This is a genomic window from Desulfovibrio piger (genome assembly GCF_951793255.1).
GTDB lineage: Bacteria > Desulfobacterota > Desulfovibrionia > Desulfovibrionales > Desulfovibrionaceae > Desulfovibrio.
On the sequence record NZ_OX636706.1, the window covers coordinates 2,767,501 to 2,825,171 of the forward strand.

The following is a 57,671-nucleotide window of genomic DNA, read 5'->3' on the forward strand; positions in this document are numbered from 1 at the left end:
ATGGCGTGGACGATGTCCTTGCCTTCGTTATACTTTTTGGCGATATCGGCGCCAATGAGGGCATGGGGCCCTTCGACCTCATGGTCGACGGCCTTGCCGATATCATGCAGCAGACCGGCACGCTTGGCCTTTTTGACATCCATGCCCAGCTCCGCGGCCATCATGCCGCACAGGGCGGAGACCTCCAGGGAATGCTGCAGCACGTTCTGGGTGAAGGACGTACGGTAGCGCAGCTGCCCCAGCAGACGGATGATCTCGGGATGGATGCCGTGGACCCCGGCATCGAACGTGGCCTGTTCGCCCACTTCGCGCACCTGGGCATCCAGTTCCTGTTCGCATTTCTGGACGATGTCCTCGATGCGGGCGGGATGGATGCGGCCATCCTGGATCAGACGTTCCAGAGCCATCTTGGCCACCTGACGACGCAGGGGGCTGTAGGCGGACAGGATGACGGTCTCCGGCGTGTCGTCGATGATGAGGTCCACACCGGTCGCGGCTTCCAGCGCACGGATGTTGCGCCCTTCACGACCGATGATGCGTCCTTTCATGTCCTCGCTGGGCAGGGAAACCGCCGTGACGGTCTGCTCGTTGACGTAGTCGCCGGCATAACGCTGGATGACGTTGCACAGGATCTCCTTGGCCTTGCGGTCGGCGGTCTCCTTGGCTTCCGTCTCGATCTGGCGGATCATCTTGGCCGATTCATGGCGGGTCTTGGCCTCCACCTCGGCAAACAGACGGGCCTTGGCTTCTTCCGCCGTCAGGCCGGCGATCTCGGAAAGACGCTGCTCTTCTTCATCGATGCGCGTCTGCAGGAACTCTTCCGACTCGGCCAGCTGGCGTTCCTTGCGGGCCAGATCCTTTTCAGCGGCGAGGAGCTCATGCTCCTTGGCGGTGGCTTTTTCCAGTTTTTCTTCCAGCCGGCCGCCCATCTCTTCAAGCTTGCGTTCACGCAGTTTGACTTCGCGCTCGCGCTCCTTGAATTCGTTTTCCAGCTCTCGCTTCTGGTTAAAAAGGTCATCCTGCCCCTGGATGAGGATTTCCTTTTTTTGCGCCTGGGCCTCCTTGCGCGCTTCTTCCACAATGCGTTTGGCCAGCTCGTCAGCATCGCCGATGCGCTTGGTGGTCACACTTTTGTGCACCAGCGCACCGACCAGCAGGCCGACCACAGCGGCCAGGGCCAGCCATACAATATCCATAAAATCCATAACCATCCTCTATAATCAACGGGAATCACCCGGGTATCATAAATGGCGGAAGCCAGCCTCCGCACGAGGTCTACTGGCGGAGGGCTGGCTTCTGACCGCAAAAACGGCATAAGGATGGCTGCAGGCAAAGACCACGCCGAAGCGTGCAAGGAGTACGGTGCAGGACAGAAAAAAATCCCCAGAGCGCCGTGTCATGACTTCGATGCAGAACCTGGTTTCCCAGGGGGGGGCCGTGTACTTTTCTACAGGCTTCCCGTAAACGGGCGTGCTCACAAAAAGCAGGGACAGCTCCCGATTTTATGCTTGTAAGGTCAGCACCGAGTCATAAATCACGCACACTCCAGGGAAATATGCTGTCATTGATGACTTAAACGGACTCTTCTTTTATCTTTGAAAGCATGGTCTCGATGCGATTCTGCACATCGTCCAGCTTTTTTTGCGATTGCAACAAATCATCCGCCAGACCAAGAGCCAGAACAGTCAGCAGAATATCTTTGTTACTCTGCATACCGTGTGACCTCAGTTTCTGGTCTGCAAACCGTTCTTCCACAAGAGCGATGGCCTCACGCACACGCTCCATATCGGCACTGTGGCGGAATGTGACCGCAGTACCAAGAACGGTAAGGTTAAAGTGTTCTTGACTCACTCGAAAACCTACTCGGCGCTTTCATGCTCCTGGATAAGTCTCAGCAGAGCATCCATGCGGTTGATGGCATCGCCCCGCACCTGCTCTTCTTTGTTCAGGTTCTCGCGCAGTTCGCGGTTTTCTTCTTCCAAAGACATCTTCGCGGCGATAGTGGCCTCAAGTTCGGAGTGGAGACGACGAGTCTCCGCCAGAAGCTGGGCTTTCTGCTCCAAAAGGGCCAGTACCTGCGTTTCAAGTTGCTCTAGTGCTTCCATGATTCTGGGTATAGCACTGCCCCATGCCGATGGCAAGGCGGCCCATGCGGCAAATCACGATTTCATGCAAAGATAATCAACTGTTTTTCCTTGCTATTCAACGAAATTCCCTTTTCTGGAAAAAGAAAAAACTTTTCCTGCACATCAGAAAAAAAGAGGGAGGCACCGGGCCTCCCCCAAAGGATTTTTTGCCTGGAACTCTCCCGCCGGGCAGGAAGAATCAGGCGGATAGAGCCTGACTGACGCCACGGCATGGCCGGGCAGTCTTGCCTGCAGCGGAAAAGTTTCTGGTGGCGCTTTCCAGGCTCCCAAAGGAGCTAGACGGATTTGCGCGGCAGGTTCTTCTGCCGGCCGCGGGCGATGCCCATCTCGCCATCGGGCACATCCTTGGTGATGACCGAGCCCGCCCCGATCAGCGCGCCGTCGCCCACACGCACCGGAGCCACCAGGGCCGTATTGCTGCCGATGAAGGCCCCTTCGCCGATGGTGGTCTTGAACTTGTGCTTGCCGTCATAGTTGCAGGTGATGGTGCCCGCACCGATATTGGTGCCCGCGCCGATCTCGGAATCCCCCAGATAGGTCAGGTGATTGGCTTTGGCGCCCTTGCCCAGGCGGGATTTTTTGAGCTCCACGAAGTTGCCCACATGCGAGGCTTCTTCCAGCACGGCGCCGGGCCGCAGACGGGCATAGGGCCCCACCAGGGCGGCCTCGCCCACATGGGCATCCTCGAAATGGCAGAAGGAGCGGATCTCCGCCCCGGCCTCGATGACGGTATCGCGCATCACGCAATGGGAGTCGATACGGGCACCCCGACGCACCACGCTGCGGCCGTAGATCTCGCACGGGCCCGTGATCTCCGCACCCGGCTCCACCGTGGCCAGCGGGCTGATCCGTACCAGCGCGGGCGCATGCAGCATCACGCCGGAACGCAGCAGGCCGTCCACCACACGTTCACGCAAAAATTCTTCGCTGCGGGAAAGTTCCAGAGGCGAATTGACGCCCATCAGGCTCTCGTCCCGGCCGCACTGCACGCCCTGCACCTTGCAGCCTTCGGCCACAGCCAGGGAGATGAGATCGGTGATGTAGTATTCCCCGCTCTTGTTGGCATTGCCGATGCGCGGCAGCAGACGGGCAGCCAGATCCAGACGCACGCAGTACATGCCCGCATTGACCTCATGCGGTTCGGGCCCGTACAGCGCGGGATCATAGTCCTTGGCCTCCACGATGGCACGCACGCTGCCGTCGGCGGCACGCACCACCCGGCCATAGGCGGCGGGATCGTCCAGCTCGATGGTGGCAAAGGCCAGATCAGCCCCTTCCGAGGCCTCCACGAAATGACGCACCACGTCCTCGGAGAGCAGCGGCGTATCGCCGTTGACCACCAGCACGCGCTCGCACTGCCCTTCCAGCGCGGGCATGGCCTGCATCAGCGCATGGCCCGTGCCCAGCTGCTGTTCCTGATGCACGAAGGAAGCGTCCGGGAAGGCAGCCTCCACCATGCCCGCCTGATGGCCCACCACCACCAGCACACGCCCGTCGAACACGGGGCGGACGGCTTCCAGCACGTAGCGCAGCATGGGTTCGCCCAGAACGGTCTGCAATACTTTGGGTTTGTCGGAATGCATGCGGGTGCCCTTGCCCGCGGCCAGAATAAGGGCGGCTGTCTGCAACATGGTGGCTCCTTGCAAAAAAGATGGAAAGAAAATAGCCCCTCAGCCCGCAAAGGGCAAGCTTATGGATACGAGGGGGAAGGGGAGGACCTTTTGAAAAAGGCCCTCCCCTTCCCCCTCGAGCTCCCCCTTCCCTACCCGAAAACTTTTATTCTGAAGGATGGCAGGCAGGATAGGGGCCGGGAGCAGACACGCGGCCGCAGGTCCCCGGCAGGAAGACGGCTGTCCCGGACAAAGGGGAATGCTTTTGGCAAAAGCTGCCTTTTGGGATCATGGCGATACGAAAAAGGCGGCCCCGAAGGGCCGCCTTTGCTGTGCGGGATCATCCCGGCAGGCTGGCAGGCAGCCATGCCGGAGCAGTTTTTTCAGGCTCAGGCGTTCTGGAAGACCAGTTCGCCATCGCGCACATCGATCTGGACAGCCTGACCATCCAGGATGCGGCCGCTGACCAGTTCACGGGCCAGAGGCGTTTCCACGTACTGCTGCACGTAGCGCTTGAGCGGACGGGCGCCGTACACGGGATCGTAGGCTTCGCCGGCGATGAACTCGCGGGCGGCATCCGTGATGCCCAGCGTGATCTTGCGTTCTTCCAGACGCTTGCGCAGGCGATCCATCTGCAGGTCCACGATGCGCGTCACCTGGTCACGCCGCAGGGGCAGGAAGAGCACGGTCTCGTCCACACGGTTCAGGAATTCCGGCCGGAAGTGGCGGCGCAGCTCTTCCATCACCGCATCACGGGCGCCTTCCTTCAGGCTGCCGTCCTCGCCGATGCCGTCCAGCAGATGCGGCGAACCGATGTTGGACGTCATGATGACGATGCAGTTGCGGAAGTCCACGGTACGGCCCTGACTGTCGGTCAGACGGCCATCGTCCAGCAGCTGCAACAGGGTGTTGAAGACGTCAGGATGGGCTTTTTCGATCTCGTCGAACAGCACCACGGAGTACGGCTTGCGGCGCACGGCCTCGGTGAGCTGACCACCTTCGTCATAGCCCACATATCCTGGAGGCGCACCGATGAGGCGGGACACGGAGTGCTTTTCCATGTACTCGCTCATGTCCAGACGCACCATGTTGTCCTCGGTATCGAACAGGGCCTCGGCCAGGGTCTTGCACAGTTCGGTCTTGCCCACGCCCGTGGGGCCCAGGAAGATGAACGAACCCGTGGGACGCGAGGGGTCGGACAGACCGGCACGGGCACGCAGCACGGCATCGGCCACGGCCTGCACGGCTTCGTCCTGGCCCACCACACGCTTGTGCAGCTGATCGGCCAGATGCAGCAGCTTTTCGCGTTCGGATTCCATGAGCCGGGTCACCGGGATGCCGGTCCACTTGGCCACGATCTCGGCTACGTCGTCGGGACGCACTTCTTCCTTGAGCAGGCGCGGTCCGTCGGCACCGGCGGCAGCGGAGGCATCGGCCAGCTGCTTTTCCAGGGCCAGCAAGGTGGAGTACTTGAGCTCGGCGGCCTTGTTGAGGTCATAGGCCCGTTCGGCCTGCTCGATGGCCAGCTTGGTCTGCTCGATCTTTTCCTTGATGCCGCGCACGCTGTCGATGGCGTTCTTTTCCTTTTCCCACTGCTGGCGCAATTCGCCCTGCTGCACCCGCAGCTCGCCCAGTTCGCTTTCCAGCTTTTCCAGACGGTCACGGGAGGCGGCGTCGGTCTCGCGGCGCAGGGCCTCGCGCTCGATCTCCAGCTGCATGACCTTGCGGTTCACCTCGTCCAGGTCGGACGGCAGGGAGTCGATCTCGGTACGGATCAGGGCCGCGGCCTCGTCGATGAGGTCGATGGCCTTGTCCGGCAGCTGACGGTCCGTGATGTAGCGGTGCGACAGGGTCACGGCCTCCACGATGGCGGAGTCGCTGATACGCACGCCGTGGTGGACCTCAAAGCGTTCCTTCAGGCCACGCAGGATGGAGATGGCGTCCTCCACCGTGGGCTCGTCCACCAGCACGGGCTGGAAACGACGTTCCAGGGCCGGGTCCTTCTCGATGTACTTGCGGTACTCGTCCAGGGTGGTGGCGCCGATGCAGTGCAGTTCGCCACGGGCCAGCATGGGCTTGAGCAGGTTGCCCGCGTCCATGGAGCCTTCTGTCTTGCCAGCGCCCACGATGGTGTGCAGCTCGTCGATGAAGAGGATGATCTTGCCTTCGCTCTTCTCCACTTCATTGAGCACGGCCTTGAGGCGTTCCTCGAACTCGCCGCGGTACTTGGCACCGGCGATCAGCGCGCCCATGTCCAGGGCGTAGAGCTTGTGACCGCGCAGGCCCTCGGGCACGTCGCCCTTGACGATACGGAAGGCCAGGCCTTCCACGATGGCCGTCTTGCCCACCCCGGCCTCACCGATGAGCACGGGGTTGTTCTTGGTACGACGGGACAGGATGCGCACCACACGGCGGATCTCGGCATCACGGCCGATGACCGGGTCCATCTTGCCCTGACGGGCGGCTTCCACCAGGTCACGGGCGTACTTGCTCAGGGCCTCCACCGTGTCTTCGGGGTTGGGGCTGGTCACCCGCGCACCGCCGCGCAGGCTCTCCATGGCCTGGCCGAAGCTGGCACGGCTGATGTTGTATTCCTTGAAGACCTCGCCCAGCGGCGTGCCGGGCGCGTTCTCGGCCAGCGCGGCGAACAGATGGTCCACGCTGACGTATTCGTCCTTCATGCGCCGGGATTCGTTCTCGGCGTCGCCCAGCACCTTGGCCAGACGCTGGGTGATGGAGATGCGGTTGGGGTCCATGCCGCTGCCGGAGACGGAGGGACGCTTGCGCAGTTTTTCCTCCACGGCTACGGCCAGAGCGGCGGTCTGCACGCCCATCTGATCCAGGATGCGGGGCACGATGCCCTGTTCCTGACGGATCAGGGCCAGCGCCAGATGCTCGCTGTCGATATCCTGATGGCCCATGCCCACGGCGATGCTTTGCGCCTGGGTCACGGCCTCGCGGGCTTTTTCCGTGAATTTGTTGATGTCCATATATCCTCCACGATGCCGCTATGGACGGGGCCCGTGCGCACACGGGCCGCCCCACGGCGGAAGGTAAGCAAAATCGATTTTTTTTGTGCGCGGGCTGCGCAGGCGGACTCCAGAGGGCCCGGAGTGTCCGGGCGGCGGCGCAAGGCCGGGTGGGGTCTGCGGGCCGCCGCGACGGATCCGTATCCGCGGGCTTCTCGGCACAGGGGATCAGTCTTCCAATCCCTGCAGTTCGCGCACCTTGTGCTCCAGAGCGTCGATGCGCTCCAGAAGGTCCACGATGATGGTGCCGCCCACCACGGGCAGCTCAAAGTCGCAGCAGATGCGTTCCAGTTTGCGCACACGGTAGATGTCCGCATCCCGGAAGAACTGGTCGGAGCCTTCCGTGCGGCTTTCCAGCCAGCCCAGGGCCAGCAGCTCACGCAGCCGCTCGGGCGCGATACCGGTGCTTGCCATGAATTCTTCGCACGCCATGACCACGGTGGTCATGTCGTCTCTGTCAGACGTGCTCATATCACAACCTCCATCCTAGCCGCGGGCCCGGAAGGACGACTTGTCCGCCAGCTGCTGCCACAGGGCCTTCTCTTCATCCGAAAGCTGCTCAGGCACCCGGATCATCACGCGGGCCAGCAGGTCGCCGCGATGCTGTGCCGAACCAAGCCCCTTGCCGCGCAGGCGGAACTTGCGCCCCGAGGACGAACCGGCGGGGATGTTCATCTCCACCTGCCCTTCCAGGGTGGGCACGGGCACCCGGGCGCCCAGGGCCGCTTCCCAGGGGGCCAGGACCACGTCGCACTGCAGGTTGTCGCCGTCCACCTTGAACACGGAATGCGGCAGATAACGCACCCGCAGGAACAAATCGCCGGGCGCACCGCCGGGAGCGGGCTCGCCCTGTCCGCCCAGACGCAGCTTGGCGCCTTCGCGGATGCCGGAAGGCACGTTCACTTCCAGCGTCTTGGGGCCGAAGGCCGTCTGCAGGTTCACGCTGCGGCGGCCGCCACGGGCCACTTCTTCCAGCGTCAGGGGCAGTTCGGCCTCCACGTCACGGCCGCGACGCGGCTGCTGCTGGCGGAAACCGCCGAACGGATCACCACCGAAACGGCTGCCGCGCCCGCCGAACAGGGTCTCGAAAAAGTCCGAGAAGCCTGCACCGTCGAAGTTCTGGCCGTTGAAGTTGAAGTGCATATTTTCAAAGCCCGGAGCGCCCTGGAACTGCTGGCCATGCTGCCAGTTGGGGCCGAGCTGATCGTACATACGCCGCTTTTCAGGGTCTTTGAGCACTTCGTAGGCTTCGTTGATATCCTTGAATTTGTCTTCGGCCTGCTTGTTGCCCGGATTCAGATCCGGGTGGTACTTGCGGGCCAGCTTCTTGTAGGCTCTGGCGATCTCGTCCGCACCGGCGGAACGCTCCACGCCCAGAAGTTTGTAATAATCCTTGTATTCTACTGCCATGATGCTCTCCCCCAATCGGGTCTTCTTGCCAATAGGTAAGACGTTCTTGCCCGGCGTCAAGAAACCGTCACACAAAAAATATTCCCCGGCGCTCAACCGGGCCAGCCGGGGACAATGACCTGCCGGGGGCCCTCCCGTCGGCCAGGGGCCGCTTCCAGACGACCGGCCCTGTCCGGCAGAGCCTTCTTGTGCAGACCGGCCGCGCTCTTGCGGGCGCAGGCTTCGGCAGGCGGGAGCGCACAAAAAAAGCCGGGAAGGACCAACGTCCCTCCCGGCCGTGAATCACCATCCGGTGTGGCTGGAGCAACTAGACGATGCCGTGCTCACCGGGCTTTTCGTACACGGGGCGTTCCTGCTGGTGCACGTAGAAGTCCGTGTCGCCCAGGGCCAGCAGAACGGCCGAGGACACATAGATGGACGACGCCGTACCCACGAACACGCCGATGAGCATGGTCAGGGCAAAGTCGTGGATCACGCCGCCACCCAGCAGGTACAGGGCCAAGGTCGCCACAAAGGTGGTACCACTGGTCAGGATGGTACGGGACAGGGTCTGGTTGACGCTGCGGTTGATGAGGGCGTCCAGGGGCTGCTTGGGCGCGGCACGCAGGTTTTCGCGCAGACGGTCATAGACGATGATGGTGTCGTTGAGCGAGTAACCCACCAGGGTCAGCAGGGCCGCCATGACGTTGAGGTCGATCTCCACGCCCATGAGCGACAGCAGGCCCACCGTGATGAAAACGTCATGGATGAGGCCCACCAGGGCGCCCAGAGCGAAGTTGAGCTTGAGGACGAAGCAGACCACCAGGGTGATGCCCAGGGCCACCAGCACCAGCCAGCCCATGCTCAGACCCGTGAGGCCGGCCAGGTACATGCCGCCCCAAAGGACGGCAGCCATGGCCACACCGGCCATCCAGCGCTGTTCGAAGCGGCCGGAGATGTACACGGCGATGAGCAGGGTCGCGTAATACAGGGCGCCCAGGGCCTTGTTGGTCAGGTCGTTACCGACCTTGGGGCCCACCATCTCAAGGCGCTGGATCTCCACGTCATTGCCGGGGAAGGCCTTGGCCAGGGCGGTCAGCACGTTGGTGCGCAGCGCCGCGGCATCGGTGTTCTCGGCAGAGGAGAAGCGCAGCAGGTAGTCGCGCGTGCCCTCACCGAAGCGCTGGGTGCTGATGCCCGGCAGTTCGGGCACATCCAGGCTCTTCTTCAGTACTTCGTCTTCCACAGGCTGGGCGAACTGCACCTGCACGATGACGCCGCCGGCGAAGTCGATGCCCATGCGCAGGCCATTGCCCCACAGCGCCGAGCCCAGACCCACCAGAAGCAGCAGGATCGAGATGGCGTAGGCGATGTGGCGCTTGCCGATAAAATCTATCTTGGTGTCATGCTTGATGAATGCGAAAGCCATGATTCTCTCCCGGCCAGCCTAGATGCTGATGCCCTTGGGGCCGCACTTGCGCGCCCAGTATTCAAAGATGGCCCGCGACACAAAAATGGCCGTGAACATGGAGGCCACGATACCCAGCGACAGAGTGACCGCAAAACCGCGGATGGGGCCCGTACCGAACTGGTACAGGATCACCGTGGCGATGATGGTGGTCAGGTTCGAGTCGGTGATGGAAATGGTGGCGCGCTCGAAACCGGCCTTGACGGCCGCCAGGGGCGAGAGCCCCAGATGCAGTTCCTCGCGTATGCGCTCGTAGATCAGCACGTTGGCGTCCACGGCCATACCGATGGTCAGCACGATACCGGCGATGCCGGGCAGGGTCAGGGTGGCGCCGAAGCCGGCCATGCCCGCCATGACGATGAGCATGGTGAAGCAGAGCATGATGTCGGCGATGACACCGCTCATGCCGTAGTAGATGGCCATGAACACGACCACAGCGGCGGCACCCACCAGAGCGGCGTTGATGCCGCTGTCGATGGATTCCTGGCCCAGGGAAGGACCGACGGTGCGTTCTTCCAGCACCGACACGGGCGCGGGCAGCGAACCGGCACGCAGCACGATGGCCAGGTCCGTGGCTTCCTGCGTGGTGAACTGGCCGGTGATGACGGCGCGGCCACCGGCGATGCGCTGCTGGATCACGGGGGCGGAATAGACCTTGTCGTCCAGCACGATGGCCATGCGGCGGCCCACGTTTTCGCCGGTGACGTTCTCGAACAGGGTGGCGCCGCGGCTGTTGAAGTTCAGGCTGACGCTGGCACGGTTCTTTTCGAAGGTGGGCTGGGCATCGGCCACATCCTCACCGGAGAGCATGGCGTCCTTTTCCACCGCGATCAGGCGCGTGGCGGTCTCGCTGCCGTCGTGGCCTTTTTCCAGCAGGGGCAGGGCCATGACGCCGCTGGGCAGCACGGCCTTGTTGGGATCCACGTCGTCACGGACAAGGTGGAATTCCAGATGGGCGGTCTGGCCCAGGATCTGCACGGCACGGCGCGGGTCGGAAAGACCGGGCAGCTGCACCTGGATGCGGTTGCCTTCCTGCTTGCGGATGTCGGGCTCGGCCACACCGAACTGGTCGATACGGTTGCGGATGGTCCGCAGGGCCTGATCCAGCGCCATGTCCTCGATGCGGCTGATCTCTTCGGGACGGAATTCGGCCACATAGCGCAGACCGGCTTCCGTACGACGGGGCTCGCCCACATTCAGCTGGGGGAAATTCTTTTGCAGGATCTCCTGCAGCTTGGCTTCATCGTCCACACGGGGCAGGGCAAATTCCAGTTTGTCATTGCCCACCACGCGGGGATGCAGCACGACGATCTTCTCGTCCTTGGCAAGGCGGCGGATATCCTGCCCGGCCAGCGCCAGCGAGTTGCTGACAGCCTTGGCCACGTCGACGCCCAGGGTCAGGTGGATGCCGCCCTTCAGGTCCAGGCCAAGGTTGATTTTTTTGGATGGTAGGACGTTTTCCAGCGCCGTCCCGATATAGGGCACGCTGGGCAACGCGTAGACAAGGCACAGGCCGAACACGAGCAGGGCCACGGCCAAGCGCGAGCGCAAACCAATCATTGGGATACCTTCCGCACTTGATGGAGATGTCCGTAAAAACGGAAAGAGGCGGCCGGCCGGAGCCAGAACCGCCCGACACGGCCCGGCGCCTCCCTGCAAACAGGGCGGCGCCGGAGCCGCAACCATTACCGATTCCGAAACAAGAACGGAATGTTACTTCTTTTCTTCGGCCTTGGCTTCAGCCTTTTCGGCGCTCTTGCCGATCAGGCCGCCGATGGCGCCGCGGCTCATGCGCAGCTTGGCATCGCCACATTCGATGACCACTTCTTCTTCGCTGATTTCCATGATGCGACCGATCAGGCCGCTGCTGGTCATCACGTGGTCGCCGCGCTTCAGTTCGGCCAGCATCTGCTTGTGGGCCTTGGCGCGCTTCTGCTGGGGACGGATCAGCAGGAACCAGAAGATGGCGAACATCAGGATCAGGGGAACAAACTGCATCAGCATGTCGCCGCCGCTGGGGGCGGCGCCGCCGGCCTGGGGGGTACCCATGGCGAAAGCAACGGATTCAAACAACAAGACGAACCTCCAAAGGGATGCTGTAGGCAGGCCGCTTTCTATGCGGGATGCCCGGGGTAACAAATTTTCAGCGCGCAAGCATATCCTGCCGCAAAAAAACTTGCAAGCCCTTCTCCTGAGCGGGAAAAACGTCCTCCGCGCGGCAGGGATGACGGTAAAAAACATGCCGGCAGGAGCGCTTCGTTCAGAAAAAATCGCCGCCGCAGGGCCGATTTGAACGACCGGGGACTGAGGCAGCCTCTCTATTGAAGGAAAGCCCGGTGCCTGCGCCGCCATCCCGCCCGGGAAGCCCCCGTAAAGAGACGACAGGCGGAAAAGCGAAGTTCCTGCGCAAGCGGCCTTCGGAAAGGATCGCCCCTCCTCTCTCCACCCGCCTGGAGGAAAGAAAGACGCATCCCCTTCCTATCACCGGGGATGCTGTCCCGCTATCCCGAAAAGGCTCTCTGTACGGAGCGGACCTCAGCTTCCCAGCACGGCCCGGACGAAATTGCAGGCGATGCGCACCACCTCGTCCCGGCTTTCCCTGTGCGACAGGGGCAGATGCCCGCCGTGACGGCTGACCGTGCGCAGCACATGGGTCTCGGCCCTGCGGGATGCCGTGCAGATCCACTCCACGGCATTGCGGCGCGGGCAGCTGCTGTCATGCCAGAGCTGGACATAACAGACCGGGACATCGCAGGCGGGCAGCAGGGCCCGCAGCCGGGGCTGCTCATGGGCTATCTCGGCCATATGGCGCCAGCAGACCACCCGCTCGTGTCCCTGCCAGGGCGCGGTCTCCCGCGCGGCCTCGCTGCGCGGGGAACAGATCTCCACAGGCTGTCGCCAGGCTTTCCAGGCCAGCCGCCAGCGCAGGGCCCGTTCGCCCAGACGGCCGGGGCGGGACGACCAGTAGAGCGGCGCGGCGAAGACCAGCAGGCAGCGGGGCGCGGGCAGCCCGGCCTCCCGGGCCCAGAAAAGCGTATCCAGAGCCAGCAGGCCGCCCAGGGAATAGCCCGCCAGCAGGGGCGGCTCCGGGTTTTGGCCCGCAAGGGCGGCATAGGCCTCATGGGCCGCCGCGCTCCACTGGTTCCAGTGGCTGCGTACGAAAGCCTCCCAGCCGGCGCCATGCCCCGGCAGACAGGGCGCATGGCACGCCACGCCCATCGTCGCCAGCTCTTGCGCCAGCGAATCCATATCAGCGGGCCCTCCACCCAGACCGTGCAGCAGCAGCGCGTCCATTCTTGCCCTCCCCGAAGCATGAGGATACAACTACGCCTGTTTTCCCGTCCGCAGACCTTAACCCGTCAGGAGCATCCATGCAAACCTGCGACACGCTTCTCCACGCCGGTGTCCTGCTGCCCCAGGACGATGACCGGCGCGTCCTCGAAAACGCAGCCCTGGCCATTGATGGCGGGCGCATCGTCGCCCTGGGCTACAGCCAGGATGTGACAGCCGCATGGCAGGCACGTGAAATTCTCGACCTTTCCGGCATGCTCGTCATGCCCGGCCTTGTCAACGCCCACACCCACGCGGCCATGACCTTCCTGCGGGGCCTGGCCGACGACATGCCGCTCATGGACTGGCTGCAGCAGAAGATCTTTCCCGTGGAACAGGGCCTGACGCCCGATCTGGTGCGCCTGGGCAGCCTGCTGGGCTTTGCCGAGATGCTGCGCACCGGGACCACGTCCTGCGTGGACATGTACATCTTCGAAGCCGCCGTGCTGGAAGCGGCGGACAAGGCCGGTCTGCGCTGCCTGGCCGGTGAGGGCGTGTTCAATTTCCCCTCGGCCTGCTGCCCGGATGCCGATGCGGCCCTGGCCTGCACCCGGGAGATGGCGCAGCGCTGGGCCGGTCATGACCGTCTGCATGTGGCCGTCATGCCCCACAGCGTCTACACCACCACGGCGGCGCAGCTCACGGCCTGCCGCGAACTGGCCGACGAACTGGGCCTGCCGCTGCACATCCATCTGGCCGAGACCCGTCAGGAAACGGCCCTGAGCCTGGAACAGCACGGCCTGCGCCCCGTGGCCCATGCCGACCGTCTGGGGCTGCTGCGTCCCGGGACCATCCTGGCCCATGGGGTGGACGTGGACGCCGACGAGATCGCCCTGCTGGCCCGCCGCGGCGTGAGCGTTGTCCACAATCCCTCGTCCAACATGAAGCTGGCCTCCGGGGTGGCCCCGGTGCCCGCCATGCTGGATGCCGGCGTGCGGCTGGCCCTGGGCAGCGACGGCGCCGCCAGCAACAACCGCCTCAACATGTTCACGGAGATGGGCCGCGCCGCCCTGCTGCACAAGGCGGCGGGCGATCCCGAGACCATGCCCGCCCGGACGGTGCTCGACATGGCCACCCGCGGCGGTGCGGCGGCCATGGGCGGTGACGGCGGCACCCTTGCCGTGGGGCGTCCCGCGGACTGTATCGCGCTGGACCTTTCCGCGCCCAACATGCAGCCCCTGTTCAACGCGGCCTCCCACGCCGTCTATGCGGCCACGGGCATGGAAGTGGCCCTGACTATGGTGGCGGGCGAGGTCCTGTACCGTGACGGCCGCTTCAGCCGCTTTGATTACCCGGCCCTGTGCGCGGAAGTGCGCGAGATGCGGCGCTTCGTCCTGCGCCGTCTGGGCCTGTCCGAACAGGTGGCCTGAGCCGGAGCCCTTCCCGTCGCGGCCTTGCCTGCCGGGGCCGGAGCGGGGCCCTTGCGGCAGCGGAAAAGCCGCCCGGGCGGGGTTCCCTTGCACGGGGGGACTTGACACCATTGTTTTTTGGTCTATAGTGCCCCATTCAGACTGAAACGAAAGCGCTTCGGCGCATGGAGGTATCGTTATGGCTGCTCTGCTTAATGCCGTGAAAACCGCCGAAGGCGTGGTTGTGAACGGTTTTGTGGTTTCCCCCATCATTGACAAGTGCGAAGGCTGTGATCGCATTCGCGAGTTTGAAGGCGAAAACTTCTGCTCCAGCTACGCCAGCCCCGCCAGCAAGTGGTCCGGTGGCCGCTGCAACTTCGCTACCCATGTGAAGGTGCAGGTCGCCGCCGCTGCCAAGGTCAACCCCCTGAAGGCGTCCAAGCGCGCCGCCAAGGGTCGCTAGACCATACGCGGCATGCGGGACGCGCCCGGCGCGAACATCCCGCACCGATTGCAATTTTCTGGCACATTGCACAGGGGAGGCTGTCGCGACAGCCTCCCTTTTGTCATTTGTCCGCAGGGGCCTCCAGGCCCGGGCGGCTTCAAGGAAAAACAGCATGAACACAAGTTCGCAGGACAGCGCCCTGTCCCCCCTCCTGCGCTGGCTGGATCAGCGTCAGGACCGTGTGGCGGCCCTTCAGGGCGACCTGACCGCCTTCCGTGCCCTGGGCCCGGAAAACGGCGGCGAGGGCGAGCTGGCCAAGGCCCTGTATATCGAAGACTGCCTGCGCGCCTGCGGGGTGAGCGACATCCGCCGTCTGGATGCCGCCGATCCGCGCGTGCCCTCCGGGCTGCGCCCCAACGTGGTGGCCCGCATCCCCGGCCGTTCCTCCCGGACGCTCTGGCTTTTTGCCCACATGGACGTGGTGCCGCCCGGTGACCCGGCCCTGTGGCATTCCGATCCCTGGCAGGTGGTCCGGCAGGGCGACATGCTCGTCGGACGCGGTGTGGAGGACAACCAGCAGGGCCTGGTGAGCATGCTGCTGCTGGCCGAAGCCCTGCATGCCTGCGACATCACCCCCGAACTCAGCCTGGGCCTGGTGTTCATGGCCGACGAGGAATGCGGCAACGACTACGGCCTGGCCCATGTGCTGGAGCGCCACGCGGCTCTCCCCGAAGGGGAGCGTTTCCTGCGTGCTGACGATTTCTACATCGTGCCGGACTCCGGTTCCCCCACGGGCGCGGACATCGAAGTGGCCGAAAAGTGCCTGTGCTGGCTCAAGGTCGACGTCAGCGGCGTGCAGTGCCATGCCTCCACGCCCCACAAGGGCCGCAACGCCTTCGTGGCCGGGGCCGCCGCCGTGCTGGCCTGCATGGAGCTGCACAAGGATTTCCCCCGCCGCGACGCCCTGTTCGACCCGGCCTGCTCCACCTTCGTGCCCAGCCGCCACGATGCCAACGTGCCCAGCGTCAACATCCTGCCCGGACATGACACTTTTTACGTGGACTGCCGTCTGCTGCCCGGCGTGGAACCCGAGCATGTGCTGGACGCCGCCCGCCGTCGCCTGACGGCCGTGGCCGAACATCACGGCGTGCGCATCGACGTGGCCATCGAGCACTGCCAGCGCGCCTCGGAAACGGCTGCGGACAGCCCCGTGGTCGCGGCCCTGCGCCGTGCCGTCACGGACATCTATCAGGTGGAGGCCCGTCCCGTGGGCATCGGCGGCGCCACCGTGGCCGCCCTGCTGCGCCAGCAGGGCCTGCCCGCCGCCGTGTGGAGCTGCATCGACAGCACCTGCCACCAGCCCGACGAACATTCTTCCATCACCGCCACCCTCAAGGACGCCCAGGTGTTTGCCCATGTGCTCATGCAGCGCTGAGAACCGTTTTGACTGTATCGTGACAGGCGGCGGCCATGCCGGTTCCGAGGCCGCCGTGGCCCTGGCCCGTCTGGGCCTGAGCGTGCTGCTGATCTCCGGCAATGTGGACCGTCTGGGCTATCTGTCCTGCAACCCTGCCATCGGCGGCCTGGCCAAGGGCCACATGGTGCGCGAGATCGACGCCCTGGGCGGCATGATGGGCCTGTGGGCCGATGCCGGGGGCATCCAGTTCCGCACCCTCAACATGAGCAAGGGCCCGGCCGTGCGCGCCACGCGCGCCCAGATCGACCGCGAGGCCTATCAGAAGGTCCTCAAGAAGACCCTGTTCTCCACGCCCGGCCTGCGCATCTGGCAGGACTCCGTGACCGAGGTGCTGGAAGAGAACGGCCATGCCGCCGGCGTGCGCACGGCCCAGGGCCTGACCTTCCATGCCCGGCATGTGCTGCTCACCACCGGCACGTTCCTGGCCGGCCTCATCCACATCGGCCTCACGCATCTGCCCGGCGGCCGTCTGGGTGATGCCCCGGCTACGGGCCTTTCCGACAGCCTGCGCCGTCTGGGCCTCACGCTGGGCCGTCTCAAGACCGGCACCACGCCGCGCCTGCTGCGGGCGTCCATCGATTTTTCCAAACTGGAGGAACAGCCCGGCGATACTCCGCCGCCGCGCTTCAGCTTCCGTGGTCCCGGCCCGGTGCTGCCGCAGGTGCCCTGCCACATCACCTGGACCAACGAGGCCGCCCATGCGGCCATCCGTTCCGGCTTCGACCGCTCGCCCCTGTTCACCGGGGTCATCCAGGGCACGGGCGCCCGCTACTGCCCCTCCATCGAGGACAAGGTGGCGCGCTTCCCCGAGCGCGAACGGCACCAGATCTTCCTGGAGCCCGAAGGCCTGGACAGCCCGGAGGTCTATGCCAACGGCATCTCCACCAGCCTGCCGCTGGACGTGCAGCAGGCCATGATCCACGCCATCCCCGGTCTGGAGCATGCCGTCATGGTGCGTCCCGGCTATGCCATCGAATACGACTACGCCAACCCGGTGCAGCTACACGGCACGCTGGAGACCAAGGCTCTGCCCGGTCTGTGGCTGGCGGGCCAGATCAACGGCACCTCCGGTTACGAAGAGGCTGCGGCCCAGGGGCTGTGGGCGGCCCTGAACATCGCCTGCCGGGAGAAGGAGCTCGATCCCTTCGTGCCCGGACGCGACTCCTCGTACATGGCCGTGCTGGTGGACGACCTGGTCACCTCCGGCACCGAGGAGCCCTACCGCATGTTCACCTCGCGGGCGGAGCACCGCCTGCTGCTGCGCGAGGACAATGCCGACGTGCGCCTGACCCCGCTGGGCCGCAAGATCGGTCTGGTGGGCGAAGAACAGTGGCGCCTCTTCAACGACAAGATGGAACACGGCCATGCGGTGCGCCGCCTGCTGCAGCAGGTGCGCGTCCAGCTGACCGACGGTGACGAAGCGGCGCAGACCGCTCCGGCAACTCCCGAAGAGACGGAGCTGCGTACCGCGCTGCGCGGCCGGACGCTGGAAGAGGCCCTGCGCCGTCCCGACATGGATCTGGAGCGTCTGGCCCGCATCTCGGCTCCGCTGGCCGAGGCCCTGGCCGATCGCGACCTGCGCGATCTGGAGACCGTCCAGGTGGACGTCAAATACGCGGGCTATCTGGAGCGCCAGCGCGAGCTCATCGCCCGTGCCGCGCGTCTGGAATCCGTGGAGCTGCCCGCCGATCTGGATTACCGGCAGGTGGCGGGCCTTTCCCGCGAGGTGGAGGAAAAGCTGGACCGCGTGCGGCCCCGCAACCTCGGCCAGGCCGGGCGCATCTCCGGCGTGACCCCGGCGGCCGTGGGCTGTCTGGAGATCCACCTGCACAAGCTGGGCCTGCTACGCGGCAAGCGGCAGTCCCTCTGATGTCTTTTCCGGGACCTGCGGCCCAGCCGCGGGTCCCCTTTTTGTGCCGCGCATCTTCGCCTGATAAAAGAAGGATGCGCTGTTGACGTTGGGGAATGTTCCCCGTTATCCTGAGAGGACGGGTGCCTTTTGTAGGCGTGTGCTCAGGGCCACGCCGTACACACGGCGGCAGACCGCGTTTTCCTGCCCCGGACGCGGCATCCGCTCCTGCGTCCGCCCGGACGCCTCCACGACAAGGCTGCGCATCCCGCCGCCTTCGTGGGCTGCGTTCCCGGCGGCGTCCCCCTCACCCCAGCCCGTGCCCCGGCACGGCGACATGCCTTTGCCCGGCGCCGGTGCGGCGCGCAGGCAAAGCCCTTCTAGGAGGCTGTTTTGGACGGTGGTTCCGACTGTCATAGTAGCAATGGCACCATCTGGTCGCGTCTGACCCGCTTTTTCGGACGCGAAGACGATGAATCCCTGGAAAAAGCCATCATCGAAGCCCGCGCCGACGGCGAAGTGGAGCCCGACGAGGAGTCCATGCTCCTGGGCATCCTGCGCTTCAACGACCTGCAGGTGCAGGACACCATGACGCCCCGCACCGACATCGACTGTGTCCCCGAAGACATGCTCCTGCCCGAAGTGGCCAGGGTCATCGTGGAGTCGGGCCATTCCCGCATCCCTGTCTTCCGCGACACCCGGGACAACATGGTCGGCATGCTCCACGCCAAGGATATCCTGAGCTGCCTGCTGGACCCCAAGATGGCTGACCAGCCCGCCAGTGCCATCATGCGCGAACCGTTCTTCGTGCCCGAGACCAAGCCCATCCGCAACCTCCTGCAGGAATTCCGCGCCAGCAAGCAGCACATCGCCATCGCGCTGGATGAATACGGCGGCACCTCGGGCCTGATCACCATCGAAGACCTGCTGGAAGAGATCGTGGGCGACATCGAGGACGAACACGACGCTCCCCGCGAGGAAGACATCCGTCCCCTGGGGGCCCATGTCTATGAACTCACGGGCCGTGCCCTGCTGGAAGATCTTGAAGAACTGGGCGTGGACCTCAGCTCCGACGAAGTGGACACCATCGGCGGCTACCTGAGCATGGAAGCCGGCCATGTGCCCGCCCCCGGCGAGGTCTTCATCCTGCGCGGCTGGCGCTTCGAAGTGCTGGATGCGGACAAGAAGCTCATCCGCCACCTGCGCATGGAACCGGCCCGGGAAAACATGCCCGACGCCTCTGAAACGGAAGACTGAGATGCGTGACGCCTGGTTGCGTTCCTCCCCCCCGGGCCTCGGCCTGGCGGGGGCCGCGGCGTTGTGGCTTGCGTTTCCCAACGGCTGGATCTCCCTGCCTCCGCTGGCCCTGCTGCTGCCCCTGTGCCTGGCCCTGCTGGGCAGCTCGGCGCCCTCGGCGGGCGCGGCCCTGCGTCGCGGCTGGCTGAGCTCCATCGTGGGCATGGCGGCCGTGCTCTACTGGCTGACCATTCCCATGGCCACCGTGGGCAACCTGCCCATGGCCCTGGCGGCGGTCTGCGCCGTGCTGGTGGCCACCTGCCTGGCCAGCGCCGGCGGCCTGTTCAGCCTGCTGGCCCATGCCCTGCGCGGGCGCGGCCCGCTGGCACAGGCCTGGTTGCTGGGTCTTGCCTGGTATTTTCTGGAATATGTCTACGCGCTGGTGGCGGGCTTTCCCTGGCTGCCCCTGGGCGGCGCCCTGGCGGCCTGGCCCCTGTGGATACAGGCCGCCGACGTGACGGGCGCCTATCTGCTGGCCGGCCTGTGGGTCACGGTGATCCTTAGCCTGCGGCACTGGCGCCGGCCTGCCTGCGTGTGCACCGGGCTACTGCTGGCCGCCCTGCTGCTGGGCTATGGTGCCTGGCGCCTGCACACCGCGCCGCTGGAGGACGATCCCCGCGGCGAGGACAGCGTGGCCGTCCTCTTTGCCGAAGGCAACATCGACCAGAACCAGAAGTGGGTGCCGGCCTACCAGCGCCGCACGGTGGAGACCTATCTGCGCCTGACACAGGCGGAGCTGGCGCGCCATCCCGGCGAAAAGCCCCTCATCGTCTGGCCTGAAACGGCCCTGCCCTTCAATTTCGACAACAACGGCATCCTGTCCGCACTGGTGCGCAATCTGGCCCGCCAGGCCCAGAGCCCCCTGCTGACCGGCGTGCCCGGCTTCCAGTATGATGCGGCAGGCAACATGCAGGTCTTCAACCGTGCCCTGCTCCTCGATCCCTCGGGCAACACGGCGGGCCATTATGACAAGGAACATCTCGTGCCCTTCGGCGAATATGTGCCGGAGTGGCTCAACTGGAATTTCCTTGCCGACCTGCTCCAGGAAGTGGGCGTCTACACCCCCGGCCGCTCCGCCGCGCCCCTGGTGCACGAAGACCTCCGCCTGGGCATGCTCATCTGCTACGAGGCCGTCTTCCCCTGGCTGGCGCAGGCCCGCGTGGAGCACGGCGCCAACGTGCTGGTGGACATCAGCAACGACGGCTGGTTCGGCCGCTCGCCGGCGGCGCTCCAGCATCTGTACCTCGCCTCCCTGCGCGCCGTGGAGCAGGGGCGCTGGCTGCTGCGGGGCACCAATACCGGCATCTCCGCCATCATCGACGCCCGCGGCCGCGTGACCGTCCGCGGGGGCCAGTTCGAAGAAAATACCCTCTGGGGGCGTCTGCGCCTGCAACAGGGGGCCACCATCTATCACAAGCTCGGGCTCTGGCTGCCGCTGGCCGCCGGACTGCTCTGGCTCGGCATTTTCTGGGGCACGCGTCGCCCCTCACCTTCAACCCCTCGATAGTTCTCATGTTGCAACTCAGTGATCTTCGTGCCCGTTGCCAGCCCCTCGACCAGCGTTTCGACAACCTTTGGGGGCGTCTTTGACGTCGCGGCCAGCGAACAGCGTCTTGCCGCCATCGAAACGGAACTTTCCCGCCCCAATGCCTGGGACAATCCCGAAGCCCTGACCCCCCTGCTGCGCGAAAAGCGCCAGCTGGAGGATGAGGTCTCCCGCCTCAATGCCCTCAAGACCTGCCATGACGACATGCACGAATGGCTGGAACTGGCTGTGGAAAGCGGCGAGGACGAGGCCCTGGAATCCCTGGCGAAACAGCAGGACAGCCTGGACGCCCTGCTGGACGAGACGGAACTGGTGATGCTGCTCTCCGGCGAGGAGGACAACCAGGATGCCATCCTGGAGATCCACCCCGGTGCGGGCGGCACCGAATCCCAGGACTGGGCGGAGATGCTGCTGCGCATGTACACCCGCTGGGCTGCCCGGCGCCATTTCACCGTGGAGGAGCTGGACTATCTTCCCGGTGATGAAGCCGGCATCAAGAGCGTGACCCTGCGCATCTCGGGCCCGCACGCCTTCGGTTTCCTGAAGAGCGAACGCGGCATCCACCGCCTGATCCGCATCTCGCCCTTCGATGCTTCCGGCCGCCGCCACACCTCCTTCGCCTCCGTGGACGTCATGCCCGACGTGGGCGACGACATCCAGCTGGACATCAAGGAAACGGACCTGCGTTTCGATACCTTCCGCTCCAGCGGCCCCGGCGGCCAGAGCGTGAACACCACCAGCTCCGCCGTGCGCGTGACCCACATCCCCACGGGCATCTCGGCCCAGTGCCAGAACGAGAAGTCCCAGCACCACAACAAGGAAGCGGCCCTGTGCATCCTCAAGGCCCGTCTGTACAACCTTGAGCTGCAAAAACGCGAAGCCGAGCGCGCCGCCCAGTATGCGGGCAAGGACGCCATCGCCTTCGGCAGCCAGATCCGCACCTACACCCTCCAGCCGTACCGTCTGGTCAAGGACCACCGGACCAACAGCGAATGCGGCGACGTGGAAGCCGTCCTGGATGGCCAGATCGACCAGTTCCAGCACGACTATCTGCTCTACAGGCACGAACAGCAGCGCTGATAGCGTCTTCATGGCCCGGAAAGGTGCGTCTGCCCCGCAAAACAGGCATGTCCCGCACTTTTCCGGGCATATTTCCCTGCCATTTTCTGCCCTGCAACTTTACCTCGTCCGGCAAAAAGGATAGGATTCCTTATCATAACGACTGGCATCCTTTTTACCAACGCTCTCCTTTCACCGACGAGGAGGAACGATGAACAAGAGCGAACTCATCAAGGCCCTGGCAGAAGAAAGCAATCTTCCGTTCGATGATGCGTCCTTGGTGGTGAACACTTTCATTGATGCGATGAAGGATTCGCTCATCGCTGGCGACCGTATCGAGATCAGGGGATTCGGGAGCTTCAAGATCAAGGAATACAGCGGCTATGCCGGACGTAATCCCAAAACCGGCGAAAGCGTCTCCGTCGTGCCCAAACGCCTGCCCTTCTTCCGTGCCGGGAAGGAGCTCAAGGAATATATCAACCAGTAACCGCAGTCCCATTTAGCTCAGTTCCAAGGAGTGGACCATGCAATTTTTCGGTGCCCTGACCGCCCTCGTCACGCCGTTCAAAAACGGCGCCGTTGATGAAGCCGCCTATCGCGAATTCATTGAATTCCAGATCAGTGAGGGAATCCACGGCCTTGTGCCTTGCGGCACCACCGGCGAATCGGCCACGCTCTCCCACGAAGAGCATGAACGTGTCATCGAGATCTGTATCGACCAGGTCAAGGGGCGTGTGCCCGTCCTGGCCGGTGCCGGTTCCAACAATACCATCGAAGCCATCCGCCTGACCCGCTTTGCCCAGAAAGCCGGGGCCGACGGTGCGCTGCTGATCACCCCCTATTACAACAAGCCCACCCAGGAAGGTCTGTACCGTCACTTCAAGGCCATCGCCGAAGCCGTCGACATGCCTCTGGTCCCCTACAACGTTCCCGGCCGTACCGGCACCAACCTGCTGCCTGCCACGCTCAGCCGTCTGGCTCATGAGTTCCCCAATATCGTGGGCGTGAAAGAAGCCACCGGCGACATGAGCCAGTGCAGCCTGATCATGGAACAGTGCCCCAAGGGCTTCAGCCTGCTTTCCGGTGACGACTTCACCGCTCTGCCCCTCATGTCCATCGGCGGCAGCGGCGTCATCTCCGTGACCTCCAATATCGTCCCCGGCAAGGTGGCTGCCATGTACAATGCCTTTGCCAAGGGCGATATCTCCACCGCCATGGGCATCCATCATGACCTCTTCGTCCTGCATCAGGCCATGTTCATGGAAAGCAACCCCATCCCGGTCAAGACCGCCCTGGCTCTCATGGGCCGCATGACCGACGAGATGCGCCTGCCGCTCTGCCCGCTGACCGACGAACATCTGGAACGCCTCAAGGGCGTCCTGGCTTCCAAGGGACTGCTTGCCTAATACGGCACATCGTCTTCAAGCCCCGCTCCGGCGGGGCTTTTTTCTTGTCCTGCGTCCGGCCTCCGTACCGGGCCTATCCCTTTTCCGGTATGCCGATGCCTGCAGCCGGGGACCACGGTCTGCACGAAAGCCTGCCCGTGTCCCTCCCCGTTCGCTCAGGCCGGCGCCCCTTCCGTGCCGTCGTTTCTGCCCGCCGGGCCTTGCCGCTGCTTGCCTTCCCCCTGCCCTGCTGCTAGCATGATGGCGTTTTCCATACTGTGCCGAGGAGACCATCCATGACCGATTCCCGTTCCGATCCGACAATCGTGCAACGCCTCATGCAGGCGCTGGAAGCGGACACCGCTGTTGAACTGGCCCGGGCCCTGGGCCTGCCCGTGACGGATGTGGAACAGGCGCTGGCCAAAGGCGAGGTCCCGGACGAGTGGGTCCGCATCTGCGCCGCGGAAACAGGCTGCAATGCCGACTGGATCTTCTTCGGCCGTGGCCCCATGCGCCTCCCGCTGGTGGAGTCCGGTGCCATGCCCGCCTGCCTCATGCTGGAAGATGTGGATGACGATGTGGACATGATCACCGTGCCCCTGGTGGTGGCCCGCCTGTCCGCCGGTTCCGGCAGTCTGGAAGTCAGCAGCGAACAGGAAGGCGGCTATGCCTTCCGCAGCGACTTTTTGCACCGCAAGGGCAATCCCCGCCGCATGGTGCTGATGCGCGTCTCGGGCGACAGCATGGTGCCCGAGATACAGGACAACGACCTCGTCCTGCTGGATCAGGGACAGACCGAGATCGTCTCCGGACGCCTCTACGCCATCGGCTTCGAGGATGCCATCTACATCAAGCGCATCGACCTGCTGCCCGGCCAGATCGTCCTGCACAGCACCAACCCCGCCTATCCTCCCGTGACCCTCGACCTGAGCGGCGACTGCGCCGAACAGTTCCGCGTCATCGGCCGCGTACTCTGGTCCGGTCGCGAATACCGCTAGCCGCAGAAGTTTCGATCCATATTTTCAGGGGGAGAGGGGGACTTTTTCCAGCGGAAAAAAGTCCCCCTCTCCCCCTTTCCCCCTCACCCTTCAAAAACCGCTGCATGATCCCTGTGACGCTGATGTCGCGCACAGGACAGCCCCGCCTTCCCGTCCCCCGGTGCGGATGAGGGGCACTATGCGGGGACCCCGCCCAGATCCCGGCCCGGCAACAGATGCCCCTGGGGGCAGGGCAAACAGCATAAGGACGGCATGGTCTACCCGGCAAAATGTTTTTCGGGAAAGTGAGGGTGCGCGGGATGGGACAGCGCTGCGACCCTGCGGGCCTGCGTCCGCAGGAGCCGGCACTCCTCCCGCAGGATGACGGAACAGTCGTTGCCGCATAAAAATAAAAGAGCGTGCATCCATGACGGGATACACGCTCTTTTTGTGCATAAGGTCGTTGTTCGGCCCCTAGCCGGGCCGCCAGCCCTGCGCCCCCGGAAAAGAGGGGCTTTCACATGACGGCGGGAAGGCTTCGGGCCGCTGCGGTGCGGCCTACAGGCGGCCCTGCTTCACGAAATCGTCCGGCACGTCGGCCAGCGTGGCCACCATGACGGCCTTGATGGTGTGCATACGGTTGGCGGCCTCGGCAAACACGAGGCTGTTGGGCGATTCGAAGACTTCGTCACTCACTTCCATGCATTCCAGACCGAAACGCTGGTACATCTTTTCACCGATGATGGTGTCACGGTTGTGGAAGCTGGGCAGGCAGTGCAGGAAAGCGCAGTGCTCATTGCCGGTCTTGCGCATCATCTCGCTGTCGATGCGGTAGGGGGTCAGCAGGTTGATGCGTTCCTGCCAGACATCTTCCGGCTCGCCCATGGAGACCCAGACGTCGGAATACAGGAAGTCGCAGCCCTTGACGCCGCTGTCCACATCTTCCGTGCGGGTGATGCGGGCACCGGTCCGTTCGGCGATGGCGCAGGCCTGTTCGTAGATCTCGTCGGAGGTCCACAGGGCCCGGGGCGCCACGCTGCGGAAGTCCAGGCCCAGCATGGCCGAGGCGATCATCAGGGAATTGCCCATATTGTAACGGGCATCACCGATATACGCCATGGTCTGGTCCTTGTAGGGCTTGTCGCAATGCTCGCGCATGGTCAAAAAGTCCGCCAGGATCTGGGTGGGATGCCATTCGTTGGTCAGGCCGTTCCACACCGGCACGCTGGCAAAACGGGCCAGCTCTTCCACGATGCTCTGGCCAAAGCCGCGGTATTCGATGCCGTCATAGAAACCGGACAGCACACGGGCCGTATCGGCCATGGATTCCTTTTTGCCGATCTGGGAACCGGAGGGGCCCAGATAGGTGGTGTGGGCACCCTGGTCATGGGCCGCCACTTCAAAAGAGCAACGGGTCCGGGTGGAATCCTTTTCAAACAATAGCACGATATTCTTGTCCAGCAGGAACTTGGGCTCGCGCTTTTCCTGCTTGGCTTTTTTCAGTGCGGCGGCCAGATCCAGCAAGTAGATCAGGTCTTCGGAAGTAAAGTCCGTTTCCTTCAAAAAATCTCGATTGGTCAGTCTGCTCATGCCATGCTCCACCCTTTCGGGTCGTTGCTGAAACTCTCTCCGCCTGCGCCGCCCGGCGGCTGTCGGCCTGTCCTCAGGCCGTGTTCCTCTACAGGTGGAAAGCAGGAATCTAGCAGCGCCGGGCCGCTTTGTCCATGCCCGAACGCCTGTAACATGAACGTCACATCCGCGCTCAGAGGGGTTGCGGGCATATCTGCGCAAGACATTGCCCCCGGCATCGTTTACGCTTATGCTTCCACCAAGAAAGGAGATCCTCATGCGAACCTGGACATGCCTCGCCGGATTGCTCGCCCTGCTCCTGGGCCTGATACCCTGTCCGGTGTCTGCTGCCCCATCCGCGTATCACCTCAGCAAGGTCGTCATGCTGACACGTCATGGTGTCGCGGCACCGGCCGACGATAACCAGCTGCCCCGGATCACCGGCAAAGCCTGGCCGCAATGGCCTGTGGGGCCCGGCCAGCTCTCGCCGCGCGGCGCCGGGCTGCTGACGGCCCAATGGGCCTCCCTGCGTGCCCTGTATCTTGAGGCGGGCCTGCTGCCGGCGCAAAAGACCGAATCCCGGGTCTTCGTGCGTGCGGACAACACCCCGCGCAGCCGCGGCAGTGCCGAGGCCCTGTTGCGGGGCCTGACGCCGGGCACGCTGCCTTCCTATGCCGTGGTGAACCTGGATCCCGACCCTCTCTTTGAGCCTGTCCAGGCCGGTCTTGCCATCTTCGACCCGGCCGAGACGGCCCTGGCCGTCCTGGACCACATCAACGGGGACTTTTCCCAGTTCTGGGAAAGCCTGGGCGAGCCCATGTCCCTGCTGGACCAGCTCACGGGCCCCCTGTCCTCCGAAGCCTGCAACAGCATCAACCTGCCCGGCGGCTGCCGCCTGTCCGACATGGTCCCCTCCATCTCCATCATGGACATGGGCCGCCGTGTGGAGATACGGGGCGGCCTTGGTCTGGGATCGCCCCTGGTGGACCTGCTGGTGCAGGAATACGCCCAGTGGCCGCAGCAGGATGCCGCCTGGGGCCAGGCCAATGCCGCGGCCCTGCGCAAGCTCCTGCCCATCCGCAGCGAGATCTTCAATGCCCTGCACCGCACGCCGCTGGTCGCCGGCATCTACGGCGGCCCCCTGCTGCGGGACATGGCCCTTGCCCTTTACAGCCAGCATGCCGACCCGCGTCTCAACGAGGCCCGGTGCGCCGTTTTTGTAGGCAACGACAACAACCTGGCGGCCATCGGCTCGCTGCTGGGCATCGACTGGCAGGCGTCGGGTTTTCCGCCCAATGCCCTGCCGCCCGGCACCATCCTGGCCATGGAATTGTGGGAAGGCCCCGACAACGCCAGTGAAGTACGCTTCCGGGTCTTCATGCAGAGCCTCGATTTCATGCACGCGCCGCTGAGCGTCACCACGGCCAGCGGCTACCAGACGGCCCCGGACAGTTACGGCCCGGCCCTGCTGGAAGCCCATGTCACGCTCGACGGCCAGGAGGACGGCCCGGTCATGGGCAGGGAGCTGTTTGAACAGCGCGTCCGCGGTGCGCTGGAAGGACGGGGCCTGCCGCGCATCACCTTCCTGCCGGAAATGGTCTCCCCGCAGGCCCCGGCACCGACCCTTCCCGTACAGCCATGACGAACGACGAAAAAAAGACTTTGCTGCAACAGCGCTACGCGGAACTGGATGACGAAAGCCTGTGCGCGCTGGAACGCCCCAAGCTGACCGAACAGGCCCGCGAGCTCTTCGATGCGGAGCTGGCCCGCCGCGGCCTCGATCTGGCCGCCTATGAAGCGCGCCACGGCGACAGCCTGTACCGGAGCTGGACGGCCCTGCGCCAGAGACAATGGCGCGGTGTGGGTCTCAAGGCCATCCTTGCCGGTGTCATCTTTGCCGGGGCCGCCCTGGTCCGGCAGCAGTATGGCGACAGTCTGGACGCCATGGAGGCCCTGCCCGTGGCTGCCGGAGGCCTGGCCCTGGTCATCCTCGTGCTGGCCTTTGTCCTGCGCCGCCGCTGAGGCACCTGCCCCTGCCGGACAAATTTCGCCGAGGCTCCGGAGCTGTCAGGCGATCTCCCGCCCTGCCGGGAGCACTGTCTGTATCTTCGTGCCATCGCCTGCTGTCCGTCAGGCGCAAACATCGGCCCATTACGGCAGCTTTCCTTCCTGTACAAAAAAACGGGGAAATGCCATGAGGCATTTCCCCGTTGCCGTTTCATGTCGTCCTCAAAAAGATGTGGACGGCTAGTCGTCGCTGACCTGGGATGTCGTCCCCGGAGCCACCATCTTCAGGGCGTGGCGGCAGATCTCAAGATTCTTGCGGTAGCCTTCGATGTCCGGTCCGGTGGTATGCCCGGCACGGGCATAGCAGTCCAGGGCTTCCTGCAGGGTATCCACGGCTTCCTGCCACTGGCCGGCCGTTGCCAGGGCCACGCCGAGGTTGCCCAGGGAGAAGGCCGTTTCCGTATGGTCGCCCAGCAGCTCCTTGCGGATGGCCACGGCCTGGCGGTGCAGGGCGATGCCCTGTTCCAGATCGCCGCGCTCTTCATGGATGCGTCCCAGATTGTTCAGGCAGGTGGAGACATCCATGCGGGACTCGTCGCCGCTCTGCTTCTCGAACACGTCCCGGGCCTTGAGCAGCAGCGCCTCGGCGCCATCCAGATCCCGCTGCATGTACAGGCAGGCCGAAAGGCGCATCATGGCCCCGGCCACCAGCGGATGGTCTTCCCCAAAACCGGCACGCAGGCCGTCCACGGCTTCGCGGCTCACGGCGATGCTCTTTTCCACCTGTCCGGCAGCAAGGTACAGACGCCCCAGATTCTGCAGGGCGCCACAGGTGGCGGGATCCTGCACGCCCTGCCGCTCACGCAGCAGGCTCACGGCCGCCTCGATGGCTTCGATGGCTTCGGCCTGACGGCCCTGCTCGAAGACGGCACGCCCCAGCCCGTCCAGAGCCAGAGCCTTGTGCAGAGGATTGTCCGTCCCCTTGTCCAGCAATTGGCGATACCGGTTTTCGGCACCGACAAGGTCCCCGGCAGCCATCAGCTTGCCGGCGGCACGGATCTCCTGGATCCAGCTTTTCGCATCCATGTTCGTACTCCTGAAAAGATCTCTTCTGCCGGGCCGTATGCGCAGACGTCCGGCCATGCTGGCCCCATGTTGCCAAAACGGGCAGCCGGTCGCAACCGTCTGCCCGCTGTTCCGGCTGTGTCCTGCCCGTTAATCCCGCAGCAGGTCCATGCGCAGGATCTCCACCGTGCGCACCTGCCGCATCACTATCGGCCCGTGCAGCCACAGCCAGCTGTCCTGCTCATCGCTCAGTCCCTGACGCCGTAGCTCCGCCGCCACAAGAGCGCAGATGTCTTCCACGGCCGCCACGGCTTTCTGCCCGCCTTCTTCGGTCGTCAAAGGGGCCGCTGCGGCCTGTTGCAGGGCAGTACACATATCGGCCCCCAGGCGGGGCAGGCCCTGCACGGTGCGCCAGGCCCATTTGTAGAACGGCAGATACCGCCGGTTCAGCAGGCAGGCCAGGGAAAGGGCCGCCTCGCTGAAGCGCCCCAGGGCCAGCATGGCGCCGATGCTGTCCCCGCGTTCAAGACAGCGCGGCAGGTTGTACTGGCCCGCCTGTGCCATCTGCATGCAGCGCGTGGCCATTTTTTTCAGATGCAGGTCACGGGGAAAATAGTCCAGCAGGGTCGTGCGCCAGGCACTGAAGCGACCGGGCCCGTCGAAAAAAACTTCGCCATTGGTGCAGGTGGCCAGTCCCCATTCCTGCATGCCCAGCCAGTGACGCCAGTCGGAAGGCGGCGTGTCCCGGCCGGTGAAGCGGGCGTAAAAATCTTCCATGGCCATGGGTCCTGTCCGCCCCATGCGCCGCTCCGGCGTCATGCGACAGGGAAAACCCTCGAAGGTCCCGGGCAGCAGGCGCAGGACGTCTTCCAGCCGCTGCCTGTGCCGGGCCAGGTCTTCCCGCAAAAGCCAGATACAGAAGCCCGGCCCCCAGTCGTGATCCCGGGACGTGGCATCGTCGAAGCCCAGGCATTCCGAGCCCTCCCCTGCCAGGCCCACGGCGCACAGGGGCAGGCAGGCTTCGAAATAGCGCCGGGAAAGTTCCAGTCCTTGCATCATGATCATCTCCTTGGGGCGGTATCCGCCGATTGTCCGCATCTGTTGCCGTCAGGCCGGGGCACAGCATGACGCTGCCCCCACAAAGCCACGATGAAGATGCCGCCGAGGATGGCGGCCGAACACAGGACAAGGCGCAGGGTGATGGCCTCGCCCACGAAGACCACCGCCCCCAGGGCCGTGATCACAGGCACGCTCAGCTGGGCGGCGGCAGCGGCCGCGATACTGTAACAGGGCACCAGCGCATACCAGAGGATATAGCCCAGGGCGGAGGCCAGGGCCCCGGCGCACAGGGCCAGCGCCACCCCCTGCACCGGCAGGGAGAGCCGCCACCACAGGGCCAGCATCAGCACCAGGACCAGGGGGACGCAGCGGATGAAGTTGTCGGTGGTGGCCTCCGCAGCGTGACGGAACTTGCGGCCGCACAGGCTGTAGGCCCCCCAGGCGGAGCCGGACACGAACATCACGCAGGCGGCCGGCAGGGGCGGCGCTTCCAGACCGGGCAGCAGCAGGACCACGAGCCCGGCCATGGCCAGGCCTATCCCCAGCGTCTGCCCCAGGTTGGGGCGCTGCCCCGCATGGATCCCATAACCTATCATGCTGGTCTGCACGGCCACGGCGATGACCAGGGCCCCGGCCGCGGTGGGCATGCTCACATAGGCGATGGAAAACGCCAGCATGTAGGTGAACAGCGCCAGGGCCGCGCCCCAGCTGCCCTGCCCCCGCCAGTCCGGCACCTGTCCGTGACGCCGCTGGCGCCATCTGTGCAGGGCAAAGAGCATCAAAGCGCCGGACGTCATGCGGATGGCCGTATAACTGACCGGATCCATGCCGTGATGCAGCAGGGCAAGGCGGCACAGGATGGAGTTGAGGGCAAAAAGGGTCATGCACAACAGGGTCAGGAGCGCCAGCGGCAGCCCCTTCTGCCAGGCGCGGCGTGCCGCAGGCCCTGTCCCCGGTATGGATCGTTCCGTATCCGTCATCTTTTCTCCCCGGCGTCACAGGCTGACGCCACGGCTATTCAAAAGAAATCTTTCGCAAATGACAAGCAAAATCCGTACCTTCGGCAGAACATGTGACAGGTTTGAAGAAATTCTTTCCTCCCCTCTTCCTGTGGCGCAACCATGCATCCTTTCCCTTCTCTTCGGATGCAGGACTGCAACAAAAAAGCCTCCCGAAGGAGGCTTTTCATCAGGGATCTGTCCCTCTTTTCTGGATGGCGGCAAGCAAAAAGTCTCCTATGCAGGCAGGCCGTTACCTCAAGTACCGGGGCCCAAGTCGCAAAAACGTAGGGGAGCCTGCCGTTGCTTATGGCCCGCCCGGACTACCGCCCTGCGGCCCGGGCGCTCTCTGCCTGCATCTCCTGCTGCAGATGGCGCAAACAATCGCCCGCCGACGCGTACTCCCGGCGCAGGGAGGCATAATCCGCGATCATGCGGGCCCGTCCCCGGTGGTAGGTGACCAGGGTCCCGGCAAAGGCGTCCACGTCTTCCGGGTCATGGCTGATGATGACGGCCGGGATGGCGAATGCGGCAAGGATCTCCTGTATCTCGCCGCGCAGGCGTTCACGCAGCAGGGGGTCGAGCGCGGAAAAGGGCTCGTCCAGCAAAAGGAGCGACGGCCGTGTCCCCAGGGCCCGTGCCAGCGCCACACGCTGCTTCTGCCCGCCGGAGAGGTTGCCCGGGTACAGGCGGGCCAGATGAGCGATGCCCAGGCGCTCCAGCAGATCCATGGCCCAGGTGCGCTGTTCCCCGTTCAGGCGCCAGGGCAGCAGGCCCGTCCCGGCATAGGCCACGTTATGCAACACGCTCAGATGCGGGAACAGGGCGTAATCCTGGAACATGTAGCCGATGCGCCGCCGCCGGGCAGGCACACAGATGCCCTGCTCGCTGTCATACAGGATGTTCCCGTCCACCACGATTCGCCCGGCATCGGGCCGGACCAGACCGGCAAGGCAATGCAGGGTCAGGGTCTTGCCCGAACCGGAAGCGCCGAACAAAACGAGGGTCCGGCTGTCCTCCGGCATCTCCAGACGGATGCCCAGATGGAAGGGCGCTTCCCTGCCGGGATCGTCGAATGATTTTTTTATATCCAGAGAGATCATGCGCTGCGCCGCCTTCTTTTGTATTTGACCAGCACTTCGGCGGCCATGAGCAGGGTCACGCACAACCCGGACGTCACCAGCACCAGCAGGGTGGCCAGGGCGTCATTGCCCGCCTGGAAGGCATCGTAGATGGCCAGGGCCAGGGTCTGCGTCTTGCCGGGGATGTTGCCCGCCACCATCAGGGTCGCGCCGAATTCGCCCATGCCGCGGGCAAAGGCCAGCATGAGCCCGGCAAAGATGCCCTTCCAGGCCAGCGGCAGGGAAACGGTCAGCAGGATGCGCAGCTCCGAGGCCCCCAGAGTGCGCGCGGCGTTCTCCAAATGCGGGTCCACCTGTTCCAGGGCCGCTCGCGCGGATTTGTAGAGCAGCGGGAAGACCACCACGGTGGCGGCCACCACCGCCCCCTGCCAGGAAAAGATGAGCTGCAGGCCAAGATCCCGCAGCGCCGGGCCCAGCAGGCCGTTACGGCCCACGACGAGGATCAGGTAATAGCCCAGCACCGTGGGCGGCAGGACAAGGGGCAGCGTACACAGGGCATCCAGCAGGGCCGGCAGGGGGCCGCGGCGACGGGCCAGACGCCAGGCCACGAAAAGCGCGGCCAGAAAGGAGAGCGCGGTCGCGATGCCCGCCACCCGCAGCGAAAGCAGGAGCGGCCGGGCAAGATCGGTAGGGACAAGGTATTCCATGCGGTATCCGGGCAACGATACCGGCGGGGGACCAGGCCCGACCGCCGTCAGGGGGAAGCATCCTGGGCTCCGGCCGTCGTCGATACCGCCGGACCGGAGACATTCAGCGCAAAATGCCGGACCCGGACACGCAGGAGTCGGGACATGTCCGGGCCCGGTGGGAACAGGACGACAGCGCCCGCAACGCCGTCGCCATCAGAATCCTACGGCTTGGAGAAGCCGTAACGGGCCAGGATCGCCTGTCCTTCGGGGGAAAGGGCGAAGTCCACGAAAGCCTGGCCCATGGCAGCATTGCTGCCGGTGGTGGCTACGGCAATGGGATAGGTGACAGGCTTATGGCCCGTGAGCGTCAGGCAGACATCGACCTTGTCGGCGCGCTGCTTGGCGTCGGTGGCGTAGACGATGCCGGCATCGACTTCACCACGGGCCACGTAATCCAGGACCTGCCGCACGCTGTTGCCGTAGATGAAGGAGGGCTGGAGGGTCTCCCAGAGTCCGGCGCTCTTCAGGGCGTCACGCGTATAACGGCCCATCGGCACGCTTTCGGGCGAACCCACGGCGATGCGCTGGGCCTTCTTGAGCTCGGCAAGGCTGCCGAACTTCTTGCCCTGGGCGGGCACGATGAGGACGACGGTATTGCTGACGAAATTCTTGCGGCTTTCAGGCTTGATGAGCTGGGCTTTCTGGGCCTTGTCCATGGTCTCCTGGTCGGCGGAGGCGAACACGTCCACCGGGGCCCCTTCCTGCATCTGCTTGAGCAGCGGGTTGGAGGCGGCAAAATTGGTATGCACGGTCAGGCCCTGATGGGACTTTTCGAACGCGGTCTTGAGTTCGGCAAAGGCATTGGTCAGGCTGGCCGCCGCGGAAACGGTCATCTCCCCGGCGGACGCCGTCACGGCCTGCCCGCAACCGAGGGCGAGGACAAGGGCGGCCACGGCCAGAGACACGCTTTTGGTACAGGCGGAAAGCACTCGTTCAAACAACATACAAGCCTCCTTGGCTTTTTTATGTTCTTGTCATGATGCACTTTACGCGCCTTCAGGAGCGGGGCAAGGCAGACACGGATTATATGAAAAGCGCGACAACTTGTAACATCTTATGATACAAGTTATTTTAGGGAAGCTTCAGGGAGGTTTTCTATGGTTTTCGCACAAAAACGTGAAAAACTTAGCACTTTACTGCACAGTCTGGAGACGGAAGACAGGAAATGGCTGCAGCAGAAGCTCATGCGCCAGGATACTGCCAGCCTGCTGCGTGACGAAAAAGGCCTGAGCGATCAGGAACTGCTGGCCGCCGAATCCTGGTACTGGCAGCAGTACGCCGAATCGACCAGCATGCGGGCACGCCGGGCCCATGCCCGCCTGTGGTGCATCTTCATGCTCTTGCGTTATGGCGGTCTGCGCCTGGTGGAGGCCCTTGCTCTGGAACTGGGGCACATGGACTGGGGCTCCGGGATCATCCACATCCAGGGGGAACATGCCCGGCAGGTCCCCCTGCCCGCCACCCATTGCCGCCGTCTGCGCCAGATGATGGAAGACCCCGCCCTGTTCACGCCCAGCGGCGCCCTGCTCCACTGCGATGCCAGCTATGTGCGGCGCAGCCTGCAGCAGTGCGGCAATGCCTGCGGCCTGCCCGCGGGCCTGCTCAGTGCCCGCAGCCTGCGCCAGACCCGCATCCTCGAGCTGGTCCGCCAGGGCCTGCCCGCCCCTGTGGCCGACATGTTCGCCGGGCGCAACCGCCGTCAGCAGTCCGGCAGCATCCGCTACAACCTCAAGGCCGCGCAGACCCTGCTGCGTGAACATGTCCAGCGCACCAGCGGGCTGCGTACCAGCGCCCGAAACGTCTTCCACGGCCGCATCGAACATTTGCGGGCCTCGGGCATCATCGTCACCGTGGTCCTGTGCACGGCGGGCGGCCTGCGCGTCACGGCCATGATCACGGACGAAAGCTGCAAGAGCCTGGGGCTTTCCAAGGACATGCTGGTCACCGCCAGCATCAAGGCCCCCTGGATCATCATCGAGCCCGACCAGGGCCAGGACAAGCCCCCCGTGGCCACACGCAACTGCTTCCGGGGCACGGTGGAACGCGTGCGCCAGGACGAGATGCTGGCCGAGATCCTGGTCAACCTGCCTGACGGCAGCCAGGCCTGCGCCCTGCATGTACGCGGTGAAAGCCCCATCCCGCCGGTGGGCAGCAGCGTCTGGGTCATCTTCAAGGCCCTGTCCGTCATCCTGACCCTGGATTAGGAAGGAACCCGGGGCTTCTTTCAGGAGGCCCCGCGCGCTGTCCCAGGGCATCGTCACAGGCCCGCCCTGTGCCGCTCTCCCGTTACGCAAACGTAAAACTCTTTTCCCTCGGACGCCCTCCCCGCGCACGGCATCACCCGGGGCATCCCCCTCCACAACGACAGCCGGACCGCGCAGTTGGGAGGTCCGCCTTTCAAAGTCCCACATCCAAGCCGACCTTGTAGGCGCCCCCCTGCCATTTCCCTGACCAAAGCGTCTTGGAGAAGATGGAAAGGAAGCCCCCAAGACCCCACTAGAGGAAGCTCTTCCCCTCTAAAATTCCTGTCCCGACAGCCAGATACGGCAGGCATAATGCTGGGGGACGCGCATCACTTCGGCCAGCGGCAGGGCCAGCCAATGGCACAACAGGCTACGCAGCACGCCCGCGTGGCTGACCAGCAGCAAACATTCATCAGGATACCGGGCCTGCCAGCGTTCCACACAGGCCACGGCACGGGCCTGCACGGCGGCGAAGCTCTCTCCCTGCGGCGGCGCAAAGCCCGCCATGTCTGCCCCGCGTGCCGCATGGCTGCCCGGCCAGCGGCTTTCCACTTCGGCCACGGTCAGCCCTTCCCACAGCCCCAGCGATATCTCGCGCAGTCCCGCATCGGGAAAAATATCTATGGCATGGCCCCGGGCATGGAAGACTTCCTGCACCAGCCGTGCACTTTCCCGGCAGCGCCCCAGATCCGAGCAGATGATGTACCGGGGCAGGAAGGGCCCATACCGGCCGCTCTCCCCTTCCCGTAGCGCCCCTCTCTCCGCCGCCTCTGCCACCGCCGTCCACGCATGTCTGCCCTGCCCGGTGGCTGCGGCACCAAAGGGCGGCAGTCCGTTTGCCGCACCGCATTCCGCCAGCAGGGCCCGGGCGGCCTGCCGTATCTGCTCCCGCCCCGCAGCGGTAAGGGCGATGTCGCGTGCGCCCACGAAACGCCGCTCAGGATTGGGCGGCAAAGAACCGTGACGCAACAGCCAGAGCCCGGCCATGTCAGGCATCCTCTCTCAGCGGGCACAGCGGCGTCCAGAGAGCGCGCCGGGCATCCAGCATCTGCGCGCGCGTACCGATGTCCGCCGTATCCAGCACTTCCCGTGCCAGCTGGGCGGGGTCACGGCCCAGCTCCACGGCCAGCCGCCGTTCCAGAGCCAGTGCCCGGTCGCGCCGCCCTTCGATACCGGCCCGGGCGCCCGGATCAGCGCCGAATTCTTCCAGTTTCTGGGCAAAACGCTGCGCCACCGGCACCCAGATCCCGCCCCGGCAGTATTTGTCCGCCAGATAGACCAGCTCGTGCGCACCCAGTTTTTTTTCCGCCGGGACGCTCTGATCCCTGTGGGCCGCCACGATGGCAGCCATGCGGGCCAGCCCCAGACGAGCCAGCAGCCGCCCTCCGGCGGCCTCATGGCCATGCACGCCCTTGCAGATATCGTGCGTCAGCCCGGAGGCCAGCGCCAAAGCCGTCTCCACGGGAGCCTTCTCGCCCCGGGCCTCCGTCAGGGCCGCGCACAGGGCTTCCGCCACCCGGCCCACGGCCAGCGCATGGCGCAGCCCCCGCTCCGGCACACCGGCCTGGAGCAGCAGGCCTTCGGCCTCGTCCCGCGTCAGGGCATCGTGGCAGGCGGCCCTGTCCTGCAGGTCCGCGTACTGCTCGGGAGTATCCATATCCAGCAGCATGGCGGCATCGGCCACCGGCACCTGACGGCAGGGGACAGACGCCAGCGCACCGCGCAGGCCTTCACGACCGTCATGGGCAAGGATGGCGGGCACGAGGGAAAGGGGCAGATAGACGGGATGCCCCGGCTCGCCACAGAACGCCGCCTGCAGGGCTGTCCCCGGCACGGCGTCCGCAGTCCGCAGCAGGGCCAGCAGGGTCAGGCGCCGGGTCAGGGGCACGTCCACAGGATGGACGAACACGCCGCCCTGCTCCGGCTCCACGCCATCCGCCCGGGCCTGTTCCAGAACGGCCTGGAGCCCCGCACAGATGGAAGAGAACATGCCGTCTTCCGGGCGGGGATTACGGACAGCGCGCAGGCCCCAGCCGGGTGCCACCGGCTCCAGCAGCCCCGCATGATGTCCGGTAACCACGAAGCGCTGCCCGCAAAAAGCGTACATCCGGGCAAGACGCTCCAGAGCGCAGCAGTCCCCGTCCGGGAAGGGCAGCGGCAGCAGGGCCTTGCACCGCCCCATGCGGGACGCCGCACCGGCAGCCAGCATCAAAGCGTAATGGTGCATGACCTCCTCTCCTCGCTCCCCCCTTTGCGGGGATGCGTCACTCGAAATCCCTGTCCGGCATACTCGATGCGCCCCAGCACCGGCCCCAGACGCGGCAACGGACTGCCGCAGGCACAGGGCCCGTCCAGCAGGCTGGCCATGTCGCCCGTACGGTAACGCAACAAGGGCATGGCCCGCCGCTGCAAGGTGGTGATGACCAGCTCCCCGGTCTCGCCCGCCGGCAGGACCTTGCCCGTCACAGGATGGACTATCTCCAGCAGCAGGTCCAGGGCCCGCACATGCCGCCCTTCACGGCAGCGGCACTGCACGGCCCCGGCAAAGGCGCTCTCCGTGGAGCCGTAATGATCCAGCACAAGGCAATCCCAGCCCTGCTCCACCTGACGGCGCAGACCGGGATCCAGCCAGTCGGCAGCGCACAGGGCGGCACACAGGCCCGGCGGCGTCTGGGGAAAGGCCCGCCACAGGCACGCCATCTGGCGGGGCAGCAGCACGAGCCCCAGACCGGCGGGAGCGGTGGCCGCAAGCGCCTGCCAGGCGGCACGGACAGCCGCCAGACGGACCGCCGCTCCTTCCGGGGCCTGCTCCGGCACGCACAGCAGCAGGTCGGCCAGATCCATGCAGGCCGTCACGCACACGCCCTGCGGCGCCAGGCTCCCGGCCAGCAGATCCGTGATGCCCCGCGGGCGGTGGGCGCCCGGCAACAGCACGGCCACGTGCTGCCCTGCCGTGACCATCTGGGCCATGCCCACGGCAAAGAAGTCCCGTGTGCGCGCCAGCTCGGCATCGCTGAAGGCCAGCCGTTTGGGCACGCCCGTACTGCCGGAGGTGCTCACCGTGACCATGCGCGCCACCTCGTCACGCGAGACACAGAGCAGCGCCTCGCCGGGGCGCAGATCGTCGGCCGTGGTGAACGGCAGTTCCGCCAGCTCGGAAAGATCATGCAAAGGACGAAGACCTGCCGCGGACCAGCGCCCGACCCCGGCCAGACGTTGCCGGTACAAAGGACTGTGCAGCGCCATATGGCAAAGATCGGCATTGAGCAGCTCCAGCTGGCGTGCCCGCACGGCGGCGGCCAGTTCTTGGGGGTGCGTCGCGCCGCACTCCGCCGCCAGCCAGGCATCCAGCCCCAGCGCGAAAGGCCCGGGATGTTCCAGGGCCTGCCGGACGGCCGGGGGCAGGAGCGACGGCGCTTGCCCCGTACTCCGTGCCTTTGCCGGGGAACGCGGATCAGATGCCGTCATGGCCTTCCTCCCCGCAAGCCAGACGCTGCGGATAGAGCATCCGGCCTTCCGTGGACGTAAGGTTGTGGAGGCAGAAGGGGATCATGCGGCCATCGGGGCGCACCACATGGATGCAGCAGCCGCGCACCCGCTCCACGTCCAGAGAGAGCGCATCCTGAAAAGCCATGCAGGAAAGGGTGAAGCGCTGTTCGGCCCCGGCACGGGCCAGAAAGCGGCCGAAGTCATCGGCCAGCGCCGCCTTGCCCCCGTCCCGGGGACTGTCGTCACCGCGCCAGTGACTGGCCACGAACTGCCGGGACTTGCGCGCCCCTTCGGCCGCCGGGACCGGCACCTTGTCCACGGCAGGACCGCAGCAGGAGCGGGCCGCATCAGGCAGCCAGCGCAGGGATGGGCTGCCGTCCGCCGCCTTTTCCCGCGCGTAGAGCGAACTGAAGGAGCAAAGGGAATGCTCGCAGCCCGGCGGGTGGAAATGCTCCATGCGCAGCCACTGCGGGACCTGACGGCACAGGGCGGCCATCACATCGCTGAGGGTGAAGCGGAGGCCGTCTTCCAGCCGTCCGGGATAGCGACCGAAACGGGCCACGGGCTGGATATGCAGGCCGCGCACGCCGGGGCCCAGCTCCAGCGCCAGACGCAGCAGGGCCCCCAGACGGTCATCATTGACGCCCCGGGCCACGGTGGCCACCAGCACCACGCCCAGACCGGCGGCCGTGCACTGCTCCACGGCCCGGCGCTTGACCGCCAGCAGATCCAGACCATCGGGCAGGGCCACGGTCCCCCGCAAAGGCAGACAGCCCTCCAGATCGGGACTGTCCCATTGCAGATAGACGGAATCCAGCCCGGCCTCGCGCAGCTTTCGGGCATAGCCCGCTTCCAGCCCCAGACGCAGACCGTTGCTGTTGACCTGCAACAGGCCGAAGCCCCGTTCCCGCGCCATGCGGATGATGGCGGGCAGATCGTCGCGCACTGTGGGCTCGCCGCCGGAAAGCTGGACATTGCAGCCCGGCGAGGCCCGGCGCAGGCTGTCCAGCTGGAAGGCCACGGTCTCCGGCGAAGGATCGTCGGGCACGGCCCCGCCGGCCGCCGCATAGCAGATGGGGCAGGCCATGTTGCAGCGCAGGGTCACTTCCACCAGGCCCGTGCAGGTATGCTGGGCATGGGCCGGACACAGACCGCAATCATAGGGGCAGCCGTGCCGGACAGCTGTGCGCGGTTCACGCGGGTACGACGGCGTTTTGGGCCGTGACCAGCCGTCGAAACGCGGCGGCGTGACGTCCTCTTCCGTCCGTTCGTGCCAGATGTCCACGGCAAAGGTGCCGTGTTCCGGGCAGGTACGCTCCAGCAGGATGCTCTGCCCCCGCCGCACATACCGGGCATCCAGCCGTCGCAGGCAGACAGGGCACAGGCTCTGGGTCTCGTGCAATATCTCCACGTCCACCTCAGGCATGGGCCATGAAATCCAGATCGTAGTTCTGGATCAGCTCCAAAATCTTTTCCCAGCATTCGGCCAGCAGGTCGCCACAGGCCACGGGATCGGGCTCCGCGCCCGCCGCCGTACGCGCTCCCAGCCCCAGCGCCACCTGCTCGCAGGAGTGGCCGCCGTAGGCCGCCGTGCGCTCGTAAAACCAGCTGGCGTAGTCATTGAGCAGGGGGACCAGCATGGGATGGGGCTCCTCGCCTTCCGCGCCTTTGCCCGCCAGCAGGGCCAGCACACAGGCACCGCCCGTGAGCAGGCCGCAGGGCCCGTCGGACTGGCCGATGCCGTGACAAAGGCCGTGCAGGGCCCGCACCAGATCCGGAACTTCCCTGCCCTGGGCCTGCACCAGAAGCTGCACCAGCAGCTGGCTGCAGCAATAGCCCTGCCGCACCAGCGGCAAAAGATCCATCATCAGGGGATGCATCATTCCTCCTTTTGCGCGATCCAGAGCGCATAGCCGGGCCGGGATGCCGCTCCGCCGCAGCCGGGCCCGCACAGGCCCCATTCCCGCAGGCTCCGCTTGTCGCCATACCAGACCAGCGCCGCGGCCAGACGGGCCAGGGCCGGGCTGGCATCCTCGAAATGCCGGACGGTGAAGCCCGCCCCTTCGCACAGCGCCGTCCAGCCCGCACGGGAACGGGCCCCGGACGCACAGCCGGCGGGCTGTGGAGCAAGGATGTTCTCTTCTCCACGCCGGTACAGATCACTGCACGCCAGCAAACCGCCCGGCCGCAAGACGCGCCGGGCCTCCTGCAGAAAGGCGGCGGGGTCCGGCAATACGGACAGCACGCATTCACACAATATCATATCCAGCACACCGTCCCGCAGGGGCAGGCCAGCGCAGGCATCGGCCACCAGATACGGCCGTTCCCCGGTCACAGGCGGAGCTTCCGTCCGCCACTGGGGACGCAGCACGGTATCCAGGCCCCAGACCTGCCGCCCCTGCTGCCGCAGATGGCGCACACTGCCGCCGGGCCCGCAGCCCACGTCCAGGATACGGCCTTCCGCCCCGGCATCATGCCAGCGCCGCCCCAGGGCCAGCAGCCTGTCCGTGATCTCCGTCCCGCCGGGCCGCCAGTGTTCGCCCGCGATGCGCCTGAATTCCGGCCGGGTGTAGAGCTGGCTCACTTGTCTTCCAGCAGGGCTTCCACTTCCAGCATCTTGCCCTCGGCCAGTGACTTGGGCACCATGGTCAGCCCGCATTGCGGACAGCGCGGCAGCATGACGTCAAAAGCGCTGTTGAGGTAAAAGACCTGCACCTTGCCCTGTTCCAGCGGGCAGCCACAGCGGCCGCACGTCCAGCTGCCGCCATCCGGTTCATAATTGGGACCGATACTCATCCTACGCCTCCCCGCAGCAGCCGTTTTCCTGCACGCCGCCGCTGCCCGGCACGCGCATCCGGTGGCACCAGGCATCATGCAGCAGCCAGCGCCCGTCTTCTTCCGTGTATTCCACCCAGAAGGTCACGTTGCGCGGCCGCCACGCGCCCAGGCGATGGCCGCTCTCCGCATCCACGAAATAAGCCTTTTCCGCTTCCACGGCCGCCACGGCCCCGTCCACGTCCTCCAGCAGGATATGGCGACGCTCCAGCTCTTCCAGCAGGCCGGGAACAAGGTCCAGCCGCCCGGCGGCCGGTTCGGCCAGCTCCTGCCCCAGCCAGACACGGGCCAGACGACGGCGCAAGGCCGCACGACGGGCGCGCCGTTCCGAAAGGCCGGGGCCCTTTTCCGGCTCCAGACCGTGGGCCAGCGGGGCCAGCTGCGGCAGCAGGTCCAGCAGATGCAGACCGGGCTTGCCGCTGCCCGCCAGACGGTCACGGCACATGATGCAGGAACTGAGGGCCGCATGCGGCAATCCTCCGGCCCGGTGACCGGCCATGGCCTCGGCCAGTTCCGGCTGGGCACACCAGACCAGACCGCCGTACCCGCAGCAGGCCGTCCTGTCACGTCCCTGCGGCGGCTCTTCCGGGATCATGCCGGCCTTGCGCGCCAGCGAACGCACGGCGTCCTGCCATGCCGTATCGTGCCGGGCCGTGCAGGGGTCCTGCATGGTCAGCAGGGTGCCCCTGTCCGCACCGCCGGAAGTGCCTTCGGGCCACGGCAGGGCATCCAGTACCTCCCAGAGGGAGAGGGCCCGCGCCTCGGGCAGGACCTCGCGCAGGACGGAGAGGCAGGACGAACAGGCGGCCATGATCCGCGGCCTGCCCAGCCCTTCCCATTGCTGCCGCAATTCCTGCGCCTGTCGGACAAAAAGTTCTTCGCGGCCGCCCCAGCGTGCCGGGATGCCGCAACAGCGCAGCAGCAGGCTCACGGGCCCGCGTTCCAGGCCGGGAGCGAACTCGCCCTGCCCGGCCAGCGCGTCACGCAGCCAGGCATAGAGGGCTTCCACCTGCTCCCCGCGCGAGGCCGCCAGCTGGCAGCCGGGGAAGAACAGCCAGCCGCCCTCCCCTCCCCTGATGCTCAGGGCGCATTCCGGGCCGCTGGCGGCTTCCATGTCCTCCAGCGCGAATTCATGGGCCGAAGGCGGCATGACGCCGCGCTCCACCATGTCCTGCCGCGCGCTCAGGCAAAGCTCGGCCATGGAAAAATTTTCGGGGCACAGTTCCTCGCACTGCCCGCACAAGGCGCAACCGTTGATGAGGTTGTTGGCCAGATGCAGGCCTTTGACGATGGCCGCATTGTTGTACATCTGGCGGGCGTAGACGCGAGGATAGCCCTTGTATTTTTGCAGATAAACGCAGGCCTTGACGCAGACAAGGCACTGGCATTGCAGGCAGCGTCCGGCCTCCTGCCGGGCCTCCGCCTCGGAATAGACTTCCGCGACGGGCAGGACCCGCTCCACCGGCGCGATGCCGTCCAGCTCGGTGTACAGGCTGCGCTCGTCCGTATCGCGGGCCGCGGTCAGGGACACGCCGGCCACCAGCCGCTCCAGGGTCCGGGCCGCACTCCTGCCCTGCCCGGCCTGCCGCGACGCGGACGCGAAACGGTGGCCCGTGGGCGTGACGCTGGCCCAACCCGCGCAGCAGATGTTGTCCCGCCAGTGCAGGATCTGCGCGTCCACGCCGTCTTCGGCGGGCGCCAGCTCCGGCAGGGTCCCGGCATCCAGCAGGACGCCCTCGTACTCCCCGGCAGCCTGCTGCAGGCAGGCCGCATCCGTGCGGGCCTGCTCAAAGCGCACGCCCCGGCGGCCCAGGGCCTCCCATGCGGCATCCAGGGCCGCGGCCCCCGCCCCGGCCAGCACGGGCCAGCAGGACAGCAATTGTGCTTTGGGATCGCCTTCATGGAAGACGGTCACGGGATAGCCCTTGCCGGCCAGATCCCAGGCACAGACCAGACCGGCCAGACCGGCACCGATGACGGCGATGCGCTTTTGTTTGCGCGGCATGGGCAGGGAACGGGTCTGCACGCCCAGATGCTCCGTGCAGAAGATCTCCAGCCCGTGCAGGTTGACGGCGCCCCCCAGATCGCCGCGCAGGCAGCCCTGTTCGCAGGGATGGTCGCAGACGCGGGCCAGCAGACCCGGCAGGGGCAGATAACGTTCCAGCTGTTTGCGGGCGTCGCTCCAGCGGCCTTCGGCGGCATGGCCGAGGAAGGCGCGCGCATCCAGACCCAGCGGACACAGGGACTGGCAACGGGGCGGGCGCTCCTGCGTGCAGCGGGACTCCACTTCATGCAGCGCGCTCTGGCTGTTCATGGAAATGCTCATGGGGACCTCGGGATGCCAGCGGGCAGGGGCCCCGCATCGTCATGCCCCATGAGGAGGCAGGCAACGGATACGGCACACGGCACGCCTGCGGCGGGCAGGGAAGAAAAAACGGTGCAGGGCAAGACGGCATCCCTCCAGCAGGATGCCGTCAGCCTTGTCTGCATCTGACGGGGGACCGGCGAACCGGCCCCCCGGACAGTCATTGTTCCATTTACTTCTTGGGCATGGCCGCCAACACCTTTTCGGGGTACGCGGGCAGATGGGTCACGCGAGCGCCGCAGGCGTTGTAGATGGCGTTGATGATGGCCGGATGCGGGCCGCACAGCGGGATCTCGCCCGTGCCGGAGGCGCCGAAGGGGCCGTCAGGACGCGGGGTCTCCACGTAGATGAGCTCGAGGTCGTCCGGGATATCCTTGATGGTGGGGATACCGGCGCCGGCCATGGTGCTGTGCTTCTTGATGTCCTCGTAGTCTTCGGTGAGGGCCAGACCGATGCCCTGGGCGATACCGCCGTAGAGCTGGCCGTCGGTGAGCAGGCGGTTGACCACCTTGCCGATGTCGGCCACCATGGTCATCTTTTCCACCTTGGTCTTGCCGGTGGCCACTTCCACGGCCACTTCGGCCATGAACAGGCCGTACATGTAGCAGCAGAAGGGTTCGCCCTGGCAATTCTTGCCGCAGTCGCGGGCCGGAGCGGTCCACTTGCCGTCCTGATGCACGGCGCGGCCTTCGGCCTTCATTTCGTCATAGGTGTAGAAGCCGCCGTCAGGCTTGCGCATGGCTTCCACCAGCTGTTCGCAGGCCACGCGGATGGCGTTGCCGGTCATCACCTGGGAGCGGGAACCGCCGGCAGGACCGGAGTTGGGGGTCTTGCTGGTGTCGTTCATGACCAGGCGGATCTTTTCCACAGGCAGGCCGATGGGACGCAGGGCCTCATGGGCGGTGCACTGCGCGCCGGAGTCGGCGCCCTGGCCGTGATCTTCCCAGGAGCTGCCGATGGTCACGGAGCCGTCGGGGTTCAGTTCGGCCCAGGCTTCGGAGGAGTCGGGGCCGTCCAGACCGGCACCGTACACGGCAAGGGCCAGGCCCACGCCGCGCTTGACGGCGTCGGTGGATTCCGCCTTGGCCTTGGCTTTGGCGGCCTCATACTTGGAACGCAGGGCCTTGAACATGGTGGGCAGGTTCATGACCTCGGGCTTCTGGCCGGTAGGCGTGGTGTCGCCTTCCTTGTAGCAGTTGAGCTCGCGCAGATCGAAGGGATCCATGCCCAGCTTTTCGGCCAGTTCGTCCATCAGCACTTCGGAGGGGAATTCCGATTCGGGACCGCCGTAACCGCGGAAAGCGGCGCCCCAGGCGTGGTTGGTGGCCACGGTGCGGCCGTCACCACGGATGTTGGGGATGCCGTAACCGGCGCCGATGAACTGGGCGCCGCGCAGGGTCAGCAGGTCGCCGAATTCGGAGTACGGGCCGTGGTCGCAGGTCCAGTCGGTCTCCATGGCCACGATCTTGCCGGTCTTCTTGTTGGCGGCCATGCGCACCTTGGTCCAGAAGGGCGAACGCTTGCCGGTGTACTGCTGTTGCTGCTGGTAGTTGTAGCGCAGGTGGCAGGGACGGCCGGTGGCCAGCACGGCCACGCCGATGAGGGCTTCCATGGTGGGGCTGAACTTGTAGCCGAAGGTGCCGCCGGTGGTGTTCTGCACCATGACCAGCTCTTCGGGGAATTTCACGCCCAGACCGGGGGCGATCATCAGGGCATGCAGGTGCAGGCCGATGGACTTGGAGTGGATCACCAGCTGGCCCTGCTCGTTCAGGTAGCCGTAACCCACGTCAGGCTCGATGTTCAGGTGCGGCTGACGCTGGGTGTAGAAGCTGTCTTCCACCACCACGTTTTCGGGATCGTCGAAGAAGGGCTTGGTGTCCTCGCCCTTTTCGATGTGGGGCTCATAGTAGATGTTGGGCGTGCCGGGATGGATCTCGATGGCGTCGGGAGCCATGGCTTCGGGCGCGCTCATGTATTCGGGCAGCAGTTCCAGGTCGAACTTGACCTTGTCGGCAGCGGCGCGGGCGTGGGCCTCGCTGTCGGCGCAGACGATGGCCAGGGCGTCACCGTACTGGAACACCTTGGTATCGTTGAGGATGGGACGATCCCAGCCGTCGCCCTTGTTGTCGGCAAAGGTGATGAGGCCGGTGATGCGGTTCTTGCCCTTGACGTCCTTGTGGGTCAGCACGCGGACCACGCCGGGCATCTTTTCGGCTTCGGAGGTGTCGATGCCCTTGATGATGGCATGGGAGACCTTGGCCTGGGCCAAGGCCAGGTGCAGGGTGTCGGGCGGCATGTGCACGGCGGCGTCGGCGCCGTATTCGGCCAGACCGGTCACCTTGACCAGGGCGCTGGGACGGGGCAGACGCGAACCGAAGGCGCGGCCGTCGGCAGGCAGCTTGTAGCGCAGCTCTTCGATGTCCTTGTCACCGCGCATGACGGCGGCGGCGTCCATGACGGCGTCCACCAGGGGCTTGTAACCGGTGCAGCGGCAAATATTGTGATGTTTCTGGAACCAGTCGCGCACTTCTTCACGGCTGGGGGCGGGATTGGAGTCCAGCAGGGCCTTGGCGGACACGATGAAGCCGGGCGTGCAGAAACCGCACTGGGCCGCACCGTGGAACATCCAGGATTCCTGGAGGGGATGCAGTTTGGCGGGGGTGCCCACGCCTTCGAGGGTGGTGATCTGGGCCTGATCGGGCACGCGACGCATCTTGACGATGCAGGCGCGGGTGACCTTGCCGTCGAGGATCACGGAACAGGCACCACACTGGCCCTGACCGCAACCGACCTTGACGCTGGTGATCTGCAGCTGGTTGCGCAGCACGTCAACGAGAAGAGTGTCGGAATCCACCAAGACCTGACGGGGAATACCATTGACCACAAGCGTTTTCGTTTCCATATGCGACTCCTAGAAACGGCTTGCAAGTTGAGACGGTCGCTGCCGCGCCGTCTATTTTCCAAACGGACAGATGGGATAACGGCATTCGCCACAGCCGGAGCAGAAGCCCCCGTGACCCATGCCGGCGATATCCTCGGCTGTCACCTCCAGTCCGGCCAGAAGGCGCGGGACTACGAGTTCGAAGATGCTGGCCTTGTAATACATGACACAGCCGGGCAGCCCCAGTACGGGGACGCGGCCGCGTTCCGTGGGCACATAGCCCAGCAGGAACATGGCCCCGGGATAGACCGGTGCGCCATAGCTCACCACCTGCGCGCCAGCGGCACGGATGGAAGCGGGGGTCTTGTCGTCGGGATCCACGGACATGCCGCCCGTCACCACCACCATGTCGGCTCCCTCTCGGATGAAGCCGCTGATGGCTGACGAGGTCATCTCCACTTCGTCACTGGTGAAGACCTGATCCATGACGGTGCATTCAAGGCGGGCGAACTTGTCTCGAAGCACAGGGCCGAAGGCATCCTTGATGCGGCCCGTGTAGACTTCGCTGCCGGTAGTGACAATGCCTACCTTGAACTTTTGCAGGGGCAGGACCTCGACCACGGGACGGGAAACCAGCTGCTCGAGAGCGACGATCTTGCTTTCCTCGATGAGCAGGGGCACCACACGGGTGCCCGCCAGGTTCTGTCCCGGCCTGACCTGCTGCATGCTGTGCAGCGTGGCCAGGGTGATCTCTCCCAACGAATTGATGCGGGTCAGCGTGGGGACATCCACCCGCAAGAGGCCCATACAGGACGCCGAGTAGTTGATGCGCCCTTCCTTGGGCTCGCTCAGCGTGATGTTGGCCCCGGCCGTAGCGGCCGCGATGCGCCGGGCGGCTTCATTCTCATGCAGCACGCCCTCCTGCGGCTCGTACACATACAGATGTTCCTTGCCCACCTCCAGAAGGGTTTGGATGTCTTCCTCCCTCACGATATGCCCCTTGCGGAAAACGGGCCCTTTGTCCCCTCCGGGCACGATGCGGGTGATATCGTGACAGAGCACGCTGCCGACAGCGTCCTTGACGTGAATGGTTTTCATGGCAGCAGCTTTCATTGTCTCTCCTGAACAAACTGTGAGATACGGAAAAGAAATAGCAAGTTTTCATAAAAAGTGCAAAGAAAAACCTCATAAAATAAGAGAATGCCCGGCATACATCTTGCTATACCAGTTTTCTCCAAAGGATACAGGCCAAAGCAAGGTAAAGTAGCCCCATAAAATTGACGAGGTAACAACAGTAGCGAGTGCGCAAGCTCCGAAAACCCTTCAACCAGGCGAATGTCCGCTCTACTACCCAGCGGTGGGCAGGAGTCCTCCAGCGGTCCCGAACTTCTTCCCCCCGGCTGCGGATATGCTCCTCAAATCCGTTTACGTAGACTTCTTCGCTGACTCGCGGGTAGTCATAGCCCTTGTCCAGACAGAGATGGCGTACGGCAGACCCCAGAAACCAGCCGCCCATTTCCCGGGAGTTCTTCAGCGTCGCTTCTATCAGGCGGCTGTCATGAACATTGGCACCTGTGACTGTCACTCCCAGAGGAATACCCTGACCATCCACATGGAGATGTATCTTGCCGCCGCTTCGGCCCCTGTCCGTCGGGTTGCGTCCAAGGCCCTCAGTCGCTGATTTTTTGAGAGCGCGTCGGGGCTTGCAGCAAGGTGCCGTCCATAGCCTGCCATTGGGCGTCGACGCCGACCTTTTCCCCATATTCAGCAAGAAGGATGCGAAAAATCTCCGCCATGATGCCAGCTTTGTTCCATCGCTGGAAGTGCTCGTGGACAGTGCTTTTTGATCCATAGCAGGCGGGAAGCATGGCCCATTGGCATCCTGTCCGGCATTTGTAGAGGATTCCTGCCAGAACCGTGCGCTGCGCAAGCGGTTTGCTGCCGCCGCTTCTTTTTCGTTTGAACGGGGCAAGGAGAGGCTCGATACGTTCCCACAGCTCATCAGGCACATCACGAAAATCTGTTTGTTTCATGGGACGAGATTACCACACCTTTTAAAATCAAAAAACATGCCGGACATCCTCTAAGATGGCTTGATGCGTCAGCGAATGATGCACGCTTTTCCAATGATTTCCGGGGGAATGTCACGCTTTGAGCTTTTCCGGTGATAAAAGTGCGCCTTGCAGCCTTTAATTGTGAAAACAAGTACAATCATCACTGCTTCCCTGCCCATCGTTGCACCACTATTTTTTGCAGTTTCCTCTGTCCGTATCCCAAGCGGCAACCTCCCCTTCCGGGATCCTGTTCCCGATCGCCCGGAGCCCGGCCCGATCGACCATGACGACCGTCTCCGGCTGCCAGTCCGTGCACAGATACGCAGGCGCCAAGAGCCCGGCCAAGCGAACGGAGAGGCTCCGGACCATGAAGAGGATCACGGGAAAAAAACGGAATCCCCTCCCTACCTGCCGCAGGCCGGAAACGCACGAACGGCCGCATGGCCACCGTCCCCCTCCCCTCCGCAGCCCTGCCCATAAGCACGAAAAGGCCGAAGCCTTTAGGGCTCCGGCCTTGCCGATGCATGTGAATGGACGTCCTGCTAGATGCGCAGGCTGTCGCGGATGTCTTCCAGACGGTTCTTGGTGAACATCAGGTAGGAGATGATGAGCTCACCGGAGTTGAACGACGAGGTGATGTACATGGGATCATAGGTGCAGATGTCGTTCATGAACTGCATGGCGGCGGCCATGTTCTCGGCGTTGTTCTTCTGGGCGATCTCGGGATACAGGTCGTACAGGGCCTTCACGAAGTCACGGATGACCAGCACCATGCCCTGCACTTCGTAGATGCGGTTGTCCAGGGTATAGAAGGGGATGTCCTGGGCATCGGCCAGCAGGCCCAGGGCATAGCCCAGCATGTTCTCGCCCACCACCGTGTTCAGGGCCGCGTACAGGTCGTCAGTACGGCAATTGTAGGTGCCCTTGCCGGTATCCAGGGACTTCTTGTATTCCTCCACCTGCTTCAGGGCCTTTTTGTAGGAGCCTTCCGCCGAGGGGAACATGAAGCTGCGCGGGTCCACGGCAAAACCGTTGAGGCGGGCCTGGTACAGGAACTCGCTTTCGCGGTCATTGGAGCCCAGCTTGGCGATCTGGGTGGAGTACAGGTCCATGAGCACGCGTGTGGCGTGGTAGACCCCGTACTGGCGATAGGCGCGGTTATCCAGCACGAAGCGGTTGAACACGATGTCGTTCATGGTCCAGCCGAAGGTGGAGCCCATCTCGCGGCGCAGCTGATTGGTGACGGAATCCACCAGCAGCTTGCCCTTGTCGTTCTCGCTCAGGTTCGCCGTCTCGCCCACAGTGTAGGCCTGGGGGAATTTTTTGGTATCGATGACGCCGTAGAAGGCCTGGCTGCCCCAGACCAGCACCAGCAGGCCCACAAAAAGGCATACCTGGATGCCCAGGGTCTTGGCCACCACACGGGCCTTGTCAAACACATGCATGTCCGTCAGTTTCATGTCATCCTCGCAGGATTGAAAATTTCATTTTTCGTATGACAGGACATATTTCCACAAAACGGAAACATATCCCGGACAACCTTTCCACACCGGCAGCACCGGCGCATCAGTCGCCGCACCCCTCTGGCCTAACAGCACAGGCGTCAGTCAGCCGTCAGGATACTTTATTCAGAGATAAGCCCGCCCAGACGCCGGTCAAGATGGCGGGCCTGTCCGGCACGGCAAAAATGCCCTGCCGCAAGCAAAAGGGGAAGGGACCCTGCCCTCGGCCGGAACCCTTCCCCTGTCATTGCATCCCGTCACCCTTGATCTAGGGCAGCAGGGTCACTTCATACATCTTGTCCACCAGCAAGTACTTGCGGGCGACCTCGCGCAGCTGCTCCGGCGTCACCTTGGCGGCCTTTTCCAGCAAACGCTTCTGGAAGTCCTGGGGCTGGCCCAGCAAACGTTCGCTGGCGGCCTCGTCGGCCCGCGCGCCCAGGCTCTGGCGACCACGATAATAGCTGCCTTCCATGCGGTTCAGGCCCTTGGCCAGCAGCTCGGCGGGCAGCAGGTCGGTCTTGATGTCCTTGATGATGCCGCTGAAGCCCTGCCGGGCCACATCCAGATTGCGGGGCGTGGTCCCGATATAGAAGGCCATGAAACCGGCTTCGGGCAGGCTGCGGTAAAAGGCCGTCACCGTGTAGCCCAGGCCCTGCTCGTCACGCAGCTTGTTGAACAGCAGGCCGCTCTGGCCGGAAAGCACCGATTCCAGCAGCATGAGCGCCGGAGCGTCGGGATGATCCAGCGGCACGGCATGGAAGGCCAGCAGCAGATGGGCCTGCTGGCGACCGGGCAGGGACAGGGGCAGACGCTTGTCGACGCCCCAGGTCGGCTGGGGCACATCCACGGCAGGCGCGGTGGGCACGGGCAGGCTGCGGGCAAAAGCCAGCACCTTTTCCCGGTCGAAGTCCCCGGCCACGGAAAGGATCCACGGCTGGGCATTCTGCTGTTTCCAGAAGGCCTGCACGTCCCCGGGACCGAAGCGGTCCTGGTTCTCCGCCGTGCCCAGGCCGTCAAAGCCGTAAGGCTGGCCGCCGGGGAAGAGGAAACCGTTGATCTTGGAACCCATGAAGCTCATGGGATTGTCCTGACGGCGCACCAGGGCCGCCTTCAGCGTATCGGCCTGACGGCGCACGTCCTTTTCGGCAAAGGTGGGCTTGTGCAGCAGATCGCCCAGCAGGGCGAAGTAATCGGCATTGAAGCGGGCCGGGCCCGTCAGGGAAACGGTGAAGCTCTGCACGCCCGCCGAGGCACTCAGGGAAGCGGCGCGTTCGGCCACGAAGCGTTCCATGGCATCCAGGTCACGCGTGCCGCAACCGTCGGTCAGGGTGGCGGCCGTGAGCTGGGCCAGGCCCTGGTCGGCAGGCTTGAGCAGCGCATTGCCGCCGGGGCGCAGGATCTCCAGCGACACATAGGGGATGGTGCGGTCCGGCTGCAGGATCACGGTACGGCCCTGCCCCAGATCGACGATCTCGCGCTTGCCCACCTTTTCCGCGGCAGCAGCGGCCTTTTGGCGCTCCACGGCAGGCGCGGGCCAGTTGCGCTGCAAAATGGCATCCAGATCGGGCAGCTTGGCCTTTTCGGGCGCCAGCACGCGCACGCGCACCTGGTCGGGGCGCAGCCAGAGATCCTGGGCCTGGCGCAGGCGCGCGCTGTCCACGGCGGCCAGCGCATGACGCACATTGGCTTCACCCTGCGGCCCGCCCAGCTCGAACTGTACCGTGGCCTTCCACGAGGTCAGACCGTCCAGGGTCTCGCTGGCGCGGTCCATGCCGTCCTCGTAATTGAAGCGTGCCCGCTCGATGACGTCGGGCGTGATCTTGCCGGCGTCCAGCGCGGCCAGATCGCGGGTGAACTCCTGCCAGAAAGGCTCCACCTTGTCCGCATCCAGCTGGGCGACCATATAGAACAGGCCCGCGCGGTTGAGGCTCATGTTGCCGACGCTGATGCTGTCCACCAGCTGTTTTTCGTAACGGTACTTGCGATAGAACTGCGAGGTACCGTCGCCGCCCAGCGCATAGGCCAGCACGTCCAGGTCGATGGAGCGCTGGTCGCCCAGGGCGGGGGCAGGCAGGGCGATGCCCAGATAGACCTTGTTCCACGGCCCGTACGTCACCTCGACACGGGGACCGCCCGCGGCGCCTTCCAGCTGCACGGGAGCGGGCTCGGGCAGGATGGTGTCGTTCTTCAGGTCGCCGAACAGCTCTTCGGCGTGGGCCAGCACGGCCTTGGGATCGATGTCGCCGGCCACCAGCAACATCATGTTCTGCGGCTGGTACCAGGTACGGATATAGGCCCGCAGGTCGTCCGCGGTCACGGCCCGGATGGTCTTTTCAAAGCCGATGATGGGGCGCCCGTAGACCGTGTGGGCCAGACCGGCCACCTGCAGGTCCTCGAACAGGCGGTGGGTGGGCGTGTCGTCACCGCCCTTGAGTTCGGAAACGATGACGTCCTTTTCCGCTTCCAGCTCGGCCGGATCCAGCGAAGGATGGAAGGCCATGTCCTTGACCACGTCCATGCCCGTCTTCCAGTGCTTGGCGGGCATGTCGGTGATGAACCAGGTCTTGTCGAAGCTGGTGGCCGCGTTGAGATAGCCGCCCAAGGATTCCACATCCCGGGCCACCTGCCCCTTGGGACGCTTCTCCGTACCCTTGAAGACCATATGCTCCAGCACATGGCTGATGCCCGCCTGCTCGGCGGTCTCGTTGGCGGAACCCGTGCCAACGAACAGGCGCGTGCAGACCAGCGGGAAGCGGCTGTCCCGGATGATGTAGACCGTCAGGCCGTTCTTGAGGCGGACGAGCATGGTGTCGTTACCAGAGGTTGAAGGATTGGCCGGGGCGGCCTGCGGCGCGGCAGCGGCGAGCTGCGGCAAAAGCAGGATCCCCAGCAGAAGGATGAGCAATGCATGGCGAGAAATGCGCAGCATGGGTACTCCTTATGAAGGGTTGCGGACGTCTCCGGCCCCTCCGAAGACATCCGGGGAACAGCACGGACCGGTCCCCCTGCCTGACGGCAGCCGGTCCTGCATCTTCCGTTTTCGGACAGTAATGTCAGAAGGCCCGCCTGACAAGAGCCGAAGCCCCTGTGTGATGCGGGCACGAAAGCCGAAGCGACGGGATTCGTGCTCCCCTGCCGCCATGCATAAAAAAAGGAGGGGCGTCCCTTGCGGAAACATCCCCTCCCCTGCATGTCGATGATGCCGGAACTAGCCGCCCAGATAGGCTTCCTTGACCTTGGGGTTCTCCAGCAGTTCCTGGCCGGTGCCTTCCAGCACCACGCGGCCCACTTCGAGAATGTAGGCGTAATGGGCCACGGAAAGAGCCGCGAACGCGTTCTGCTCCACCAGCAGCACGGTCATGCCGTCCTCGTTGATGCGGCGGATGATGTTGAAGATCTCCTTGACCAGCAGCGGGGCCAGACCCAGCGAGGGCTCGTCGAGCATGATCATGTCCGGACGGCTCATGAGCGCACGGCCCACGGCCAGCATCTGCTGTTCACCGCCCGAAAGCGTGCCGCCCTTCTGCCAGTGGCGTTCCTTCAGGCGGGGGAACAACGCATAGACACGCTCGATGTCCTCGTTGATGCCGTCCTTGTCGGTACGCGAATAAGCGCCCAGGCGCAGGTTCTCCACCACGGTCAGATGAGGCAGGATGCGACGGCCTTCCGGCGAAAGCGAGATGCCCCGCCGCACCATCTCCTCGGGCTTGAGGCCGATGAGGGAGACAGGTTCGTCGCCTTCCTTGCGGGTCAGCGAGATCTCGCCGCTGATATTCTTGTTCAGGCCGGCGATGGAACGGATGATACTGCTCTTGCCGGCGCCGTTGGCGCCCACCAGCGTGACGATGCTGCCGCGCTTGATGTCCAGGCTGACACCCTGCACGGCTTCGATGCCGCCGTAACGAACGTAAAGATCCCTGATTTTCAGCATACTACACCACGTCCTCGCCCAGATAGGCCCGGATGACCTCGGGATTGCTGCGAATGGCGTCCGGGTCGCCGTGTGCGATAAGCGCACCGTATTCCATCACCCAGATGTACTGGCACACGCCCATGACCACCTTCATGTCATGCTCGATAAGCAGGATGGTCAGGTCGAAATGGTCACGGATGGCCTGGATGAAGTGCATGAGCTCGATACTTTCCTGCGGGTTCATGCCGGCGGCGGGTTCGTCCAGCAGGAGCAGACGCGGTTCCGTGGCCAAGGCACGGGCGATCTCCAGGCGGCGCTGCGCCCCGTAAGGCAGGCTGCCCGCCTTCTCGTCCATGTATTCGGCCAGGTTCAGATGCTCCACCAGGTCGCGGGCCTTGTCCGTGATGGCCTTTTCTTCCTTGTAATACATGGGCAGGCCCAGCGGCGCCATCCACCAGGGGCAGCGGCGGCGCACATGACAGCCCACCATCACGTTCTCCAGCACGCTCATGTGCGGCGAAAGACGGATGTTCTGGAAGGTACGGGCCATGCCCATGCGACAGATCTCGAACGGCTTGCGGCCGCGGATGCTCTTGCCCGCAAAGCGCACGTCGCCTTCCTGCGGCGTATAGAAACCGCTCAGCACGTTGAACAGGGTGGTCTTGCCCGCACCGTTGGGACCGATGACGCCCACGATGCTGCCCTCGTCCACCTTCAGGGAAAGGTCGCTGACGGCCGTCACGCCGCCAAAGCGCATGGTCACGTTTTCAGCCGTCAGGATGGGCTGGACTTTGCTTGCACTCATGCCTTGCGCCTCCCCAGCGAAAAGATGGTTTTCCAGGTGATCTCACGGGTGCCCATGATGCCCTCACGCCGGAACAAAATGATGGCCAGCAGGATGAGCGAGAAGACCACCATGCGCATGCCGGGGATGCCCGGGATCTCGAACACGCCGAAGTCCATGGGCTCCTCGATGGCGCGCAGCCATTCCAGCAGGATGGTGACGATGGTGGCGCCCAGCAGGCTGCCGGTCAGCGAGCCCAGGCCGCCGGCCACCACGAACATCAGCACGTTGAAGGTCAGCAGGAAGTTGAACATCTTGGGGTCGATGGTGGACAGGTGGCTGCCCAGCAGCGCGCCGCCCACGCCCGCGAAGAAGGCCCCCACGCAGAAGGAGAGCACTTTGTAGCGGAACACGTTGATGCCCATGACGCCCGCGGCGATCTCGTTATCGCGTATGCAGCGCAATACGTTGCCGAAATTGCTGAATATGAGCCGTGACAGCACCACCAGCGTGATGACTGTCCAGATGTAACAGGTCAGCAGGGTCGCCTCGCCGGGGATGCCCTTGATGCCCAGCGAACCGTTGGTGATGGACGTGGCGTTGACGATGACCACGCGGATGATCTCGGCGAAGCCCAGGGTGGCGATACCCAGGTAGTCGTCACCCAGCCGCAGCACGGGCACGGCGATGATGAAGGCGAAGATCATGGCCACCAGGCCGCCGGCGATGACCGCCACCCAGAAGGGCGTATGCAGCACGGAGAAAGGCCAGATGATGGGATCCAGGATCCACATGATCTCTTTCTGTTCCGGCAGCAGGGTACACAGGGCACCCACATAGGCGCCGATGGCCATGAAGCCGGCATGGCCCAGCGAGAACAGGCCGGTGAAGCCATAGATCAGGTTGAGCGACAGGGCCAGGATGGCGTTGATGAAGATCAGTTTGAGGATGTAGATCTGATAGTCGCCCATATAGGCCTCGGCCTGGGTCAGGGCCAGACCGAAGATGACGATAAGCGCGATGTTGAGCAGGGTCGTTTGATTGAAGCGCATTAGATCTTCTCCTCCATGCGCTCGCCCAGCAGGCCCGTGGGCTTGAACACAAGCACCAGCACCAGCAGGATGAAGGCGAAGGCATCACGGAAGCCCGAAAGCTCCGGCATGAAGGCCACGGTCATGATTTCCACAAAGCCCAGGGCCACGCCACCGATAACGGCGCCGGGGATGGAGCCGATGCCGCCGAACACGGCCGCGATGAAGGCCTTGAGGCCGGGCATGATGCCCATGTAGGGGTGCACCTGCGGATAGCGCAGGGCCCACATGATGCCCGACGCGGCAGCCAGGGCGGAACCGATGAAGAAGGTGAAGGCGATGATGTTGTCCACCCGCACCCCCAGAAGACGCGTGGTCTCGATATCCTTGGAGATGGCGCGCATGGCCAGGCCGGGCTTGGTGTGGTGCACGATGTAGAGCAGGAGCGCCACCAGCACGATGGTCATGACCGGCACGAAGGCCGTGAGTTTGAGGATGCGCACATCACCGAACTGCCAGACCGAGAGCAGCCAGTCGGGCTGCAGCACGGGCCGGGGCTGGCCGGTGAAGACCACCACGGCCAGACTTTCGATGAAGAAGGAAACGGCGATGGCGCTGATGAGCGCCGAAATTCTGGGCGCGTCACGCAAGGGCCGGTAGGCCACGCGTTCCACCACCACACCCAGCACGCTGGCGCCGAGGATGGCGATGATGGCGGCCACACCCCAGGGCCAGCCATAGGCGAAAGTACCGAAAAAGACGAAGTAAGCCCCGACCATCAAGATATCGCCGTGGGCAAAGTTGATCAGGCGCAGAATGCCGTAGACCATGGTATAGCCAATGGCGATCAGCGCGTAGAGCGAGCCTAGCGTCAAGGCGTTGAAACAGTGCTGCAAAAACATGTCAAGGGTCATGGGGCCACCTGGAAATAAGCTTTATCCCGCCCGAAGGGGCGCGAAGACGGAACGGCGGGGCCCGTCGGAGCCCCGCCGTGAACAGACGGATTCCCTTACTTGGGAGTGACTTCGGTCAGATAAACGCGCTTGCCGTCCTTGTACTCAATGATACCCACGGGCATTTCGGCGTCGTGGCTGGCATTGATGGTCAGGGTACCCAGCGGGGTCACCAGGTTCTTGGTCGCGGCCAGGGCCTTGGTGATGGCGGCGGGTTCGGCGGAGTTGGCGCGCTTGATGGCGTCAACGATCAGGAACAGACAGTTGTAACCCAGGGCGCCGTTCACGTTGGTTTCCTTTTCAGGATAGGCCTTGTTCCAGGCTTCGGTGAACTTTTTGGCTTCGGCGCTCATGTTGGGCATTTTGGCATCGTAGGGGAAGGTGGTGTGCAGGAAGCCTTCCGCAGCCTTGCCGGCCAGCTTCACGGTGTCGGGGTTGTCCATGGCGTCGGCGCCCATCAGGCGGAAGGTGGCGCCCAGTTCGCGGGCCTGCTTCATGATGATGGCGCCTTCAGCGAAGTAGGCGGGCATGAAGACGATCTCGGGCTTTTTGGCGATCAGGTCGGTGAGCTGGGCAGTGAAGTCCTGGTCACCGGAGCTGTACTTGAGGTTGGCCACCACTTCGCCACCCAGCTTCTTGAAGGAGCGGGTGAAGAAGCTGGACAGACCCACGGCGTAGTCGTTGGTCATGTCCATGAGCACGGCGGCCTTGCGCAGGCCCAGGTTCTCATAGGCAT

General features: G+C 64.6%; 50 protein-coding genes and 1 other RNA gene (2 of these 51 only partly in view). 13 read left to right on the forward strand and 38 right to left on the reverse strand.

Translation table 11 applies throughout. The features are described from left to right. The 12 genes from rny to Q4I12_RS12455 all read right to left on the reverse strand — a co-directional run. On the reverse strand, positions 1-1,205 hold the 5' portion of the coding sequence (gene rny / locus Q4I12_RS12400; RefSeq protein ID WP_168934889.1) for a ribonuclease Y. It extends 355 nt beyond the left edge of the window; 1,205 of the gene's 1,560 nt are visible here — the first part of the coding sequence; the start codon lies at positions 1,203-1,205; its stop codon lies beyond the left edge, outside the window. Between the two features lie 171 nt (positions 1,206-1,376). After that, positions 1,377-1,555, reverse strand: a non-coding RNA gene (gene ssrS, locus Q4I12_RS12405) — 6S RNA. 17 nt (positions 1,556-1,572) lie between these two features. Next, on the reverse strand, positions 1,573-1,851 hold the full coding sequence (gene zapA / locus Q4I12_RS12410; RefSeq protein ID WP_168934888.1) for a cell division protein ZapA: 279 nt from the start codon (positions 1,849-1,851) through the stop codon (positions 1,573-1,575). An 8-nt stretch (positions 1,852-1,859) separates the two neighbouring features. Beyond that, complete coding sequence (locus tag Q4I12_RS12415) at positions 1,860-2,105, reverse strand: DUF904 domain-containing protein (RefSeq protein WP_081446796.1); 246 nt, start codon at positions 2,103-2,105, stop codon at positions 1,860-1,862. Between the two features lie 317 nt (positions 2,106-2,422). Then, complete coding sequence (gene glmU, locus Q4I12_RS12420; RefSeq protein ID WP_289616878.1) at positions 2,423-3,778, reverse strand: bifunctional UDP-N-acetylglucosamine diphosphorylase/glucosamine-1-phosphate N-acetyltransferase GlmU; 1,356 nt, start codon at positions 3,776-3,778, stop codon at positions 2,423-2,425. A 368-nt stretch (positions 3,779-4,146) separates the two neighbouring features. Then, entirely contained in the window at positions 4,147-6,747 is a 2,601-nt protein-coding gene (gene clpB / locus Q4I12_RS12425; RefSeq protein ID WP_302261771.1) for an ATP-dependent chaperone ClpB, read from the reverse strand. A 207-nt stretch (positions 6,748-6,954) separates the two neighbouring features. Further along, positions 6,955-7,257: a chaperone modulator CbpM gene (locus tag Q4I12_RS12430; RefSeq protein ID WP_168934885.1), complete on the reverse strand. Its 303-nt coding sequence runs from the start codon at positions 7,255-7,257 to the stop codon at positions 6,955-6,957. Positions 7,258-7,272: 15 nt separating this feature from the next. Next, entirely contained in the window at positions 7,273-8,196 is a 924-nt protein-coding gene (locus Q4I12_RS12435; protein ID WP_168934884.1) for a J domain-containing protein, read from the reverse strand. 307 nt (positions 8,197-8,503) lie between these two features. Then, positions 8,504-9,604 carry a protein translocase subunit SecF gene (gene secF, locus Q4I12_RS12440; RefSeq protein WP_302261772.1) on the reverse strand — a complete coding sequence of 367 codons (1,101 nt, stop codon included), beginning with the start codon at positions 9,602-9,604 and terminating at the stop codon, positions 8,504-8,506. A gap of 18 nt (positions 9,605-9,622) precedes the next feature. Continuing rightward, complete coding sequence (gene secD / locus Q4I12_RS12445; RefSeq protein ID WP_168934882.1) at positions 9,623-11,203, reverse strand: protein translocase subunit SecD; 1,581 nt, start codon at positions 11,201-11,203, stop codon at positions 9,623-9,625. Between the two features lie 153 nt (positions 11,204-11,356). Continuing rightward, positions 11,357-11,692 carry a preprotein translocase subunit YajC gene (gene yajC, locus Q4I12_RS12450; RefSeq protein WP_006004428.1) on the reverse strand — a complete coding sequence of 112 codons (336 nt, stop codon included), beginning with the start codon at positions 11,690-11,692 and terminating at the stop codon, positions 11,357-11,359. A gap of 486 nt (positions 11,693-12,178) precedes the next feature. Further along, a complete protein-coding gene (locus Q4I12_RS12455) occupies positions 12,179-12,937 on the reverse strand; it encodes an alpha/beta hydrolase (RefSeq protein WP_302261775.1) in 759 nt (252 codons plus the stop codon). A 77-nt stretch (positions 12,938-13,014) separates the two neighbouring features. On the opposite strand from Q4I12_RS12455, the gene Q4I12_RS12460 reads away from it, so the two are divergent. From Q4I12_RS12460 to Q4I12_RS12505, 10 genes are all read left to right on the forward strand, one after another. After that, the gene (locus Q4I12_RS12460) at positions 13,015-14,343 is read left to right on the forward strand and encodes an amidohydrolase (RefSeq protein ID WP_302261776.1); all 1,329 of its coding nucleotides are present in this window, start codon (positions 13,015-13,017) and stop codon (positions 14,341-14,343) included. A gap of 178 nt (positions 14,344-14,521) precedes the next feature. Continuing rightward, positions 14,522-14,785, forward strand: a complete 264-nt coding sequence (locus tag Q4I12_RS12465; protein WP_006004419.1) for a PxxKW family cysteine-rich protein — start codon at positions 14,522-14,524, stop codon at positions 14,783-14,785. A 154-nt stretch (positions 14,786-14,939) separates the two neighbouring features. Further along, complete coding sequence (locus tag Q4I12_RS12470) at positions 14,940-16,202, forward strand: M20 family metallo-hydrolase (RefSeq protein ID WP_204674567.1); 1,263 nt, start codon at positions 14,940-14,942, stop codon at positions 16,200-16,202. After that, the gene (gene mnmG / locus Q4I12_RS12475) at positions 16,183-18,114 is read left to right on the forward strand and encodes a tRNA uridine-5-carboxymethylaminomethyl(34) synthesis enzyme MnmG (RefSeq protein WP_302261780.1); all 1,932 of its coding nucleotides are present in this window, start codon (positions 16,183-16,185) and stop codon (positions 18,112-18,114) included. The genes Q4I12_RS12470 and mnmG overlap by 20 nt, the downstream gene beginning before the upstream one ends. A gap of 372 nt (positions 18,115-18,486) precedes the next feature. Further along, positions 18,487-19,350 carry a hemolysin family protein gene (locus Q4I12_RS12480; protein WP_302261781.1) on the forward strand — a complete coding sequence of 288 codons (864 nt, stop codon included), beginning with the start codon at positions 18,487-18,489 and terminating at the stop codon, positions 19,348-19,350. Between the two features lies 1 nt (position 19,351). Beyond that, positions 19,352-20,896: an apolipoprotein N-acyltransferase gene (gene lnt / locus Q4I12_RS12485; RefSeq protein WP_302261782.1), complete on the forward strand. Its 1,545-nt coding sequence runs from the start codon at positions 19,352-19,354 to the stop codon at positions 20,894-20,896. Between the two features lie 5 nt (positions 20,897-20,901). Then, positions 20,902-22,015, forward strand: a protein-coding gene (gene prfB, locus Q4I12_RS12490) for a peptide chain release factor 2 (RefSeq protein ID WP_204625293.1) whose coding sequence is annotated in 2 segments (ribosomal slippage) — positions 20,902-20,976 and positions 20,978-22,015 — 1,113 coding nt in all. Because the reading frame shifts where the segments join, the coding sequence is not laid out codon by codon here. Between the two features lie 190 nt (positions 22,016-22,205). Further along, entirely contained in the window at positions 22,206-22,481 is a 276-nt protein-coding gene (locus Q4I12_RS12495) for an HU family DNA-binding protein (RefSeq protein ID WP_006004403.1), read from the forward strand. A 37-nt stretch (positions 22,482-22,518) separates the two neighbouring features. Then, complete coding sequence (dapA, locus tag Q4I12_RS12500) at positions 22,519-23,400, forward strand: 4-hydroxy-tetrahydrodipicolinate synthase (protein ID WP_302261783.1); 882 nt, start codon at positions 22,519-22,521, stop codon at positions 23,398-23,400. Positions 23,401-23,675: 275 nt separating this feature from the next. Beyond that, positions 23,676-24,377, forward strand: coding sequence for a LexA family transcriptional regulator (locus Q4I12_RS12505; RefSeq protein WP_302261784.1), 702 nt, complete (start codon positions 23,676-23,678; stop codon positions 24,375-24,377). 537 nt (positions 24,378-24,914) lie between these two features. On the opposite strand, the gene argF is transcribed toward Q4I12_RS12505, so the two are convergent. After that, entirely contained in the window at positions 24,915-25,946 is a 1,032-nt protein-coding gene (argF, locus tag Q4I12_RS12510) for an ornithine carbamoyltransferase (RefSeq protein ID WP_297137632.1), read from the reverse strand. Between the two features lie 256 nt (positions 25,947-26,202). Here argF and Q4I12_RS12515 point away from each other — a divergent pair, with 256 nt between their 5' ends. Then, positions 26,203-27,567, forward strand: a complete 1,365-nt coding sequence (locus Q4I12_RS12515; RefSeq protein WP_297137633.1) for a histidine-type phosphatase — start codon at positions 26,203-26,205, stop codon at positions 27,565-27,567. Next, entirely contained in the window at positions 27,564-27,947 is a 384-nt protein-coding gene (locus tag Q4I12_RS12520) for a hypothetical protein (RefSeq protein ID WP_302261786.1), read from the forward strand. The genes Q4I12_RS12515 and Q4I12_RS12520 overlap by 4 nt, the downstream gene beginning before the upstream one ends. Before the next feature lie 225 nt (positions 27,948-28,172). Here the strand turns inward: Q4I12_RS12520 and Q4I12_RS12525 are convergent, their stop codons facing one another. The 6 genes from Q4I12_RS12525 to modA all read right to left on the reverse strand — a co-directional run bounded on the left by Q4I12_RS12525 (position 28,173) and on the right by modA (position 33,829). Next, positions 28,173-29,018 carry a tetratricopeptide repeat protein gene (locus Q4I12_RS12525; RefSeq protein WP_302261788.1) on the reverse strand — a complete coding sequence of 282 codons (846 nt, stop codon included), beginning with the start codon at positions 29,016-29,018 and terminating at the stop codon, positions 28,173-28,175. 129 nt (positions 29,019-29,147) lie between these two features. Further along, complete coding sequence (locus tag Q4I12_RS12530; protein WP_302261790.1) at positions 29,148-30,056, reverse strand: DUF4037 domain-containing protein; 909 nt, start codon at positions 30,054-30,056, stop codon at positions 29,148-29,150. A 2-nt stretch (positions 30,057-30,058) separates the two neighbouring features. Continuing rightward, on the reverse strand, positions 30,059-31,036 hold the full coding sequence (locus Q4I12_RS12535) for a DMT family transporter (protein ID WP_297137637.1): 978 nt from the start codon (positions 31,034-31,036) through the stop codon (positions 30,059-30,061). A 341-nt stretch (positions 31,037-31,377) separates the two neighbouring features. Continuing rightward, positions 31,378-32,157: an ATP-binding cassette domain-containing protein gene (locus Q4I12_RS12540; RefSeq protein ID WP_302261792.1), complete on the reverse strand. Its 780-nt coding sequence runs from the start codon at positions 32,155-32,157 to the stop codon at positions 31,378-31,380. Beyond that, entirely contained in the window at positions 32,154-32,843 is a 690-nt protein-coding gene (modB, locus tag Q4I12_RS12545; RefSeq protein WP_168934864.1) for a molybdate ABC transporter permease subunit, read from the reverse strand. Before modB ends, Q4I12_RS12540 begins: the two co-directional genes overlap by 4 nt. 203 nt (positions 32,844-33,046) lie before the next feature. Next, positions 33,047-33,829, reverse strand: a complete 783-nt coding sequence (gene modA, locus Q4I12_RS12550; protein WP_302261795.1) for a molybdate ABC transporter substrate-binding protein — start codon at positions 33,827-33,829, stop codon at positions 33,047-33,049. A 153-nt stretch (positions 33,830-33,982) separates the two neighbouring features. Between modA and Q4I12_RS12555 the strand changes: the two genes are divergently transcribed. Next, positions 33,983-35,089 carry a TOBE domain-containing protein gene (locus Q4I12_RS12555; protein ID WP_297137640.1) on the forward strand — a complete coding sequence of 369 codons (1,107 nt, stop codon included), beginning with the start codon at positions 33,983-33,985 and terminating at the stop codon, positions 35,087-35,089. A gap of 312 nt (positions 35,090-35,401) precedes the next feature. Here the strand turns inward: Q4I12_RS12555 and Q4I12_RS12560 are convergent, their stop codons facing one another. The 19 genes from Q4I12_RS12560 to Q4I12_RS12645 all read right to left on the reverse strand — a co-directional run. Beyond that, a complete protein-coding gene (locus Q4I12_RS12560) occupies positions 35,402-36,115 on the reverse strand; it encodes a histidine phosphatase family protein (RefSeq protein WP_302261797.1) in 714 nt (237 codons plus the stop codon). Position 36,116: 1 nt separating this feature from the next. Beyond that, the gene (locus Q4I12_RS12565) at positions 36,117-37,355 is read right to left on the reverse strand and encodes a DVU_1551 family NTP transferase (protein ID WP_297137642.1); all 1,239 of its coding nucleotides are present in this window, start codon (positions 37,353-37,355) and stop codon (positions 36,117-36,119) included. Then, the gene (locus tag Q4I12_RS12570) at positions 37,337-38,596 is read right to left on the reverse strand and encodes a DVU_1553 family AMP-dependent CoA ligase (RefSeq protein ID WP_297158661.1); all 1,260 of its coding nucleotides are present in this window, start codon (positions 38,594-38,596) and stop codon (positions 37,337-37,339) included. Before Q4I12_RS12570 ends, Q4I12_RS12565 begins: the two co-directional genes overlap by 19 nt. Next, the gene (gene trsS, locus Q4I12_RS12575) at positions 38,583-40,043 is read right to left on the reverse strand and encodes a radical SAM (seleno)protein TrsS (RefSeq protein ID WP_297137644.1); all 1,461 of its coding nucleotides are present in this window, start codon (positions 40,041-40,043) and stop codon (positions 38,583-38,585) included. Before trsS ends, Q4I12_RS12570 begins: the two co-directional genes overlap by 14 nt. Continuing rightward, the gene (locus Q4I12_RS12580) at positions 40,036-40,497 is read right to left on the reverse strand and encodes a DVU_1555 family C-GCAxxG-C-C protein (RefSeq protein ID WP_302261799.1); all 462 of its coding nucleotides are present in this window, start codon (positions 40,495-40,497) and stop codon (positions 40,036-40,038) included. The genes trsS and Q4I12_RS12580 overlap by 8 nt, the downstream gene beginning before the upstream one ends. Further along, on the reverse strand, positions 40,497-41,201 hold the full coding sequence (trsM, locus tag Q4I12_RS12585) for a DVU_1556 family methyltransferase (protein WP_297158657.1): 705 nt from the start codon (positions 41,199-41,201) through the stop codon (positions 40,497-40,499). Before trsM ends, Q4I12_RS12580 begins: the two co-directional genes overlap by 1 nt. After that, entirely contained in the window at positions 41,198-41,413 is a 216-nt protein-coding gene (locus Q4I12_RS12590; RefSeq protein ID WP_040369047.1) for a DVU_1557 family redox protein, read from the reverse strand. The genes trsM and Q4I12_RS12590 overlap by 4 nt, the downstream gene beginning before the upstream one ends. Position 41,414: 1 nt before the next feature. Further along, positions 41,415-43,778 (reverse strand): pyridine nucleotide-disulfide oxidoreductase/dicluster-binding protein, encoded by a 2,364-nt coding sequence (locus tag Q4I12_RS12595; protein WP_302261802.1) that lies wholly within the window; start codon positions 43,776-43,778, stop codon positions 41,415-41,417. Positions 43,779-43,989: 211 nt separating this feature from the next. Beyond that, a complete protein-coding gene (locus Q4I12_RS12600) occupies positions 43,990-46,719 on the reverse strand; it encodes a molybdopterin-dependent aldehyde oxidoreductase (protein WP_302261804.1) in 2,730 nt (909 codons plus the stop codon). Positions 46,720-46,770: 51 nt separating this feature from the next. Continuing rightward, positions 46,771-47,796, reverse strand: coding sequence for a molybdopterin-binding protein (locus tag Q4I12_RS12605; RefSeq protein WP_302261805.1), 1,026 nt, complete (start codon positions 47,794-47,796; stop codon positions 46,771-46,773). Between the two features lie 121 nt (positions 47,797-47,917). Further along, positions 47,918-48,460, reverse strand: a complete 543-nt coding sequence (locus Q4I12_RS14000; protein WP_367891474.1) for an IS5 family transposase — start codon at positions 48,458-48,460, stop codon at positions 47,918-47,920. Further along, entirely contained in the window at positions 48,369-48,731 is a 363-nt protein-coding gene (locus tag Q4I12_RS12610; protein ID WP_302259935.1) for a transposase, read from the reverse strand. The genes Q4I12_RS14000 and Q4I12_RS12610 overlap by 92 nt, the downstream gene beginning before the upstream one ends. A 563-nt stretch (positions 48,732-49,294) precedes the next feature. After that, entirely contained in the window at positions 49,295-50,212 is a 918-nt protein-coding gene (locus tag Q4I12_RS12615) for a DUF2333 family protein (protein WP_204625310.1), read from the reverse strand. A 310-nt stretch (positions 50,213-50,522) separates the two neighbouring features. Beyond that, positions 50,523-53,183, reverse strand: a complete 2,661-nt coding sequence (locus Q4I12_RS12620; protein WP_302261808.1) for a M16 family metallopeptidase — start codon at positions 53,181-53,183, stop codon at positions 50,523-50,525. A gap of 279 nt (positions 53,184-53,462) precedes the next feature. Beyond that, positions 53,463-54,185 carry an ABC transporter ATP-binding protein gene (locus Q4I12_RS12625; RefSeq protein WP_006004328.1) on the reverse strand — a complete coding sequence of 241 codons (723 nt, stop codon included), beginning with the start codon at positions 54,183-54,185 and terminating at the stop codon, positions 53,463-53,465. Position 54,186: 1 nt separating this feature from the next. After that, entirely contained in the window at positions 54,187-54,972 is a 786-nt protein-coding gene (locus tag Q4I12_RS12630) for an ABC transporter ATP-binding protein (RefSeq protein WP_302261810.1), read from the reverse strand. After that, complete coding sequence (locus Q4I12_RS12635) at positions 54,969-56,003, reverse strand: branched-chain amino acid ABC transporter permease (RefSeq protein WP_168934852.1); 1,035 nt, start codon at positions 56,001-56,003, stop codon at positions 54,969-54,971. Before Q4I12_RS12635 ends, Q4I12_RS12630 begins: the two co-directional genes overlap by 4 nt. After that, on the reverse strand, positions 56,003-56,896 hold the full coding sequence (locus Q4I12_RS12640) for a branched-chain amino acid ABC transporter permease (protein ID WP_006004323.1): 894 nt from the start codon (positions 56,894-56,896) through the stop codon (positions 56,003-56,005). Before Q4I12_RS12640 ends, Q4I12_RS12635 begins: the two co-directional genes overlap by 1 nt. 95 nt (positions 56,897-56,991) lie before the next feature. Then, a protein-coding gene (locus Q4I12_RS12645; protein ID WP_302261813.1) for an ABC transporter substrate-binding protein crosses the window boundary here: on the reverse strand, positions 56,992-57,671 show its 3' portion. Its footprint extends 457 nt past the window's final position; only the last 680 of its 1,137 coding nucleotides appear in the window; its start codon lies beyond the right edge, outside the window — the gene reads right to left on this strand; its stop codon occupies positions 56,992-56,994.

Bases quoted from the DNA above. Each gene is read 5' to 3' on its own strand.
- Q4I12_RS12560 (WP_302261797.1), bottom strand. From the start codon at position 36,115: ATGGCCGGGCTCTGGCTGTTGCGTCACGGTTCTTTGCCGCCCAATCCT.
- Q4I12_RS12505 (WP_302261784.1), top strand. From the start codon at position 23,676: ATGACCGATTCCCGTTCCGATCCGACAATCGTGCAACGCCTCATGCAG.
- glmU (WP_289616878.1), bottom strand. From the start codon at position 3,778: ATGTTGCAGACAGCCGCCCTTATTCTGGCCGCGGGCAAGGGCACCCGC.
- lnt (WP_302261782.1), top strand. From the start codon at position 19,352: ATGCGTGACGCCTGGTTGCGTTCCTCCCCCCCGGGCCTCGGCCTGGCG.
- Q4I12_RS12595 (WP_302261802.1), bottom strand. From the start codon at position 43,778: ATGAGCATTTCCATGAACAGCCAGAGCGCGCTGCATGAAGTGGAGTCC.
- trsS (WP_297137644.1), bottom strand. From the start codon at position 40,043: ATGCCTGAGGTGGACGTGGAGATATTGCACGAGACCCAGAGCCTGTGC.
- dapA (WP_302261783.1), top strand. From the start codon at position 22,519: ATGCAATTTTTCGGTGCCCTGACCGCCCTCGTCACGCCGTTCAAAAAC.
- Q4I12_RS12460 (WP_302261776.1), top strand. From the start codon at position 13,015: ATGCAAACCTGCGACACGCTTCTCCACGCCGGTGTCCTGCTGCCCCAG.
- Q4I12_RS12610 (WP_302259935.1), bottom strand. From the start codon at position 48,731: ATGAAACAAACAGATTTTCGTGATGTGCCTGATGAGCTGTGGGAACGT.
- Q4I12_RS12605 (WP_302261805.1), bottom strand. From the start codon at position 47,796: ATGAAAACCATTCACGTCAAGGACGCTGTCGGCAGCGTGCTCTGTCAC.
- Q4I12_RS12465 (WP_006004419.1), top strand. From the start codon at position 14,522: ATGGCTGCTCTGCTTAATGCCGTGAAAACCGCCGAAGGCGTGGTTGTG.
- Q4I12_RS12640 (WP_006004323.1), bottom strand. From the start codon at position 56,896: ATGACCCTTGACATGTTTTTGCAGCACTGTTTCAACGCCTTGACGCTA.
- Q4I12_RS12515 (WP_297137633.1), top strand. From the start codon at position 26,203: ATGCGAACCTGGACATGCCTCGCCGGATTGCTCGCCCTGCTCCTGGGC.
- clpB (WP_302261771.1), bottom strand. From the start codon at position 6,747: ATGGACATCAACAAATTCACGGAAAAAGCCCGCGAGGCCGTGACCCAG.
- secD (WP_168934882.1), bottom strand. From the start codon at position 11,203: ATGATTGGTTTGCGCTCGCGCTTGGCCGTGGCCCTGCTCGTGTTCGGC.
- Q4I12_RS12590 (WP_040369047.1), bottom strand. From the start codon at position 41,413: ATGAGTATCGGTCCCAATTATGAACCGGATGGCGGCAGCTGGACGTGC.
- Q4I12_RS12455 (WP_302261775.1), bottom strand. From the start codon at position 12,937: ATGGACGCGCTGCTGCTGCACGGTCTGGGTGGAGGGCCCGCTGATATG.
- Q4I12_RS12565 (WP_297137642.1), bottom strand. From the start codon at position 37,355: ATGCACCATTACGCTTTGATGCTGGCTGCCGGTGCGGCGTCCCGCATG.
- Q4I12_RS12430 (WP_168934885.1), bottom strand. From the start codon at position 7,257: ATGAGCACGTCTGACAGAGACGACATGACCACCGTGGTCATGGCGTGC.
- Q4I12_RS12630 (WP_302261810.1), bottom strand. From the start codon at position 54,972: ATGAGTGCAAGCAAAGTCCAGCCCATCCTGACGGCTGAAAACGTGACC.
- yajC (WP_006004428.1), bottom strand. From the start codon at position 11,692: ATGGGTACCCCCCAGGCCGGCGGCGCCGCCCCCAGCGGCGGCGACATG.
- Q4I12_RS12415 (WP_081446796.1), bottom strand. From the start codon at position 2,105: ATGGAAGCACTAGAGCAACTTGAAACGCAGGTACTGGCCCTTTTGGAG.
- Q4I12_RS12600 (WP_302261804.1), bottom strand. From the start codon at position 46,719: ATGGAAACGAAAACGCTTGTGGTCAATGGTATTCCCCGTCAGGTCTTG.
- argF (WP_297137632.1), bottom strand. From the start codon at position 25,946: ATGAGCAGACTGACCAATCGAGATTTTTTGAAGGAAACGGACTTTACT.
- Q4I12_RS14000 (WP_367891474.1), bottom strand. From the start codon at position 48,460: ATGGGGAAAAGGTCGGCGTCGACGCCCAATGGCAGGCTATGGACGGCA.
- Q4I12_RS12570 (WP_297158661.1), bottom strand. From the start codon at position 38,596: ATGACGGCATCTGATCCGCGTTCCCCGGCAAAGGCACGGAGTACGGGG.
- Q4I12_RS12530 (WP_302261790.1), bottom strand. From the start codon at position 30,056: ATGATGCAAGGACTGGAACTTTCCCGGCGCTATTTCGAAGCCTGCCTG.
- Q4I12_RS12540 (WP_302261792.1), bottom strand. From the start codon at position 32,157: ATGATCTCTCTGGATATAAAAAAATCATTCGACGATCCCGGCAGGGAA.
- Q4I12_RS12625 (WP_006004328.1), bottom strand. From the start codon at position 54,185: ATGCTGAAAATCAGGGATCTTTACGTTCGTTACGGCGGCATCGAAGCC.
- Q4I12_RS12580 (WP_302261799.1), bottom strand. From the start codon at position 40,497: ATGCATCCCCTGATGATGGATCTTTTGCCGCTGGTGCGGCAGGGCTAT.
- Q4I12_RS12635 (WP_168934852.1), bottom strand. From the start codon at position 56,003: ATGCGCTTCAATCAAACGACCCTGCTCAACATCGCGCTTATCGTCATC.
- Q4I12_RS12435 (WP_168934884.1), bottom strand. From the start codon at position 8,196: ATGGCAGTAGAATACAAGGATTATTACAAACTTCTGGGCGTGGAGCGT.
- Q4I12_RS12525 (WP_302261788.1), bottom strand. From the start codon at position 29,018: ATGGATGCGAAAAGCTGGATCCAGGAGATCCGTGCCGCCGGCAAGCTG.
- mnmG (WP_302261780.1), top strand. From the start codon at position 16,183: ATGTGCTCATGCAGCGCTGAGAACCGTTTTGACTGTATCGTGACAGGC.
- modB (WP_168934864.1), bottom strand. From the start codon at position 32,843: ATGGAATACCTTGTCCCTACCGATCTTGCCCGGCCGCTCCTGCTTTCG.
- Q4I12_RS12615 (WP_204625310.1), bottom strand. From the start codon at position 50,212: ATGAAACTGACGGACATGCATGTGTTTGACAAGGCCCGTGTGGTGGCC.
- Q4I12_RS12520 (WP_302261786.1), top strand. From the start codon at position 27,564: ATGACGAACGACGAAAAAAAGACTTTGCTGCAACAGCGCTACGCGGAA.
- Q4I12_RS12495 (WP_006004403.1), top strand. From the start codon at position 22,206: ATGAACAAGAGCGAACTCATCAAGGCCCTGGCAGAAGAAAGCAATCTT.
- Q4I12_RS12470 (WP_204674567.1), top strand. From the start codon at position 14,940: ATGAACACAAGTTCGCAGGACAGCGCCCTGTCCCCCCTCCTGCGCTGG.
- modA (WP_302261795.1), bottom strand. From the start codon at position 33,829: ATGTTGTTTGAACGAGTGCTTTCCGCCTGTACCAAAAGCGTGTCTCTG.
- Q4I12_RS12555 (WP_297137640.1), top strand. From the start codon at position 33,983: ATGGTTTTCGCACAAAAACGTGAAAAACTTAGCACTTTACTGCACAGT.
- Q4I12_RS12620 (WP_302261808.1), bottom strand. From the start codon at position 53,183: ATGCTGCGCATTTCTCGCCATGCATTGCTCATCCTTCTGCTGGGGATC.
- secF (WP_302261772.1), bottom strand. From the start codon at position 9,604: ATGGCTTTCGCATTCATCAAGCATGACACCAAGATAGATTTTATCGGC.
- Q4I12_RS12535 (WP_297137637.1), bottom strand. From the start codon at position 31,036: ATGACGGATACGGAACGATCCATACCGGGGACAGGGCCTGCGGCACGC.